50 protein-coding genes (1 of these 50 running past the window's edge) are annotated in these 56,592 nt (G+C 71.5%); 24 read left to right on the forward strand and 26 right to left on the reverse strand.

Translation table 11 applies throughout. From position 1 onward, the window contains the following. The first annotated feature begins 20 nt into the window (after positions 1–20). The 3 genes from AB0G15_RS04015 (at position 21) to AB0G15_RS04025 (ending at position 1,850) form a co-directional block, all read left to right on the forward strand. A complete protein-coding gene (locus tag AB0G15_RS04015; protein WP_362835086.1) occupies positions 21–392 on the forward strand; it encodes a hypothetical protein in 372 nt (123 codons plus the stop codon). Between the two features lie 242 nt (positions 393–634). After that, a complete protein-coding gene (locus tag AB0G15_RS04020; RefSeq protein WP_362835088.1) occupies positions 635–1,024 on the forward strand; it encodes a hypothetical protein in 390 nt (129 codons plus the stop codon). Positions 1,025–1,040: 16 nt separating this feature from the next. Then, on the forward strand, positions 1,041–1,850 hold the full coding sequence (locus tag AB0G15_RS04025; RefSeq protein WP_362835090.1) for a hypothetical protein: 810 nt from the start codon (positions 1,041–1,043) through the stop codon (positions 1,848–1,850). Positions 1,851–1,944: 94 nt separating this feature from the next. Here the strand turns inward: AB0G15_RS04025 and AB0G15_RS04030 are convergent, their stop codons facing one another. Both AB0G15_RS04030 and AB0G15_RS04035 read right to left on the reverse strand, forming a co-directional pair. Then, positions 1,945–2,397, reverse strand: a complete 453-nt coding sequence (locus tag AB0G15_RS04030; protein WP_362835092.1) for a YbaB/EbfC family nucleoid-associated protein — start codon at positions 2,395–2,397, stop codon at positions 1,945–1,947. A 134-nt stretch (positions 2,398–2,531) separates the two neighbouring features. After that, the gene (locus AB0G15_RS04035) at positions 2,532–3,086 is read right to left on the reverse strand and encodes an NUDIX domain-containing protein (RefSeq protein ID WP_362835094.1); all 555 of its coding nucleotides are present in this window, start codon (positions 3,084–3,086) and stop codon (positions 2,532–2,534) included. 456 nt (positions 3,087–3,542) lie between these two features. On the opposite strand from AB0G15_RS04035, the gene msrB reads away from it, so the two are divergent. Both msrB and AB0G15_RS04045 read left to right on the forward strand, forming a co-directional pair. After that, positions 3,543–3,944, forward strand: coding sequence for a peptide-methionine (R)-S-oxide reductase MsrB (gene msrB, locus AB0G15_RS04040; protein ID WP_344746678.1), 402 nt, complete (start codon positions 3,543–3,545; stop codon positions 3,942–3,944). A 170-nt stretch (positions 3,945–4,114) separates the two neighbouring features. After that, on the forward strand, positions 4,115–4,249 hold the full coding sequence (locus AB0G15_RS04045; RefSeq protein ID WP_362681108.1) for a hypothetical protein: 135 nt from the start codon (positions 4,115–4,117) through the stop codon (positions 4,247–4,249). Here the strand turns inward: AB0G15_RS04045 and AB0G15_RS04050 are convergent. The 3 genes from AB0G15_RS04050 to hemG all read right to left on the reverse strand — a co-directional run bounded on the left by AB0G15_RS04050 (position 4,231) and on the right by hemG (position 7,305). Beyond that, positions 4,231–4,800 carry a hypothetical protein gene (locus tag AB0G15_RS04050; RefSeq protein ID WP_362835096.1) on the reverse strand — a complete coding sequence of 190 codons (570 nt, stop codon included), beginning with the start codon at positions 4,798–4,800 and terminating at the stop codon, positions 4,231–4,233. The two genes, AB0G15_RS04045 and AB0G15_RS04050, sit on opposite strands and share 19 nt — an antisense overlap. A gap of 358 nt (positions 4,801–5,158) precedes the next feature. Beyond that, positions 5,159–5,860, reverse strand: coding sequence for a hydrogen peroxide-dependent heme synthase (gene hemQ, locus AB0G15_RS04055; RefSeq protein WP_362835098.1), 702 nt, complete (start codon positions 5,858–5,860; stop codon positions 5,159–5,161). 2 nt (positions 5,861–5,862) lie between these two features. Next, the gene (hemG, locus tag AB0G15_RS04060; protein ID WP_362835100.1) at positions 5,863–7,305 is read right to left on the reverse strand and encodes a protoporphyrinogen oxidase; all 1,443 of its coding nucleotides are present in this window, start codon (positions 7,303–7,305) and stop codon (positions 5,863–5,865) included. Between the two features lie 136 nt (positions 7,306–7,441). On the opposite strand from hemG, the gene AB0G15_RS04065 reads away from it, so the two are divergent. Beyond that, positions 7,442–8,503, forward strand: coding sequence for a DUF4349 domain-containing protein (locus AB0G15_RS04065; protein ID WP_362835102.1), 1,062 nt, complete (start codon positions 7,442–7,444; stop codon positions 8,501–8,503). Positions 8,504–8,608: 105 nt separating this feature from the next. Here AB0G15_RS04065 and hemE read toward each other — a convergent pair whose 3' ends face one another. Continuing rightward, a complete protein-coding gene (gene hemE, locus AB0G15_RS04070; RefSeq protein WP_362835104.1) occupies positions 8,609–9,646 on the reverse strand; it encodes a uroporphyrinogen decarboxylase in 1,038 nt (345 codons plus the stop codon). Between the two features lie 699 nt (positions 9,647–10,345). Here hemE and AB0G15_RS04075 point away from each other — a divergent pair. Both AB0G15_RS04075 and AB0G15_RS04080 read left to right on the forward strand, forming a co-directional pair. After that, positions 10,346–10,942, forward strand: a complete 597-nt coding sequence (locus AB0G15_RS04075; RefSeq protein ID WP_362681124.1) for a DUF3000 domain-containing protein — start codon at positions 10,346–10,348, stop codon at positions 10,940–10,942. Then, on the forward strand, positions 10,939–12,165 hold the full coding sequence (locus AB0G15_RS04080; protein ID WP_362835106.1) for a ribonuclease D: 1,227 nt from the start codon (positions 10,939–10,941) through the stop codon (positions 12,163–12,165). Before AB0G15_RS04075 ends, AB0G15_RS04080 begins: the two co-directional genes overlap by 4 nt. Before the next feature lie 119 nt (positions 12,166–12,284). On the opposite strand, the gene AB0G15_RS04085 is transcribed toward AB0G15_RS04080, so the two are convergent. The 4 genes from AB0G15_RS04085 to AB0G15_RS04100 all read right to left on the reverse strand — a co-directional run bounded on the left by AB0G15_RS04085 (position 12,285) and on the right by AB0G15_RS04100 (position 15,712). Continuing rightward, positions 12,285–12,770 (reverse strand): ATP-binding protein, encoded by a 486-nt coding sequence (locus tag AB0G15_RS04085; RefSeq protein WP_362835108.1) that lies wholly within the window; start codon positions 12,768–12,770, stop codon positions 12,285–12,287. A 617-nt stretch (positions 12,771–13,387) separates the two neighbouring features. Then, positions 13,388–14,020, reverse strand: a complete 633-nt coding sequence (locus AB0G15_RS04090; protein WP_362835110.1) for an HNH endonuclease family protein — start codon at positions 14,018–14,020, stop codon at positions 13,388–13,390. Between the two features lie 265 nt (positions 14,021–14,285). Beyond that, positions 14,286–15,005 (reverse strand): VOC family protein, encoded by a 720-nt coding sequence (locus tag AB0G15_RS04095; protein WP_362835112.1) that lies wholly within the window; start codon positions 15,003–15,005, stop codon positions 14,286–14,288. A 140-nt stretch (positions 15,006–15,145) separates the two neighbouring features. Then, complete coding sequence (locus AB0G15_RS04100; protein WP_362835114.1) at positions 15,146–15,712, reverse strand: PadR family transcriptional regulator; 567 nt, start codon at positions 15,710–15,712, stop codon at positions 15,146–15,148. 240 nt (positions 15,713–15,952) lie between these two features. Between AB0G15_RS04100 and AB0G15_RS04105 the strand changes: the two genes are divergently transcribed. From AB0G15_RS04105 to AB0G15_RS04120, 4 genes are all read left to right on the forward strand, one after another. After that, the gene (locus AB0G15_RS04105) at positions 15,953–17,095 is read left to right on the forward strand and encodes a Gfo/Idh/MocA family oxidoreductase (RefSeq protein WP_362835116.1); all 1,143 of its coding nucleotides are present in this window, start codon (positions 15,953–15,955) and stop codon (positions 17,093–17,095) included. An 8-nt stretch (positions 17,096–17,103) separates the two neighbouring features. Continuing rightward, complete coding sequence (locus AB0G15_RS04110) at positions 17,104–18,234, forward strand: dihydrodipicolinate synthase family protein (RefSeq protein WP_362835316.1); 1,131 nt, start codon at positions 17,104–17,106, stop codon at positions 18,232–18,234. Then, positions 18,231–19,076 carry a sugar phosphate isomerase/epimerase gene (locus AB0G15_RS04115; RefSeq protein ID WP_362835118.1) on the forward strand — a complete coding sequence of 282 codons (846 nt, stop codon included), beginning with the start codon at positions 18,231–18,233 and terminating at the stop codon, positions 19,074–19,076. Before AB0G15_RS04110 ends, AB0G15_RS04115 begins: the two co-directional genes overlap by 4 nt. Before the next feature lie 127 nt (positions 19,077–19,203). Then, complete coding sequence (locus AB0G15_RS04120; protein WP_362835120.1) at positions 19,204–19,950, forward strand: hypothetical protein; 747 nt, start codon at positions 19,204–19,206, stop codon at positions 19,948–19,950. Positions 19,951–20,141: 191 nt separating this feature from the next. Here the strand turns inward: AB0G15_RS04120 and AB0G15_RS04125 are convergent, their stop codons facing one another. Beyond that, entirely contained in the window at positions 20,142–21,134 is a 993-nt protein-coding gene (locus AB0G15_RS04125) for a LacI family DNA-binding transcriptional regulator (protein WP_362835122.1), read from the reverse strand. Positions 21,135–21,337: 203 nt separating this feature from the next. On the opposite strand from AB0G15_RS04125, the gene AB0G15_RS04130 reads away from it, so the two are divergent. Next, positions 21,338–22,537 (forward strand): thiolase family protein, encoded by a 1,200-nt coding sequence (locus tag AB0G15_RS04130; RefSeq protein ID WP_362681159.1) that lies wholly within the window; start codon positions 21,338–21,340, stop codon positions 22,535–22,537. 50 nt (positions 22,538–22,587) lie between these two features. Continuing rightward, the gene (locus tag AB0G15_RS04135) at positions 22,588–24,651 is read left to right on the forward strand and encodes a 3-hydroxyacyl-CoA dehydrogenase NAD-binding domain-containing protein (RefSeq protein ID WP_362835318.1); all 2,064 of its coding nucleotides are present in this window, start codon (positions 22,588–22,590) and stop codon (positions 24,649–24,651) included. 54 nt (positions 24,652–24,705) lie between these two features. Here AB0G15_RS04135 and AB0G15_RS04140 read toward each other — a convergent pair whose 3' ends face one another. Beyond that, entirely contained in the window at positions 24,706–26,166 is a 1,461-nt protein-coding gene (locus tag AB0G15_RS04140) for an amino acid permease (RefSeq protein ID WP_362835124.1), read from the reverse strand. A gap of 161 nt (positions 26,167–26,327) precedes the next feature. Here AB0G15_RS04140 and AB0G15_RS04145 point away from each other — a divergent pair, with 161 nt between their 5' ends. Further along, positions 26,328–26,990 (forward strand): VTT domain-containing protein, encoded by a 663-nt coding sequence (locus AB0G15_RS04145; RefSeq protein ID WP_362835126.1) that lies wholly within the window; start codon positions 26,328–26,330, stop codon positions 26,988–26,990. Here the strand turns inward: AB0G15_RS04145 and dxs are convergent. Beyond that, entirely contained in the window at positions 26,935–28,854 is a 1,920-nt protein-coding gene (gene dxs / locus AB0G15_RS04150; RefSeq protein WP_362835128.1) for a 1-deoxy-D-xylulose-5-phosphate synthase, read from the reverse strand. The genes AB0G15_RS04145 and dxs overlap by 56 nt on opposite strands. Before the next feature lie 182 nt (positions 28,855–29,036). Here dxs and AB0G15_RS04155 point away from each other — a divergent pair, with 182 nt between their 5' ends. The 3 genes from AB0G15_RS04155 (at position 29,037) to AB0G15_RS04165 (ending at position 31,547) form a co-directional block, all read left to right on the forward strand. After that, positions 29,037–29,882, forward strand: coding sequence for a neutral zinc metallopeptidase (locus AB0G15_RS04155; RefSeq protein ID WP_362835130.1), 846 nt, complete (start codon positions 29,037–29,039; stop codon positions 29,880–29,882). Between the two features lie 168 nt (positions 29,883–30,050). Continuing rightward, the gene (locus AB0G15_RS04160) at positions 30,051–30,833 is read left to right on the forward strand and encodes a neutral zinc metallopeptidase (RefSeq protein ID WP_362835132.1); all 783 of its coding nucleotides are present in this window, start codon (positions 30,051–30,053) and stop codon (positions 30,831–30,833) included. A gap of 303 nt (positions 30,834–31,136) precedes the next feature. Next, positions 31,137–31,547, forward strand: a complete 411-nt coding sequence (locus tag AB0G15_RS04165; protein WP_362835134.1) for a hypothetical protein — start codon at positions 31,137–31,139, stop codon at positions 31,545–31,547. A gap of 228 nt (positions 31,548–31,775) precedes the next feature. Here AB0G15_RS04165 and AB0G15_RS04170 read toward each other — a convergent pair whose 3' ends face one another. From AB0G15_RS04170 to AB0G15_RS04195, 6 genes are all read right to left on the reverse strand, one after another. After that, positions 31,776–32,984, reverse strand: a complete 1,209-nt coding sequence (locus tag AB0G15_RS04170) for an ROK family transcriptional regulator (RefSeq protein WP_362681183.1) — start codon at positions 32,982–32,984, stop codon at positions 31,776–31,778. Between the two features lie 35 nt (positions 32,985–33,019). Continuing rightward, entirely contained in the window at positions 33,020–34,267 is a 1,248-nt protein-coding gene (locus AB0G15_RS04175) for an ABC transporter permease (RefSeq protein WP_362835136.1), read from the reverse strand. Continuing rightward, positions 34,264–35,028: an ATP-binding cassette domain-containing protein gene (locus tag AB0G15_RS04180; protein WP_362681189.1), complete on the reverse strand. Its 765-nt coding sequence runs from the start codon at positions 35,026–35,028 to the stop codon at positions 34,264–34,266. The genes AB0G15_RS04175 and AB0G15_RS04180 overlap by 4 nt, the downstream gene beginning before the upstream one ends. A gap of 193 nt (positions 35,029–35,221) precedes the next feature. Continuing rightward, entirely contained in the window at positions 35,222–36,337 is a 1,116-nt protein-coding gene (locus AB0G15_RS04185) for a substrate-binding domain-containing protein (protein ID WP_362835138.1), read from the reverse strand. Between the two features lie 521 nt (positions 36,338–36,858). Then, the gene (gene acnA / locus AB0G15_RS04190; protein WP_362835140.1) at positions 36,859–39,630 is read right to left on the reverse strand and encodes an aconitate hydratase AcnA; all 2,772 of its coding nucleotides are present in this window, start codon (positions 39,628–39,630) and stop codon (positions 36,859–36,861) included. A gap of 190 nt (positions 39,631–39,820) precedes the next feature. Then, the gene (locus AB0G15_RS04195; RefSeq protein WP_362835142.1) at positions 39,821–40,549 is read right to left on the reverse strand and encodes a metal-dependent hydrolase; all 729 of its coding nucleotides are present in this window, start codon (positions 40,547–40,549) and stop codon (positions 39,821–39,823) included. A gap of 952 nt (positions 40,550–41,501) precedes the next feature. Between AB0G15_RS04195 and AB0G15_RS04200 the strand changes: the two genes are divergently transcribed. Beyond that, positions 41,502–42,284: a PadR family transcriptional regulator gene (locus AB0G15_RS04200; protein WP_362835144.1), complete on the forward strand. Its 783-nt coding sequence runs from the start codon at positions 41,502–41,504 to the stop codon at positions 42,282–42,284. A 7-nt stretch (positions 42,285–42,291) separates the two neighbouring features. Continuing rightward, a complete protein-coding gene (locus AB0G15_RS04205; protein WP_362835146.1) occupies positions 42,292–42,891 on the forward strand; it encodes a DUF1707 domain-containing protein in 600 nt (199 codons plus the stop codon). Positions 42,892–43,007: 116 nt separating this feature from the next. On the opposite strand, the gene mug is transcribed toward AB0G15_RS04205, so the two are convergent. The 5 genes from mug to AB0G15_RS04230 all read right to left on the reverse strand — a co-directional run bounded on the left by mug (position 43,008) and on the right by AB0G15_RS04230 (position 50,579). Then, a complete protein-coding gene (gene mug / locus AB0G15_RS04210; protein WP_362835320.1) occupies positions 43,008–43,571 on the reverse strand; it encodes a G/U mismatch-specific DNA glycosylase in 564 nt (187 codons plus the stop codon). A gap of 51 nt (positions 43,572–43,622) precedes the next feature. Then, positions 43,623–45,032, reverse strand: coding sequence for a sugar porter family MFS transporter (locus tag AB0G15_RS04215; protein ID WP_362835148.1), 1,410 nt, complete (start codon positions 45,030–45,032; stop codon positions 43,623–43,625). 307 nt (positions 45,033–45,339) lie between these two features. Next, positions 45,340–47,838 (reverse strand): polynucleotide kinase-phosphatase, encoded by a 2,499-nt coding sequence (locus tag AB0G15_RS04220; protein ID WP_362835150.1) that lies wholly within the window; start codon positions 47,836–47,838, stop codon positions 45,340–45,342. Next, the gene (locus tag AB0G15_RS04225) at positions 47,831–49,459 is read right to left on the reverse strand and encodes a 3' terminal RNA ribose 2'-O-methyltransferase Hen1 (RefSeq protein ID WP_362835152.1); all 1,629 of its coding nucleotides are present in this window, start codon (positions 49,457–49,459) and stop codon (positions 47,831–47,833) included. The genes AB0G15_RS04220 and AB0G15_RS04225 overlap by 8 nt, the downstream gene beginning before the upstream one ends. A 196-nt stretch (positions 49,460–49,655) precedes the next feature. After that, the gene (locus AB0G15_RS04230) at positions 49,656–50,579 is read right to left on the reverse strand and encodes an LLM class F420-dependent oxidoreductase (protein WP_362681216.1); all 924 of its coding nucleotides are present in this window, start codon (positions 50,577–50,579) and stop codon (positions 49,656–49,658) included. A gap of 148 nt (positions 50,580–50,727) precedes the next feature. Here AB0G15_RS04230 and AB0G15_RS04235 point away from each other — a divergent pair, with 148 nt between their 5' ends. The 3 genes from AB0G15_RS04235 (at position 50,728) to AB0G15_RS04245 (ending at position 53,029) form a co-directional block, all read left to right on the forward strand. Next, complete coding sequence (locus AB0G15_RS04235) at positions 50,728–51,792, forward strand: hypothetical protein (RefSeq protein ID WP_362835154.1); 1,065 nt, start codon at positions 50,728–50,730, stop codon at positions 51,790–51,792. A gap of 171 nt (positions 51,793–51,963) precedes the next feature. Next, the gene (locus AB0G15_RS04240; RefSeq protein ID WP_362835156.1) at positions 51,964–52,734 is read left to right on the forward strand and encodes a Clp protease N-terminal domain-containing protein; all 771 of its coding nucleotides are present in this window, start codon (positions 51,964–51,966) and stop codon (positions 52,732–52,734) included. A gap of 58 nt (positions 52,735–52,792) precedes the next feature. Further along, on the forward strand, positions 52,793–53,029 hold the full coding sequence (locus AB0G15_RS04245; protein WP_362835158.1) for a hypothetical protein: 237 nt from the start codon (positions 52,793–52,795) through the stop codon (positions 53,027–53,029). 33 nt (positions 53,030–53,062) lie between these two features. Here AB0G15_RS04245 and AB0G15_RS04250 read toward each other — a convergent pair whose 3' ends face one another. Further along, the gene (locus tag AB0G15_RS04250) at positions 53,063–54,232 is read right to left on the reverse strand and encodes a serine hydrolase domain-containing protein (RefSeq protein ID WP_362835160.1); all 1,170 of its coding nucleotides are present in this window, start codon (positions 54,230–54,232) and stop codon (positions 53,063–53,065) included. A gap of 235 nt (positions 54,233–54,467) precedes the next feature. Continuing rightward, positions 54,468–55,931 carry a PLP-dependent aminotransferase family protein gene (locus AB0G15_RS04255; protein WP_362835162.1) on the reverse strand — a complete coding sequence of 488 codons (1,464 nt, stop codon included), beginning with the start codon at positions 55,929–55,931 and terminating at the stop codon, positions 54,468–54,470. Between the two features lie 233 nt (positions 55,932–56,164). On the opposite strand from AB0G15_RS04255, the gene AB0G15_RS04260 reads away from it, so the two are divergent. Continuing rightward, positions 56,165–56,592, forward strand: partial view of an MFS transporter gene (locus AB0G15_RS04260; protein ID WP_362835164.1) — the beginning only. It continues 844 nt past the right edge of the window; only the first 428 of its 1,272 coding nucleotides appear in the window; it begins with the start codon at positions 56,165–56,167; the stop codon falls past the right edge of the window.

The raw sequence follows: 56,592 nt of genomic DNA on the forward strand, positions 1-56,592 counted from the left end.
AGAAACGATATATCTCGAATATGTCTCGAACATCTTCCTCCGGTGACGAACTGCGCGCCTCGCTCGAGGCCCGCCGGCACCTCGGGCCGGAGTACGAAGACTCCCTCGTCGAGGGTTTCCTGGAGAAGGTGGACCAGGAGATCGACAAGCGGGTGGACGACCGGCTCGCCGCCCGCGCCCGCGGGGAGAGCCCCGGAGTCCGCCCCTCCCTGGACGCCGGGCAGCGACTGGCCCTGGCGATCATCTCCCTCGGGCTCGGGGTGCCGGGAACGATCGCGGTGTCCTACACCGGCCTGAGCGAATCGCTCCTCGGGTTCGTCCTGGTGCTCATGTGGGTCGGGATCATCAGTGTGAACGTGACGTTCACCATCGCGCGGCGCCGCCGGAGCTGACCCGGCCGCCGGATCCCGCTCTCACGCCAGGTAGGCGTGGGCCCGGGAGGCTTCCCGGCACGGACGAGCGAGGCTCGGCCGTGCCGGGCTTTTTTGATCTTTGTCACAAAGATCGAGAGACACCTTCAATCTTGGTGATTCTCCTGGTTTACTCCTCTGGTTTACTCCTCGTTCATGGACAGGAAACCCGGAGTCGTGCCACGGGGGTGCGGCACGCGTGACATCCAGGAGGCCGGTGCGCAGTGGTCGACGTCAACACCGAGGCACTCAAGGCCGCGACGCAGAACTTGATCAGTGTCCTCCGCCCCATCGCGGAGCAGGTCAGCACCCTGGCCGAGGGCACCCATCTCCACCCCTACCAGTGGGGTGCCATCGGCGCGGCCACGGTGGCCAACAACTACACACCGGCCCGCGAGTACCAGGCCAAGCAGGCCGCCGACTTCGTCAAATGCCTCGACGGCATCCACGCGGGACTGCTCAGCGTGGTGCTCCACTACCGGGAGGCCGAGCTGGCGACCGCCATTCGCGTACAGGACGCACAGAAGATGGCGGACCTCCCGGGCAAGATCGCGCTGGACAGGTCCGACCTCGAAGGTGCGACAAAGGGCAAGGACTTGGGGCCCACCGACTGAACAGGAAGGAGGCGCCATGGCGGGCGAAGAGGTCTTCATCGGTGCCGTAGCCGGGGGTGCCGTCATCGGCGGCATGAAGGTCCTGGGCAAGATCGGCCCCTCGTGGGCCGCCAGCCTGGCGAAGATTCAGCTGGCCGGGACGCTGGCCAAACCCGCGGCGGGCGCGGCGGCCGTCTGGTTACTCGCCCAGCCGTGGGACGACGATGCGATCACCAAGGTCTTCAACGACTGGCGCACGATCAACCTGAAACTCCTGCACATGCGGATCAGGGAGTGGGACAACGAGCTCAAGGCGGTCCAGGCCGCCTGGCCGGAGGGCGAGGACCGCAAGGCCTTCGACAGGTTCATGGCGGTGGTCCACCAGGAGGCCCTGCAGACGGAGATGGCCGCGACGCAGATGGCCAACGCGGTGCAGGACGCCCAGTCGGACATCCGGAAGATCGTCAGCAACGCCGGGGTGATCGTCGACAGCCTCCTGGGCATCATCATCGCCTCGGAGATCGCCGAGCTGATCGGCAAGCAGATGATGGCCTCGGCCGTGCCGCCGATCGCCGCGAAGGGTGCCGTGGTGGTGGCGATGGCTCAGGCCACCCAGGCGTCGTCCGGGCTGTTGCTGATGGGCACGGCGGTCAACGCGATCGTCGGCGCGACGGCGGCCGTCATCTTCAGCATGGGCAATCTGTCCGCCCTGATGAGTGCGGACAACCAGTTCCCCCTGCCGCAGGCCAACCTCAACAGCGACGGTACCGACGGCAAGACGGACTTCGACGACATCACGCGCAGGAGCGCGGTCAGGTCGCCGGGGGAAGGCTGGTCCTACACCTGATCGCGAATGTGGGGGCGGGACACGGCGTGCCCCCGCCCCCACGTCGGACCACCCGTCGCGCACCACGCCGGCGCCGATCCGGCGCGGGGCCGCGTCAGCCCTCGTACTTGTCGCGCAGCTCCCGCAGGCTCCGCAGCGCCTCGGCGACCCGCGGATCCGCGGAGACACCGGCCCCCGGGTTCAGGCTGGGCATCCGACCCTGCAGCGCCTCGCTGAACCCCGTCATGCCGCCGAGCAGGGGCGCCAACACCTCGTCCATCCGGGCGGACGCCACCTTCGTGGCCTCCCCGACGGCCTCCATGATCGCCTCCCCCAGCGCCTCGGAGCCCAGCCTCATGGCCCTGGGATTGATGTCGACGCCCAGCAGGGCCCCGCCGGGAGCGACCTCCACCTTCACCAGCCCGTCGGCCGCCTCGCCGTGGGCCCGCATATCGGCCAGTTCCTCGCGCATCCCCTCGTACTGCACCGAGAGCTTGTCAAATCCCTCCGCCAGCCGGTCCACCTCAGGGTCGCCAGTCCGCCCGAAGCGGCCGTCAGCCGTGGTCATCCGATCCTCCAGGAAACGACTCAAGATCAAAGAGTGTCATGTGCACTCTAATACCCCATCCGACCCCAATGCGGGCGGGTGGCCCTCATCAGGTCACAGGAGGACGTACGGTGATAGGTCCGGCCGGACACCGTTCAGACGTGCGCGGTCGACCAGCCGATATGGGGTGCCGCGTGGGCGAGAAGGCCCGGCAGCGCGGGGTGGAGGCCGGCCGGCAGCTCGCCCTCACCGAACCAGGTCAGGTTCCCGATGCGGTCCGGCTCCGACGGCGTGACCTCCCGCGGGTCGACCAGCACCGCGAACTGGACGGACACCCAGTGCGTCGGCAGTTCGCCCGAGGTCCGCCTCACGTTGGCCACCCCCACCTGGACCAGGTCCAGGGCGGTGGCGCCGAACTCCTCGCCGACCTCGCGCCGGACGCACTCCTCGAAGTCCTCGCCGAACCCGAGCTCGCCCGCCCCGGAGTCCCACACCTCACGGCTGTCCCTCGCTCCGGGACCGCGCAGGTGCAGGAGGATCCGGCCCTCGCCGTCGTGGCAGACGAAACTGCAGCTGACCCCGATGTGGGAACGGCCGGCCGGGCGGGGGTCGACGGGGGCCGGACCGGGGTCGCGGTCGGGGTCGCGGCCGGGGTCGCGGTCGAGGCCGTGGTTGCGGCCGGGGTCGAGGCCGGGGCCGGGGTCGCTCAAGGGAGTCCGTCCTGGGTGAGGTCGAGGCGCGGGCGTCCGCCCGCCGCGCGGGACCAACCGTAGACCAGCCGGGAACCGGGCCGTCAGGGCGGGATCAGGGTCGCTCACGCGCGGGAACGGGTAGGTCCGCCCCGGAGCCGCCGCGGCGGCGGGACCGGGCACTCAACGGGACGGACCGCACAATCACCTGCCGTACCCACCGGTGTCCAGGCGCTGGCGCGCCACCCGGACGGCGGCATTGTGGCCGATCCGCGGCGTGCGGACGGCCGGCAGGTGATTTCACCCCTCAACGGGAAGGTGAACCACCCTCCACACCCTTAAAGACGCCAAAACGGTCATCAAAGGATGCTTCGCCCATCAAGATTTTTTCGGACGCACCGGCCGGACGTACGGGCCGGGCACCCGACGCCGGGACTCGCCTCTCCGCCCGCTTCGGCGACCGCATAGGCTGGCGGGATGGACAAGGTGGTAAAGAGCGACGCCGAGTGGCGCGTCCAGCTCTCTCCCGAGGAGTTCCGCGTGCTCCGCCAGGCGGGGACCGAGCGTCCCTTCACCGGCGAGTACGTCGACACCAAGACAGTGGGCGTCTACAGCTGCCGGGCCTGCGGCACCGAACTGTTCCGGTCCGATACCAAATTCGACAGTCATTGCGGCTGGCCCAGCTTCTACGAGCCGTCGAAATCCGAGGCGGTGACGCTGATCGAGGACCGCTCGATGGGCATGACCCGCGTCGAGGTCAGGTGCGCGACCTGCGACTCGCACCTCGGACACGTCTTCCACGGCGAGGGCTACGGGACCCCCACCGACGACCGCTACTGCATCAACTCCGTCTCGCTGAGGCTGGAGCCCGTCGAGTAGGCTACCGGCTCACCTGTGGAGGCCCCGCCGGACCGACATCCGGCGGGGCCTTCCGCGCTCGGACGGCCACCTCGCTCCGCCCGGGAGGTTAACCGGCCGCAAGGAGGGGCAAAGCGAGATGACGCGTAGTGCCCGGACACATCCGTAGCGTGTTCACCTAAGGAGCTCCCGTGCATCTCCGCCATAAATGGGAGATCATCGAGACCATCGGCCGGGTGGTCACCCAGCGCTGCTCGATCTGCGGCAGGACCAGGGTCCGGGTGGTCTCGGCGGCGCCCCGCGTCGACTATCGCGGACTCGGATAGGTGAGGCGGCAGTCGGCGTCGTCGGGGCCGAGGACGTTGGCCAGGACCGGGTTGCCGTTCTCCCCGAACTCGGCCTGGACGAAGACCACGGGACTGGGCATGCCGAGCTCTCCGACGAGATAGTCGACGCCCGCCTCGCAGAGCTTGATCGCCTGCTTCGAGTTGTCCGCCGTCTCCGGCAAGTCCGTATATATCCGTAGATAACCGCCGACCATGCGGATGTCCTTGATCCGCTTGGTCACCTTACGGCTCTCGAAGTAGGCCACCGCCTTCTTGTCGGTGTGCTTGGAGGGCCCCGAGGCCTCGGCTTCCCTGTCCTTCTGACGTTTCTTCTCGGCCTTGGCCCGCTTCCCGGCCGCCTCCTCGCTCTTCTTGCCCTTCCCGTCCACCTCGGCGGTGACCACCGTGCCGGCCGCCGGGGCCCCGGGAGGCGCCAGGGCGGCCACGTCGCCGGGAAGCGGCGCCCGAGCCGTCCCGCCCGCGGGGGCCGCCCCGCCGGAGAACCACCCGCTCACCGCGAGGGCCCCCACCGCGAAGGCGACGACGGCCACCGAGACCTCGGGAACGTGCGAGCGAGACTTCTTCCTCCGGCGCCCCCGAGCACGCCGCCTGGATCGTGCCAGACCTTCGCCCCTTTTCACCCTTGGCCTCACATAGACAGGTGATTTTCCCCGAGTATGACAAAGCCAGGGGGCGGTAAAGAGACCTTCACGGGATTATTTTTCGCCGGTTCGTCACAGGAGGCACGCTCTTCACCTCGCGGAACTCCCAAACCTCCCGGACCTCCCGCAACCCCCGCGACCCGCGGAGCCCGTGAGGCTCCCGGCACCCGCGGGTCTCGCGGGAACCGGGGAACCGCGCCCTCGCCGCCGGGCCGGACCCGGCGGTGGCGTGGGAACGTGCGAAGGACTACGGCAGTGCCGCGATCAGCTCGCTCGGGGGCTTGCGGACCCCCGTGTAGAAGGGGGTCTCCTCGCGGGTGTGCCGCCGGGCCTCGGCGCCGCGCAGGACGCGCATCAGGTCGACGATGCGGTGCAATTCGTCGGCCTCGAACGCCAGCATCCACTCGTAGTCGTTCAGCGAGAAGCAGGCGACGGTGTTGGCCCGCACGTCGGGATACTCGCGGGCCATCCTGCCGTGCTCGGCGAGCATCCGGCGGCGGTCGGCGTCGTCCAGCAGGTACCACTCCAGGGAGCGCACGAACGGGTAGACGCTCACGTACCCCCGTGGCTCCTCCTCGGCCAGGAAGGCCGGGATGTGCGACTTGTTGAACTCGGCCGGGCGGTGCAGCGCCATCGCCGACCAGACCGGCTCGGCCAGCTGCCCCAGGCCGGTGCGGCGGAAGCGCGAGTAGGTCTCCTGCAGGTCCTCGGCCGTCGGGGCGTGCCACCAGAACATGAAGTCGGCGTCGGCGCGGAAGCCCGCCACGTCGTACAGGCCGCGGGTGACCACGTCCTTGCGCCCCATCTGGGCCATGAGCTCCTCGACCTCGGCGGCCATGCCCTCACGGTGTCCCGGGCAGTGCTCCCTCATCCTGAAGACCGACCACATCGTGTAGCGGATCACCTGGTTCAGGTCGCGTGCCTTGGGCCGCGGGTTCCCGTCCGTCATCGTCACCCCTTTGTCAACGAATCGGTGCTGTTCTGCCATTCTCCCGTGGGGTCCAGGTGGTCGAGAATCCGGGCCGCCGCGGTGCGGGCGGTGGCGACGCAGGCGGGGATGCCGAGGCCGTCGTAGGCGGCGCCGCACAGGGCCAGGCCCGGCTGCTCGGCCGCGGCGGCGCGGATGCGGGCCACCCGGTCGAGGTGGCCCACCTCGTACTGCGGCAGGGAGCCTCCCCAACGGGTCACCCGGGAGTCGCGGGGCAGGCCGCGCACGCCCATGACCTCGACCATCTCGGCCATCGCCAGCGCGACCAGCTCCGCGTCGTCGCGCTGGAGCACGGCCTCCTCGCCGATCCTGCCGATCGAGCAGCGCAGCAGGACCAGGCCGGGATCGCTCTCCGCCAGATGCGGCCACTTGACCGAGCTGAACGTGGCGGCCTTGATCGGGCGCCCGTCGACGGCCGGGACCAGGTAGCCGCTGCCGGTCGGCGGCCTGGGAAACGCCTCGCGCGGATAGGCGAGGGTGACGATGGCCATGCTGGCGTACTCGATCCTGGCCAGCTCGGCGGCGGCCCGGGGCACCTCCCCGGCGAGCAGACGGCTCGCCGCGGGGGCCGGAACGGCGACGATCACCGCGTCGGCCTCGACGGTCTCCGGCGCGGGGACGGGGCCGGTGACCAGCAGCCAGCCGTCCTCGGTCCTGCGCAGCTCCCTGACCGTGACGCCGGTCCTGATCTCGGCCCCCGAGGCGGCGGCGACGGCCTCGGGCAGGCTGCCCATCCCCCGGCTCAGGGTGGTGAAGACGGGCCCGGCGTCCTTGGGGGCGTCGGCGGCGATCTCCCTGGCCGCGGTGAGCAGCGACCGCTCGGACCTGGCCGCGATCGCGATCCTCGGCATGGTCGCGTCCAGCGAGAGCCGCTCGGCCCTGCCCGCGTAGACGCCGCCGAGCAGCGGCTCGACGAGCCGGTCGACCACCTCCTCGCCCATCCTGGCCCGGATGTACGCCGCCACCGACACGTCGTTGGTGACGCGCGTGGCCGGCAGGACGTGGTCCAGCGGCACCCGGGCCAGGCCCGCGGGGCTCAGGACGCCCGACCTGGCCAGCGCGAGGACGTCGGAGGGGACGCCCATGACGTGCCCCTCCGGCATGGGCCGCAGCACGCCCCTGGTCAGGATGCCCGCCTTGGTGGTGCCGGGGAGCCTCAGCTCCTCGCCCAGCCCGGCCATCCTGGCCAGTTCCTTGCCCTCGGGCCGCCGGGCGAGCATCGCCTCGGCCCCCGCGTCCATCGCCACACCCGCCACCTCGGTGGTGTGGAGCTTGCCGCCGATCCGCGGGGCGCCGTCGAGGACGGTCACCCTGAGGTGCTCGCCGTGCCTCCGCAGGTGCCACGCGGCGGCCAGCCCGGCGATCCCGCCGCCGACGACCACCACATGCCTCCGCTTGCCTTCCATGACCCGACCGTACCGGTCCCCCCGCCCGCCCCCGCATCCCGCCCGGCGCCCCCGTGACCCGACGGCGCGGAGAACGTGACGCCATCGTGACTGCCCTTCTCCGAACCCCTCCGCCGCGCCCGGCGTCATGATGTTCATGAGCAGATTCCGGTACGGCCCGCGCCTGGCGGTCCCCCTGGTGGGCCTGGCGTTGTTGGTGTCCGCCTGCGGTGGCGGCGCAATGAGTACGTCCGGCGGCGCCGCACCCGCCGCCGACGCCGGCATGGGGGCTCCCGAGGGGGAGTCCGCCGCCAGGGACGCCGCTGCGTCCCCGGCGTCCCCGGCGTCCCCGTCCGACTCCCAGAACACCGCCCAGGTGAAGGTGGTCCCGGAGGACCGGGCGATCGTCTACACCGCGGAGATGACGGTGAGGGCCAAGGAGGTCACCGCCGCGGCGGACCGGGCCCGGCAGATCGTCACCACCGCGGGCGGCTACCTGGCCAGGGAGAGGTCGGACGCCCACTCCAACGGCGAGGGCTCCGCGACGCTGGTCTTCAAGATCCCCCCGGGGAACTACCCGGGAACGCTCGACCGCCTGGGCAAGGACCTGGGCACGCGCGAGTCGCTGCAGCAGAACACCAAGGACGTCACCGAGCAGGTGGCCGACGTGGAGAGCCGGCTGAAGTCGGCCAAGGCCGCGCTCGACTCGCTGCGCACGCTGCTGAAGCGGGCCAACACCATCGGCGAGGTGCTCGACGTGGAGCGGGAGGTCTCCAACCGCGAGAGCGAGCTGGAGTCACTGCAGGCCAGGCAGAGGACCCTCGCCTCGCAGACGAGCATGGCGACGCTGACGCTGAACCTGGTCGGCCCGGCGGCGGTGGTCCAGGAGGAGGACGACGAGCCGTCCGGTTTCCTCGGCGGCCTGGAAACGGGGTGGAGCGCCTTCGTCGCCGCCGTCAAGATCGGCCTGACGCTGCTGGGCGTGCTGCTTCCCTGGCTGGTCCTGATCGGCCTGGTCTGGCTGGTGCTGGCCTTCCTGCTCCGCCTGCGCCGCGGCGGGCGGGGCGGCAGGCCGCTCGCTCCCGCGCCCGCGGACCCGGACCCCGCGCCGGTCGAGGACAGGGATGCCGGCGACGCCGACGACGGCGACGACAGGGCGGAGGACGACGACGAGGGGCCCGTCCCCATGAGCCCGCGAAGGAACGACACCCCCGGGTGAACGCCTCCGGTGAACGCCTCCGGGGTTCGGCCGCCGGGCGAACGAACCCCTGCGGCCGAACCCCGGCGAGCGTTCTCGGTGAGCGGTCCTCGATGAGCGGGACGGTCAGCGGGCCGAGGCCTCGTGGACGAAGTCGGTGAGGCGGGCCAGCTGGTCGGGATCGGTGCCGGGCAGCACTCCGTGCCCCAGGTTGAACACGTGACCCTCGATCTTGGACGCGCGGGCGAGGATGTCGCCCGCGCGGCGCTCCACGACCTCCCACGGGGCGAGCAGGATCGCCGGGTCCAGATTGCCCTGCAGCGCCTTGCCCGGGCCGACCCGCGGGGCGGCCTCGTCGAGGGGGACCCGCCAGTCGACGCCCACGACGTCGGCCCCCGCCTCGCCGAGCAGGCCGAGCAGCTCGCCGGTGCCGACGCCGAAGTGGATGCGCGGGACGTCCAGGCCGGCCAGGCCCGCGAAGATCCGGCTGGTGTAGGGGAGGACGAACTCGCGGTAGTCGTCGGGCGAGACCGCCCCCACCCAGGAGTCGAAGAGCTGGACGGCGGAGGCCCCGGCGGCGAGCTGCACGCGCAGGAAGCCCAGGGTGATCTCGGTCAGCCGGTCCATGAGGGCGTGCCACAGCTCCGGCTCGCCGTACATCATGGCCTTGGTGTGGTCGTGGTTCTTGGAGGGGCCGCCCTCGATGAGGTAGGACGCCAGCGTGAACGGCGCTCCCGCGAAACCGATCAGGGGGGTCGCGCCCAGCTCCTTCGTCAGCGCCTGGACGGCCTCGGTGACGTAGGAGACGTCGTCGGGCTCGATCGGGCGCAGCGCCCTGGCCGCCTCGGCGTCCCTGATCGGCGAGGCCACCACCGGCCCGACACCGGGCTTGATGTCGAGGTCGACGCCGATCGCCTTGAGCGGCACGACGATGTCGCTGAAGAGGATGGCCGCGTCCACGCCGTAACGGCGGACCGGCTGCATCGTGATCTCCACGACCAGCTCGGGGGTGGCGCAGGCCGTGAGCATCGGCACCCCCTCGCGGAGCGCCCGGTACTCGGGCAGCGAGCGGCCCGCCTGGCGCATGAACCACACCGGGGTGTGGGAGACGGGCCGGCGGCGGCAGGCGCGCAGGAAAGCGGAGTCGGCGGGCTCGGAAGTCACCCCACCAGGGTGCCATGCCAGGGGACCGGTCGGCTCACCAAGGCCGCCGGCCGGTGAGACCGATACGAAATCACCGACTGTTCGATGAGATTCCATCTCACACCACCCAGGCACGGCCAAGTGATGATAATGATCGCGTCTTACCGGTTTTGAGAGCTTCGTCCACTGAAATCCGATGTTGGTACGCGACAAGTGCCGTCGCGCGGAGCGAAGCGATCATGTTTCCGGGTACAGTTCCTCCCATCGGCGATCCTGGCCCGGCCCCCGGCTGGTCCAAATGTTCGCCAACTCACCGCGCGGCATCGATTCCCGCACCACTTTGGGGACACGCCGAGCACGCTGCGCGGAAATGTCGGCGCGACGTGCCAACGTCGGACCACGACCCGACGAAAGGCCCGTGCGATGTCCACCATGTGGAGTTCACCCGAACATCGCGGTGAGCACCGTGCCTCCTGCGCCCGCGGACGGGTTCCCGGACCACGACCCCGTTCCGGCGATCACGGCCGAGGCGGGCGCCCGGAACGGCCCGGAGCCGGGCGGGCCGGCGCCGGACGCGGTCGCACGCTCTTTCCTGGAGTTCCCGTCGGCGGGGTCGCCTCCGCCCTCCGCAGGCCGCCGGCAGCGGCTTGATCGGCTCCAATGGCTCCTACACATACCCCAGTGGTCCCCATGCGCTCAGTTTCGACCTACGCTTCCGATATGACCGTCGGTGACGCGCCGCCCGCTCCCGCCGCCTTCAGGCGCGCGGTGGCGAGCATGCGCCCCGCGGAGGTCAGGCCCGAGATCGAGCTGGAGGACATCCCGGCCCCGCAGCGCCTGGCCCCCTACTCGGCCGCGATCGGCGCGTCGGTGTACCGCGACGACGACGAGCTCGCCGTCGGCCGCCTCATCGTGCTCTTCGACCCCGACGGCCAGCGCGGCTGGGACGGCCAGTTCCGGCTCGTCGCCTACGTGCGGGCCGACATGGAGCCGGAGATCACCGAGGACCCGCTGCTCGGCCCCGTCGCGTGGAGCTGGCTCACCGAGTCGCTCGACGCGCACGACGCCGGCTACGCCGCCGCCGGGGGCACCGTCACCCGGGCGGTCTCCGAGGGCTTCGGCAACAAGGCCGAGGACCCGGTGACCACCGAGCTGGAGCTGCGCGCGTCCTGGTCACCGCTGCAGGAGGACCTCTCCGGCCATGTCGCCGCCTGGTGCGACCTGATGTGCCTCGCCGCGGGCATACCACCCCTGCCACCCGACGTGGCGGCGCTGCCGCCGCGCCGTCGCGAAGATCCGGAGCCCTTCAGAACGTGACCGATGAGACGACCGTAGTCCCGCTGCTGGAGCCTCGCGAGGGAATCCCACCCGTCGTCGAGGACCCGGCCGCTCTCGCACGCGTGGTGCGCGCCTTCGCCGAGGGCACCGGCCCCGTCGCCGTCGACGCCGAGCGCGCCTCCGGCTATCGCTACAGCGGCCGCGCCTACCTGGTCCAGCTGCGCCGGGCCGGCGCGGGCAGCGCCCTGATCGACCCCATCCGCTGCCCCGACCTTTCGGGGCTCGACGCGGCGCTGGCCGACGCGGAGATCGTGCTGCACGCGGCCTCCCAGGACCTGCCGTGCCTGGCCGAGGTGGGCTTCCACCCGCGCGAGCTGTTCGACACCGAGCTGGCCGGCCGGTTGCTCGGCTACGAGCGGGTCGGGCTCGGCCTGATGGTGGAGAACGTCCTCGGATTCAGGCTGGAGAAGGGCCACTCGGCCGCCGACTGGTCCACCCGCCCGCTGCCGGAGGACTGGCTGCGCTACGCCGCGCTCGACGTCGAGGTGCTGATCGAGCTCCGCGACGTCCTGTACGAGGAACTGGTCTCCAGCGGCAAGCTGGCATGGGCCCGCGAGGAGTTCGCCGCCGTGCTCGCGCACAAGGCCCCCGCCCCGCGCTCCGACCCGTGGCGGCGCACCTCGGGGATCCACAAGGTCCGCTCGCTGCGCGGGCTGGCGGTGGTACGGGAGCTGTGGACGCTCCGCGACGGGCTCGCCCGCGAGTCCGACGTCGCCCCCGGCCGGGTCCTGCCCGACTCGGCAATCGTCACGGCCGCGCTGGAGCTGCCCCGCACCACCAAGGCGCTCACCGACATCCCCCCGTTCACCGGCCGCAGCGCCCGGCGGCACCTGCGCGACTGGCTGGCCGCGATCGGCACCGCCCGCTCGCTGCCCGAGGCGGAGCTGCCGCAGCCCAGCGCTCCCGGCGACGGACCGCCGCCGGCCAACCGGTGGATGGACCGCGACCCGGTGGCCGCCCGCCGGCTGGCCGCCGCCAGGGCCGTGGTGGCCGCGCTCGCCGACGAGCACCACATGCCCGCGGAGAACCTGATCCAGCCCGACGCGGTACGCCGGCTGACCTGGGAGCCTCCCCCGGTCATCGACGACGAGGCCGTGATCGCCCGGCTGCGCGAGCTGGGCGCCCGCGAGTGGCAGATCGGGCTGACCGCCCATCCGATCGCCAAGGCGCTGCTCCGCCTGGAGATCAAGGGGCAGGCGTGAGGCCCCCGTCCTTTACAAAGTAGATCATTGATTCCGGGATCCGGGCGGGCACGGCCCGCTCCGGCCCGGGTTCCGGCCCGCTCCGGCCCAGGGTCCCCGGCCAGCGGGAACGCTCCGGCTCAGTTCCGGCAGGCCGCCGGGAGGGTCCAGGACGAGAACCGCTCCGCCTCGTCCTCCTCCGCCGCGGACGGCTCCGTCCGCACGTAGGGAACGGCGCACCACACCGTCCGGCCCAGCCCCGGGCCGTGCTCTCGGGTCCCCCAGCGCCCGCCGGAGAGCCGGTCGACGATGAGCAGGCCGCGCCCGCGCCTGGCCCCGGAAGGCAGGTCCCGCGGGATGTGCGGGGCGCGGGAGGCGGAGCCGGGATCGGAGACCTCGACGTGGACGGAGTCGAGGGTGGCGGTCAGCGTCAGGCCGATCAGGTCGCCCACCAGCCCGCGGTCGGCGTGCTCCACGGCGTTCGCCAGCAGTTCCGAGACCACCTGGACGACGTCCGGCAGCAGCACGTGGTCCGGGCCGAGGGCCTCGCGCGTCTCGCGGCGCGCCCGCCCGACCGATTCGTAGGCGCTGTCCAGAAATACCTCCGCGAGCTTTCCCGTCTCCATGCCCGAAGCCCTCCACCTGGTTTCACGAATCGCCGTCGTCACGTCCGCTCCCGCGGGAATCCCTCCAAAGGACGACTACCCTTCGTGTCCGTCTCGACACGCGCGGGTACGCGCTTCCGGGCGCTTTCCGCGCGCTTTCCACCCGGCCGGCGAAGAACCCGGGACATTCGCCCCGCGGGGCCGGCGGCGGGGCGACGACGGCACCGGAGCCGGGGCCCGGGCCGGAGCCGGGACCGGGACCGGGGCCGGGGCCGGGGCCGTCGGGCTCCGGGGGCCGACTCCCCGGATCCCCGCGCGAGGAGCTCCACGGGCACCGTCACGCGGCGGACCGGACGGCCGGGCTCGGCGATGCGGGCCAGGAGCACGTCGATCGCGGTACCGCCGATCGTCGTGGCCGGCCCGGCCGGACGATCGTGGTCAACCGGGTCGGCGGCGGTGCGGTGGCCCACACCGCCGGCGGCAACGTGGTCGCCCTCCCGGCCCAGGCGGGCACGACGTACACCATCGCGGCCCGGCGACCTCCGCCTCCGTGACCTCCGTCTCCGTCTTCCCGAGCCGTACGGCCCGACCGGTCCCACGGCGGGCGTCTCCTCCCTCCGGCCGGAGGGACGAGACGCTCAGCAGGTCGCGAGCATGCCCTGCAGGGCGCTCTTCTCCGAGCTCTGCAGCGTCAGCTTCCAGTAGTACTTCACCTGGATCCACGCCCTGGCGTAGGTGCAGTCGAAGCCTCCCAGCGGCGGCTGCCACGTCGAGGGGTCCTGGTCGCCCTTGGCCTGGTTGACGTCGTCGGTGACCGCCCACAGTTCGGGACCGCCCAGGTCGTTGGCGTAGGACTGGCGCTGCGCGCTGGTCCAGGCGTGGGCACCCGAGCGCCACGCCTCGGCGAGCGGCACCATGTGGTCGATGTCGACGTCGCTCGCGGCGGTCCAGGTGGCGCCGTCGAACGGGGAGTACCAGCTGCCGGAGGTGGGCGCGCAGCTGGAGTTGACGACCACTCCCGTACCGTCCCTCTTGAGCACCGTCTCGCGGGTGTTGCAGGCGCCGCTGATGGTGATCCAGTGGTTGAACAGCGACCGGTCGTAGGAGGACTGGTTGGTCTCCGGGGCGACGGTGAGCGTCGCCAGCCTGCCGGCGGCGGTGGCCGCCGAGGGGATGTTCGGCGGGGTCGCCGACGCCGTCCCCGTCGTCAGGGAGACGGTGAGGAGAAGTGCCGTGAGGGCAGCGGAGATCCCGGTGACGACTCGTTTCACGAGTGGCCCCTTCTGTCGCTCCACCTCGGCCAGTCGGGGGGTCTGGGCACGGCGAGAGGACGACAGACGGAAAGTCTCAACTCATGACAAATGCTGAAATGTCATGGTTTGACGACGGGTTGGGACGCGCTTGGTCGGATACTGCCTTGGTCCATGATCGGATGCGTTTGATCTGCGATGACACGGCGCGGGAAAAGGCGCGGCCTCCTCCTTTCCCCGCGAACGCGCCGTGAAGATTGGGTGAACGCCGCGATCCCCGCGAATCTCAGCCGGCCGAAAGGACCGCCTCGAGGTCGTCGGCGCCGGCCAGCGAGGCGGCCAGCCGTTCCCGCTCCGCGGCGTCCAGGGGGATCGCGCGCACGCGGGCCAGCATCTCGCCCGCCCGCTCCCGGTCGGAGAGCGCCAGGGCCATCTCCGCGCGGTAGAGGAGCGCTTCGACGAGGTCCGCGTTCGGCGCGTCCCCGGCTCGCGACAGCGCGCCGTCGAGAATCTTGGCGGCCTGCCGGTGATCGCCGTGGGAGTCGCCCATGACGACGGCGTTCTGCAGTGCCGTGGCGAGTCTGCCGGTCGGGGGTTCCTCCTGGATCGCGTCCCTGGACGAGGGGAAGATCCGGATCCAGTTCCCTCCCGGATCGACGATCGTGAACCCGGCGAGGTTGTCGGCGTTCTTCCGTTTCCTGGGCCTGGTCATCCGGGGGATCCCGGAGATCAGGAGCTTGCCGTACGCGGATCGCATGCCCTCGGCGAAGGCGCTGAAGAGAGCTCCGGTGTCGGGGACGGTGATGATGCAGGTGCCGTAGGAGTCTTCCGGGTTGAAGCCCGGCATGGCGAAGAAGTGCAGATGGATGTCCTCCCGCCGTAGGGCGAGGTACGGGTTCGGGCGAACCTGGTGATAGGTCCTGGTGAAGCCCAGCGCGGTGTAGAACTCCTCGATCTCGTCGATCGATCGGCAGGGCAGTGCCGGCACGGTCGTCTCGTTGGCCATCTCGCTCCTCCGGGTGAGCAGTAGTCAAATTTTACTACTCCTGGAGCCGAGTGTAGTGGTCACCAAGGCGAAGCGCCTCCTGGATTGTCATGCTCCGCCCGGAAACACACCCGCGTGAAAAGGCGCCGGCACGGCCCCCCTCAGGAGGCGCGCGCGTCCCTTTCCAGGCGTTCGATCAGCCCGCGGGTCCACTCGGCGCCGCTGCCGGAGAAGTGCGTCCAGAGTCGCATGATCTCGGCGATCGGCTCCCAGTCCCGGGAGTCGGCCTCGTCGGACGTCCAGTGGCGGGCGACCTCCGCCCGCCAGCCGTCGAGTGCCGCCAGCCGCTCCTTCAGCAGCGCGACCACCTCTTCCCTGGGCAGGCAGGTGAGGAAACCCACCCCGGCCGTCAGTTCGTCGATCTTCTGGTCGTGCCTGGCCAGGGCCGTGCGCAACATGTCCAGGAACGCCGCGTCACCGGCGTCGGTGAGCTCGTACTCCACGCGCGGCGGCCCGCCCGCGGCGCTCGGCGCCATCTCGTGGGCGCGCAGCAGCCCCTGCTTGGCCATCTGCCTGAGCGCGTGGTAGATCGAGCCGGGCTTGGCCGTGGACCACTCGTGCGCGCCCCAGCTCTCCAGGTCTCCGCGCACCTGGTAACCGTGCGCCCGGCCGCGTTCACGGACGGCCCCGAGCACCAGCAGCCGGATGGCCGACACCCCAGCCCCCATCTTCGAACGATCGGTGACCGGAGTTTAGCCGGTCCCGCGCCGCCGGGAGCGCGCGCCGGGAGGGCACGCCGGGAAGGCGAGGAGCGCGCGCCGTCCCCGAACCGGCCGCCGGCGCGGCCCGTCCGCCACCCCCGCGGACGCCCTCCAGCTCACCCCCCGCTTTCCCCCGGCGCTTGCAGCGGGCGGGACGGCTGCCGTACCGTGGAAAGGAAAGCGCTTTCCAATTGGAGGTCGGAGAAGATGTCCCCGCAAAGCATCGGCGTCGTGATGAACGGTGTCACGGGCCGCATGGGCTACCGCCAGCACCTGGTCCGATCGGTCCTGGCGATCAACGAGCAGGGCGGCGTGACGCTGTCGGACGGCGGGAGGGTTCTGCTCAGGCCGGTGCTGGTGGGCCGGAGCGCGGAGAAACTGGAGAGGCTGGCGAGCGCGCACGGCATCGCGGACTGGACCACCGACCTCGACACCGCCCTCGCGGACGACGCCAACCTGATCTACTTCGACGCCCAGGTCACCCAGGCCCGGGTGAAGGCCGTGCTCGCGGCGATCGAGGCGGGCAAGCACATCTACGCGGAGAAGCCGACCGCCGAGACGTACGGGGACGCGCTGGCGCTGGCCGAGGCCGCGACCTCCAGGGGCGTGAAGAACGGCGTCGTGCAGGACAAGCTCTTCCTGCCGGGCCTGCTCAAGCTCAAGCGCCTGATCGACGGCGGCTTCTTCGGCCGGATCCTGTCGGTGCGCGGCGAGTTCGGCTACTGGGTGTTCGAGGGCGACTGGCAGGACGCGCAGCGCCCGTCGTGGAACTACCGCACCGAGGACGGCGGCGGCATCGTCCTCGACATGTTCCCGCACTGGGCGTACGTGCTGGAGAACCTGTTCGGCCGGGTCACCTCGGTCTACGCCCAGGCCGTCACCCACATCCCCGAGCGGGTGGACGAGCGCGGCGAGAGCTACCGGGCCACCGCCGACGACGCCGCCTACGGGGTGTTCGAGCTGGAGGGCGGGATCATCGCGCAGATCAACTCCTCCTGGAGCGTCCGGGTGAACCGCGACGAGCTGGTGGAGTTCCAGGTGGACGGCACGCACGGCAGCGCCGTCGCGGGCCTGCGCGACTGCCGGATCCAGCACCGCGCCACCACTCCCAAGCCGGTCTGGAACCCCGACCTGCCCGCCACCGCCCGCTTCAGGGACGGCTGGCAGGAGGTGCCCGACAACGCGGAGTTCGACAACGGCTTCAAGACCCAGTGGGAGCTGTTCGTCCGCCACGTGGCCGAGGACGCGCCCTTCCCCTACGACTTCGCCTCGGGCGCGCGTGGCGTCCGCCTCGCCGAGCTGGGCCTGCGCTCCTCCGCCGAGGGCCGCCGCCTGCCGGTGGAGCCCTGATGGCCGCCCTGAGGATCGCGCTGCCCGGCGGGGAGCACACCCTGCGCGAACCGGTCACCTGGACCAGGCCCGCGGGCCAGGCGGCGAGCCGCGTCGTCTACGCCGCCGCCCACGTGGTCGCCGACCCGCTCGGCGACAACGCCCCCGGCTCCCCGGCCGCCGTCGACTGGGACGCCACCCTGCGCTTCCGGCACCACCTGTGGTCGTACGGGCTGCGGGTCGCCGACGCCATGGACACCGCGCAGCGCAACATGGGTCTCGACTGGGCGGCCACCCGCGAGCTGATCCGGCGCAGCGCCACCGAGGCGAAGGCCTTCGGCGACCCGGCGGAGCTGGTGGCCTGCGGCGCGGGCACCGACCAGGCCCCGCACGCCCGGACCCTGGACGAGGTCGTGGCGGCCTACACCGAGCAGATCGAGACCGTGCGGGACGCGGGCGCCGGGGTCATCGTGATGGCGAGCCGCCGGCTGGCCGCGATCGCGCGGGGCCCGGAGGACTACCACCGGGTCTACGGCGAGCTGTTCTCCCGGATCGACCGCCCGGTGATCCTGCACTGGCTGGGCGAGATGTTCGACCCGAACCTGGCGGGCTACTGGGGCTCGCGGGACGTGCCCGAGGCCACCGCGTCGTTCCTGTCCCTGATCCGCGACCACGCGGCGAAGGTGGACGGGGTCAAGGTCTCGCTGCTGGACGCCGAGCACGAGATCGGGCTGCGCGCGGCGCTGCCCGAGGGCGTGCGGCTCTACACCGGCGACGACTTCAACTACCCCTCGCTCATCAAGTCGGGAAGCCACGCCCTCCTGGGCATCTTCGACGCGATCGCCCCCGCCGCCGCGGCGGCCCTGGCGGAACTCGACGCCGGGGACCTCGGGCGGTACGACGAGATCATGGAGCCCACGGTCCCGCTCTCGCGGAAGATCTTCGAGGCGCCGACGTACAACTACAAGACCGGCATCGTCTTCCTGGCGTGGCTCAACGGCCACCAGGACGCCTTCGCCATGGTCAACGGCGCCCAGGCGGCCCGGTCCCTGCCCCACCTGGCCGAGGTGTTCCGCCTGGCCGACAGGGCGGGACTGCTGGCCGACCCCGAGCTGGCGGTCTCCCGGATGCGCTCGCTGCTGGCGGTGAACGGGCTGTGAGCGTGCGCGCGAGCCGGTTCTCGCTGAACCAGTGGACCACGAAGCGCTGGACGGTGGCCGAGGCCGTCGACGGGTGCGGGCGGCACGGCGTCGAGGCCATCGGCCTGTGGCGGCAGGACGTCGCCGCGCAGGGCCTGGAGCAGACCGTCAAGCTCGTCGCGGACGCCGGGCTGCGGGTGTCGTCGCTGTGCCGGGGCGGGTTCCTCACCTCCGGCGGCCCCGAGGCCCTGGACGACAACCGCAGGGCGATCGACGAGGCCGCGGCGCTGGGCGCCGCCTGCCTGGTCATGGTGGTCGGCGGCCTGCCCGGCGTGGTGCCCGGCGAGCCGCTGGGCACGATCTCCCGCGACCTGCCCGCCGCGCGGGAGCGGGTCGCCGAGGCGCTGGCCGTGCTGGCCCCGTACGCGGGCGAGCGCGGGGTGCGGCTCGCCCTCGAACCGTTGCACCCGATGTACTGCGCCGACCGGGCCGTGCTGTCCACCCTCGGCCAGGCGCTCGACCTGGCCGAGGCGCACCCCGCCGAGCAGGTGGGCGTCGTCGTCGACACCTTCCACGTGTGGTGGGACCCGCGGGTGCTGGAGGAGATCGCGAGGGCGTCGGGCCGGATCGCGAGCTACCAGGTGTGCGACTTCCTGTCGCCGCTGCCCGCCGACGTGCTGCTCGGCCGGGGGGTGATGGGCGACGGGGTGATCGACTTCGCGCCGATGACCCGGGCGGTGGCCGAGGCGGGCTACACGGGGGACGTCGAAGTGGAGATCTTCAACGCGGACGTGTGGGCCGCCGACCCCGACGGGATCCTGGCCAGGGTGAAGGCCGCCTTCGCCGAGTTCGTCGGCGGTTGACACGCGGTCCCCCGCCACGGTGTTCCGGGGGCGGGGGACCGTTCCAACACGCGGGAAAACGCGTTCGCCGGCCCCGGATTGCCGCTTCACGTTGGAGTGACGTGGCAGGTACTCGTACGGTAGGGGTATGACGACCGCAGAAAGCGAAGCCAGCCCCGCCGTACAGCGGCCGCCGGAACATGTGATGGCCGTACTGGAAGCGATCAGGGAGTGGGAGGCGGCCAACCCCGACTCGGCCCCCTCCGGCCAGGGAGAGGCGATCCTCTGGGCCCTGGGCAAGCGGGAGCAGGCGCCGATCAGCGGCCGCCCCTCCTCGGGATCCCCGCCCACCCTCGCCGAGGCACGCGCCGAGATCGACGCCGCCGAGCGGGTTCCGCGCGAGGGCCGGGTCGTGCCGGCCGACGGGGTGATCAGTACCCTGAACTGGTTGATCGGTGCCAAGGACGGGCTGCCCATCCCCGGCCGCAAGTCCTCGGAGGGCTGGGGACACCTGGTCGGCGGGCGTGGCGTGATCCTGCGCACCGAGGCCGAGATCGCCAGGGTCGCCGAGCTGGCCGCCCAGGGCCGGCCCAACGCGGCGGGCGAGTGGGAGAAGGAATGGTGCGCGGGTACCATCGCCGTGTGCGAGTGGGTTCTCGGCACGCGCAGGAAGTCCCCGGTCCGTAACACGCCCCGCCCCATCCACGGACCGACCGGCCTCAACCTCGGCATGGAGGAGAGCGCGGCCGAGGACGTGTCCCGGCAGCTCGGCCGGGGACGCCAGCACTCCCCCGGCTACGGCGACGGGGTCATCAGGACGATCCGCTGGCTGCGCGGCCAGATCATGGTCCCGCCGGTCAACGAGCAGGGAAACCCCGTTCCCGGCATGCGCTGACCCCCGCCGCTCCCCTCTCTTCTCGGCCCCCGCCTTTCCCTGCGACACGAGCGTTTCCCTGCGACACGAGCGGCCCGGACACCCGGAAGGTGTCCGGGCCGCTCGTCGCCTCCGGCCTCGTCGCCTCCGGCCTCTCGTGACGACCCCGCCGCGACCGGCCCGCCCTGACGGACTCTCGTGACGGAGACGTGTCACCCCAGGCCGCGGGTGCTCTCCCGGAGGATCACCTCGCCGGTCACGCTCTCGGCCCTGGACTCCTCGGACGGGTCGAGGGCCAGCTCCAGCGCGCGGGCGCCCATGTCGGCGAGCGGCAGCCGCACGGTGGACAGCGAGGGAACCAGGTCGCGCAGGGTGAAGATGTCGTCGAAGCCGGCCACGGAGACGTCCTCGGGAACCCGGATGCCCCGGTCCCTGAAGGCGGCCAGGGCGCCCACCGCCATCACGTCATTGACGGCGAAGACGCACGTGACCCCGGACACCTGGGTGGCCGCCGCGTAGCCGCCCTCCCGGTCGAAGGAGCCGTTCAGGACGCGCGGCGCGGGCAGGCCGAGCTCCTCCAGCGCGCCGGTGAAACCCTCCACCCTGTCCCTGGGCGCGATCAGCCAGTCCGGCCCGGCGAGGATCGCGAAGTTGCGGTGCCCCAGCCCTGCGAGGGCGCGGGCCAGCTCGGCGGCGCCCAGGCGGTTGTCCGGCACCACCGTGTCGACGCCGAGCAGGTTCTGGCCCACGCAGGCGACCCGGCCGCCGGACTCCCGGTAGTGGTCGAGTTCCGTCCGGAGCCGCCGGGTCGCCTCCGGGTCGGTGACCCGGGAGCCGACGAGCAGCACGGCGCGGACCCGCTGGGCGTTGAGCGTCGAGACGTAGGCGATCTCCCGCTGGGGGTCGCGATGGGTCGTGCCGATCATGACCATGAGCCCCTGGCTCTCGGCGACCCGCATCGCCCCGTCGGCGATCGCGGCGAAGTAGGGGTCGGTGAGGTCGTGGACGACCAGGCCGATCACGTTGCTGGCCCCCCTGGCGAGGGTCTGCGCGGCCACGTTGGTGCGGTACCCCAGCTCGGCGGCGGCCAGCTCCACCTTGGCCCGCAGAGAGGCGCCCACCTGCCGGGTGCTGCCGTTGAGCACCCGCGACGCCGTGGCGAGCGAGACGCCCGCCTGCCGGGCGACATCCTCAAGCGTGACCACCGACAACCTCCCGGAAAGCGTTTTCCAAAGTCTGCCAGGGTTACCCCCGCCCCGCATCCCGGGACACGGCCCGCGAGGTGGGACCGTAAGCCCGCACACCCTTGGGGACAACTTACCCACCTCGCGCGCGCCCGGCCGCGCCAAGCGTTGTTACTGACGAGTAGCATGGTGGGGAAGCCATCCAGCAACGAGGAGCGAACCCCGTGCCTTCGTCTCGTGACGTCGTATTCGTCGACGGTGTGCGCACACCATTCGGCAGGTCGGGCCCCAAGGGCCTGTACGCCGAGACGCGCGCCGACGACCTGGTGATCCGCGTCATCCGCGAGCTGATCCGGCGTAACCCGAATCTGCCTCCCGAGCGCGTCGACGAGGTGGCCATCGCGGCCACCACGCAGATCGGCGACCAGGGCCTGACCCTGGGCCGCTCGGCCGCGATCCTGGCCGGCCTGCCCAAGACCGTGCCCGGCTACTCGATCGACCGCATGTGCGCGGGCGCGATGACCGCGGTGACCTCGGTCGCCGGCGGCATCGCCTTCGGCGCCTACGACGTCGCCATCGCCGGCGGCGTCGAGCACATGGGCCGCCACCCCATGGGCGAGGGCGTCGACCCCAACCCCCGCTTCCTGGCCGAGCAGCTCGTGGACGGTTCCGCCCTCGTCATGGGCATGACCGCCGAGAACCTCCACGACCGCTACCCCTCCATCACCAAGGACCGCGCGGACGCCTTCGCCCTCGCCTCCCAGGAGAAGGTCGCCAAGGCGTACGCCGACGGCAGGATCCAGCCGGACCTGGTCCCGACGGCGATCAGGTCCGCGGAGAAGGGCTGGGGGCTGGCCACCGCCGACGAGGCGCCCCGCCCGGGCACCACGCTGGAGGGCCTCGCCGGGCTGAAGACCCCGTTCCGCCCGCACGGCCGGGTCACCGCGGGCAACGCCTCCGGCATCAACGACGGCGCCACCGGCTGTGTCGTGGCCGCCGCCGACGTCGCGGAGGAGCTCGGCCTGGCGCCGAAGATGCGCCTGGTCTCGTACGCCTTCGCGGGCGTGGACCCCGAGGTGATGGGCGTCGGGCCGATCCCGTCCACCGAGCGGGCGCTGCGCCTGGCCGGGCTCTCCATCTCCGACATGGGGCTGTTCGAGATCAACGAGGCGTTCGCCGTGCAGGTGCTGGCGTTCCTGGAGCACTTCGGCATCGCCGACGACGACCCCCGGGTCAACCCCTACGGGGGCGCCATCGCCTTCGGCCACCCGCTGGCCTCCTCCGGGGTGCGCCTGATGACGCAGCTCGCCCGCGAGTTCGGCGAGCGCCCCGACGTCCGCTACGGCGTGACCACGATGTGCGTGGGCCTGGGCATGGGCGGAACGGTCATCTGGGAGAACCTCGGCTGGGAGGGCGAGAAGTGACGGACATCGAGACGGGCACCACGGCGGGCGGCACGGCCGGCGGCACGGACATCACCGGGCTCTTCGCCGACGAGGTCGTCACCCGGGCGGCCGTCCGCGACGTGGAGCTGCCGTACGGGGCGGGCGTCATGGCCCTGATCACGCTGGACAACGGCTTCGACCACACCAAGCCGTCGACGTTCGGCCCCGGCGGGCTGACCTCGCTGGGCGAGGCCCTGGACGCGGTCGCCGGGCGAAGCGACCTGGCGGCGGTGGGCGTCGTCGGCAAGCCGTTCGTCTTCGCCGTCGGCGCCGACCTCAAGGGCGCCGCGCTGGTCACCGGGCGGGAGCAGGCGCTGCGGATCGGCAAGCTGGGGCACGACGTGTTCCGCCGCCTCGGCGAGCTGGACGTGCCCTCGTTCGCCTTCGTCAACGGCGCGGCGATGGGCGGCGGCCTGGAGGTCGCGCTGCACTGCACGTACCGGACCATCTCCTCCGGGGTTCCCGCCGTGGCGCTGCCCGAGTGCTTCCTCGGCCTGGTCCCCGGCTGGGGCGGCACCCAGCTGCTGCCCCGCCTGATCGGCCCGGCCGCGGCCGTCAAGCTGATCGTCGAGAACCCGCTCTCGCAGAACCGCATGATCAAGGGCAGGGAGGCGTTCGCGCTCGGTGTCGCCGACGCGATGTTCGAGCCCGCCGACTTCCTGGAGGAGTCGCTGCGCTGGGCCGCCCAGGTGCTGCGCGGCGACGTGACGGTCTCCCGTACCGACCACACCGGGGACGACTGGGCCAAGACGGTCGCCGACGCGCGTTTCCTGCTCGACATGAGGCTGCACGGCGCCTCTCCGGCCCCCTACCGGGCGCTGGAGCTGGTCGAGCTGGCCCGCACCGCCTCGCGTGACGAGGGCTTCGACGCCGAGGACCAGGCTCTGGCCGACCTCCTCATGGGCGACGAGCTCCGCGCCGGCCTGTACTCCTTCGACCTGGTCCAGCGGCGGGCCAAGAAGCCCGCGGGCGCCCCCGACAAGGCGCTCGCCCGCAAGGTGACCAAGGTCGGCGTCGTCGGCGCGGGCCTGATGGCCTCGCAGATGGCGCTGCTGTTCGCCCGCCGCCTGGAGGTACCGGTCGTGCTGACCGACCTGGACCAGGCCCGGCTGGACAAGGGCGTGGGCTACGTCCACGCCGAGGTGGACAAGCTGCTCGGCAAGGGGCGCGTGTCCGCCGACCAGGCCAACCGGCTCAAGGCCCTGGTGACCGGCTCGCTGACCAAGGACGCGTTCGCCGACGCCGACTTCGTCATCGAGGCCGTGTTCGAGGACATGAAGGTCAAGCGGAAGGTGTTCGCCGAGGTGGAGGAGGTCGTCTCCGCCGAGTGCGTGCTGGCCACGAACACCTCCTCGCTGTCGCTGACCGAGATGGCCTCGGGGCTGCGCCATCCGGAGCGCGTGGTGGGCTTCCACTTCTTCAACCCGGTCGCGGTGATGCCGCTGCTGGAGATCGTGCGGGGGGCACAGACCGACGACGCGACGCTCGCCACGGCCTTCTCCGTCGGGCGGTCGCTGAAGAAGTCGTCGGTGCTGGTCAAGGACGCGCCCGCGTTCGTGGTCAACCGCCTGCTGACGCGCTTCATGGGCGAGGTCATCGGCGCCGTCGACGAGGGCACCCCTCTGGAGGTCGCCGACCACGCGCTGGACGGGCTCGGCCTGCCGATGACCCCGTTCGCGCTGATGCAGCTCGTCGGCCCCGCCGTGGCGCTGCACGTCGCCGAGACGATGCACGAGGCCTTCCCGGCCCGCTACGGGGTGTCGGAGAACCTCGCCCGGCTGGTCGCGGCGGGCAAGCCGGGCGTCTACGCGCCGGACTTCTCGCTGGACCCCGAGGCGGTGGCCCTCTTCACCGGCGGCACCTCCCCGTCGACGGCGGAGGAGGTGCGGCTGCGGGCGCTGCGGGCGCTGGCCGAGGAGATCCGCCTCATGCTCCAGGAGGGCGTGGTCTCCGCCCCCCAGGACATCGACCTGTGCATGATCCTCGGCGCGGGCTGGCCGTTCCACCTGGGCGGCGTCACCCCCTACCTCGACCGGACGGGCATCGCCGAGCCGCGCTTCCTGCCTCCGGGCGTGGCCTCGGTTCCCGCCTGACGTCTTCTCCGTACGGCTCCCCCGCCCTTTCGCTGCGGGGGAGCCGTACGGCGTTCACCGGGAGTGCTCCGACAGCCTGCTGTGCCGGTAGCCGTACCCGAAGTAGATCAGGACCCCCAGCAGCATCCACGCCACGAACCTGAGCCAGGTCTCCACCGGGAGGTTGAGCATCAGGTAGAGGCAGGCGAGCACCGACAGGACCGGCACCAGCGGCACCAGCGGGGTGCGGAAGGAACGCGGCAGGTCGGGACGGGTGCGGCGGAGGATGATCACCGCGATCGAGACCACCACGAACGCGAAGAGCGTGCCGATGTTGACCAGCTCGGCGATGGTGGACAGCGGCACCAGCCCGGCCAGGGCCGCGACGACGACGCCCATCATGACGGTGATGAGGTACGGAGTCCGGTATCTGGGGTGCACCTTGGCCAGCCCGCGCGGCAGCAGGTTGTCGCGGCACATGGCGAACATCACCCGCGACATGCCCATCATGAGGATCATCACGACCGTCGTCAGGCCGGCCAGGGCGCCGATGCTGATCAGCGACGCGGCCCAGGTCTGGCCGACCGCCTTGAACGCGTCGGCGAGCGGTGCCGCCTCGCTGAGCTGACCGTAGGGCTGCATGCCCACGACGACGAGGGAGACCGCGACGTAGAGCACCGTGCAGATGCCGAGCGAGGCCAGGATGCCGATGGGCAGGTCCCGCTGCGGGTTGCGCGTCTCCTCGGCGGCGGTGGCGACCACGTCGAAGCCGATGTAGGCGAAGAACACGATGGCCGCGGCGCTGAAGATGCCCAGCACCCCGAACGCGACCGGGGTGATCCCGAACAGCACCTGGATCAGCGGCGCGGACAGACCCTCCACCGCGGGGGTCGGCTTCGACGGCGGGATGAACGGGGAGAAGTTGGCGGCCCTGACGAAGAACAGCCCGGCCACGACGACCAGCAGGATGACCGCGAGCTTGATCGTGACGATGACCAGGTTGAACCGGGACGACAGCTTGATCCCGACGACCAGGACCGCGGTGAGGATCAGCACGATCAGCGCGGCGGGCAGGTTGAACGCCGCCCCCTCCCCCGCGATCGCGCCGGGCAGTGTTATGCCCAGGGACGCCAGCAGCGAGGTCAGGTATCCCGACCAGCCGACCGCGACGACCGCGGCGCCGAGCATCATCTCCAGCATCAGGTCCCAGCCGATGATCCAGGCGGGGAACTCGCCGAGGGTGGCGAAGGCGAAGGTGTAGGCGGACCCGGCCGCGGGGACGGTGGAGGCGAACTCGGCGTAGCACAGCGCCGCCAGCGCGCAGACGATGCCCGCGACCACGAAGGACAGGGCGACCGCGGGCCCGGCCATCTCCCTGGCGACCCGGCCGGTGAGCACGAAGATGCCGGTGCCGATGACGACGCCGATGCCGAAGACTGTGAGATCCAGCGCGCTGAGATCCTTGCGCAGCCGGTGTTCCGGTGCCTCGGTATCCGAGATCGACTGTTCCACCGACTTGACGCGCAAGACACTCATGGTCCCTCCTCGACCGTCGGCAGCGTGTTTCAGATCACATGCCCAACGGAGGGTCCGCCGAACGGAGAACTCCTGGGTTGTTCGAGGGAACGGTGAACTCGGGGTTGTTTGGGGGGAGGTCCCCGATGCCGCCCGCCGCCCACGGCCGCGATCCTGGGGTCATGCTCCTGGACATGCTGCAGTCGTCGTCTCCTTACCTGGTCGGTTCGGTACTCCTCGCGGTGCTGGCGTTCGCCGGATCGCTGATCCCCGGTGTCGCGGCGATCCTCGTGGCGGGGGCGACGCTGACGGATCCCCGGGGCGTCGCGGTGGTGGCGCTCGCCGGGTGCGCCGGGTGCGTTCTGTACGCGACCGGCGGCTGGCTCGTCGGCCGCCGGTACGGGGCGCGGCTGCGCCACGGCGGGGCCGGGCGCCGGATCGGCGAGCGGCGCTGGTCGCGGGCCGAACGGCTGGCCACGGCGACGGGCGCGGGAAGCGGCCCGGCGCTGGCGGCGGCCCTCTTCCTGCCTGTCGTCGGCTCGCTCACCCCGATCGCCGCCGGGGCGTCGAGCGTGCCGTACCCGCGCCTCGTCCGCAGGGCCCTGGCGGGCGGCGCGGTCTGGGTGAGCGTCTACCTGTCGCTGGGCGCCCTGACGGGCGAGGCCCTGCGCCAGAACCAGCACCTGCTGGTACCGATCTTCGCGTGCGTGGCCGTCGTGGTCGCGGGCCTTCTCGTGATCAACCACCGTGCCCGCCCGCCCCGGGAGGGGACGGGCACGGGCGACGCCGTCAGCGGGTCGGGTGGTTCTCCAGGACCGGGGAGCGCTTCGCGATCGCCTCGGTGATCTGGCGGGCGATGTCCTGCGAGGTCAGGCCGATCTCGCCGAGGATCTTCGGGCGCTTGGCGTGGTCGAGGAAGCGCTGCGGGATGCCGTAGGTGCGGATCGGGACGTCCACGTCGGCGTCGCGCAGCATGCGGGCCACCGCGTCGCCGACCGCGCCCACCCGGCCGTTGTCCTCGACCACCACGACCAGCTTGTGGGCGCGGGCGGCCGGCACCAAGGCCTCGTCCAGGGGCTTGACCCAGCGCGGGTCCACCACCGTGGCGGAGATGCCCTGGGCGTCGAGCAGGTCGGCGGCCTCCAGGCACAGCCCGGCCATCGGCCCCACGGCCACGAGCAGCACGTCGGGATCGCCCGCGCGCAGCACGTCCATCTCGCCGAGACGGCCGACCGCCTCGATCTCGGCGGTCACCGCTCCCTTGGGGTAGCGCAGGACGGTCGGGCCGTCGTCGATCTCCACGGCCTCGGCCAGCAGCTCGCGCAGGCGGGGCTCGTCGCGGGGGACGGCCACCGACAGGCCGGGGACGACCTGCAGGATCGACAGGTCCCACATGCCGTTGTGGCTGGCGCCGTCGTCACCGGTGACGCCCGCCCGGTCGAGCACGACCGTGACGGGGAGCCGGTGCAGGGCGACGTCCATCAGGAGCTGGTCGAAGGCGCGGTTGAGGAAGGTGGCGTAGACGGCCACCACCGGGTGCAGGCCGCCGAGCGCCAGACCGGCGGCGCTGGTCAGGGCGTGCTGCTCGGCGATGCCGACGTCGTAGAGGCGGTCGGGGTAGGCCTCGGAGAACGGGATCAGGCCGGTGGGGCCGAGCATCGCTGCGGTGATCGCCACGATGTCGCGCCGCTCGGCGCCCAGGCGCACCATCTCCTGGCCGAAGACGTTGGTCCAGCCGTGCGGCTTCGGCTTCTCCTCACCGGTCAGCGGGTCGAAGACGCCCGGCGAGTGGAAGCAGTCCTCGTCGTGGTTCTCCGCCGGGGAGTAGCCGAAGCCCTTCTTGGTGAGCACGTGCACGATGACCGGGCGGCGGAAGTCGCGGGCCCTGCGCAGCGCGGACTCCACGGCCTGCTCGTCGTGGCCGTCGACCAGCCCGATGTACTTCAGGCCGAGGTCCTCGAACATGACCTGCGGGGCCAGGACGTCCTTGAGGCCCTTCTTGACGCCGTGCAGGGCGTCGTAGACGGGGGCGCCGACCACCGGGACCTTGGTCAGGTTGCCCTTGACGAAGTCGAGCACGTCCTCGTAGCGCTGGTTCGTGCGCAGGGAGGCCAGGTGGGAGGCGAGCCCGCCGATGGTCGGCGAGTAGGAGCGGCCGTTGTCGTTGACCACGATGATCAGCGGCAGGTCCTTGCGCGCCGCGATGTTGTTGAGCGCCTCCCAGGCCATGCCGCCGGTGAGCGCCCCGTCCCCGATCACCGCGACGACCGTGCGGCCGGCCTCGCCCTTCAGCCGGTACGCCTTGGCCAGGCCGTCGGCGTACGACAGCGCGGTCGAGGCGTGGGAGTTCTCGATGATGTCGTGCTCGGACTCGGTCTGGCTCGGGTAACCCGACAGGCCGCCCTCCTGGCGGAGCGTGTCGAACTGCCCGGCCCGGCCGGTGAGCATCTTGTGGACGTAGGCCTGGTGGCCGGTGTCCCACAGGATGGGGTCGCGTGGCGAGTCGAAGACCCGGTGCATCGCGATCGTCAGCTCGACGACGCCGAGGTTGGGGCCGAGGTGGCCGCCGCTGCGGGCGGTGGAGGAGATCAGGAGCTCCCTGATCTCGGCGGCGAGGACCGGTAGCTCGTCCACCGCCAAGCGCTTGAGGTCTCCTGGCCCCTTGACCGACTCCAGAAGATTTCCAGGCTGCCCGGTCCGCTCGCTCACGGAATCATCCTCTCTGTCCAGTCAACGTCACGACGAGTCTAGTTGCGATGAAGGACGCAACCCCCGGGAGCGGCGATTCTGCACGTTTTATCCACACTTGCAATAACCTTTGCCCCACCATGAAAACTCTCCCCTATAGGCAACTGTCATCTCTTGTTGCCGCCTCGTTGACGTTTGCCCTGGTGACGGGTCTGAGCCCAGTCAGCGCGTCCGCCTCGCGGACCGTCGCGCCCTCCGCCTCGCAGCAGGTCGCGCCGGTCACCGGGACGACGCCGGGTACGGCCACCTCCCCCGGCTCCGCGGCCTCCGCCGGGGAGCAGGCACCCCCGCGCGGCCGGGCCGCCGCGACGGCCAGTCCTCTTTACCGCACCGGCACCCTGCCCACCATGCGCTGCCAGGCCGGACAGATCCGCGCGGGGAGCGCGGCCTCCTACCGGACCTTCGTCACCAAGCTCATCCGCTGCCTGAACCTTGCCTGGAAGACCCAGTTCAGGAAGACCAACCTGCCCTTCTCCCACCCGAAGCTGCGTTTCTCCACCGTCAAGGTGACCACCCCCTGCGGCCGGTGGCCCACCAGCGCCGGGGGAATGTACTGCTCCAGCAACCGCACCATCTACATCGGTGTCACGCGGGAGGTCCTGAAGAACGCCTTCGTGGCCAACCACGCCCAGTTCATCGCCCACGAGTACGGCCACCACGTGCAGCACCTCGCGGGCATCATCGCCTACTACAGCAACAGCATCTGGCGCGCCTCCGCGTCCACCAAGCTGGCCTTCTCCCGCCGCCTCGAACTGCAGGCCGACTGCCTGGCCTCCGCCTTCCTGCGCCAGGCCGCCGACGACCTGCCGCTCGAGGAGGCTCAGTGGGAGGCGATGGTCAGCTGGGTCAGCGTCAACGGGCACAAGAACTGGCCCAAGAACGACCACGGCAAGGGCCGCAGCCAGGCCTACTGGATGGAGCGCGGCTTCAACGCGGGCTCCCCGTCCGGCTGCAACACCTGGACGGCCCCGACCGGCCGGGTCGCCTGAGCCTCCCGACCCGTCGCCCGACCTCCGGCACGCCTCACGCCGCCTGACTTCCGGCACGCCTCACGCCGCCTGAGCTCCGGCACGAAACCGCGATATGCGGCCGCGCTTTCCAAGCGTGGCCGCATATCCGCTTTACCCCCCCTTTAACCTCCCCTAAGGTTGATGATCATGCGCATCCCCCTTATCGCACTGCTCTCCGGCGTGCTCGTGAGCACCCTCCTCGCCGGTACGGCGGGCGCCGCGGTCAGCACCGGCGAGCTCGCGCCGGTGCCCACGGGCAAAGCCGCCCTGACCGCCAACCCGATCTACAAGACGGGCAAGCTCGAACCGGATGCCTGTCCGGAGCAGCCGGTCTACAACGACGACCTGGAGACCGCCGAGACCTATCTCAGCTTCGCTCTGGACTGCCTCAACGAGGGCTGGGAGTACCAGTTCTCCAAGACGAAGCTGCCGTTCTCCAAGCCCAAGTTCGTGGTCACCACGCGCGTCGGCGTCCAGACCGGCTGCGGCAAGTTCCCCAAGGGCGCCCAGGCGGTCTACTGCTCGCTGAACAAGAAGATCACCTTCTACCTCGACAAGGGGATCCTCTCCCAGGCGACCGAGCTGTTCCTGCTGCAGACCCTGGCCCACGAGTACGGTCACCATGTCCAGCAGCTCTCCGGGATCCTGCCCACGGTGTTCAAGCGGAAGTACAAGAACGACAAGGAGTACCTGCCCGAGCTGCGCAAGGTCGAGCTCCAGGCCGAGTGCCTGAGCGGCGCCTTCATCGGCAGCATCTGGCGTTCCCTCGGCCGTCGTGAGTCGGACTTCAGGTACGTCCTGAACGCCGCCTACAGCACGGCCAGCCACGGCACGACCAAGAGCATCGCCTACTGGGTGACCCGCGGCTTCCAGCAGGAGTCCCCCGGCGCCTGCAACACCTTCTCCGCCCCCAAGTCCAGGGTCGCCTGACCTCCACCCTCCAGCCCCTGATCTTCTGATGTCCACGACCACCCGCCGCCGTCCCACGGACACGCGACGGGTGGTCGTTCTTTTCCACCCGGTATAAGGCTTGTCCTCCAGGGGGTATGGCCCTCACTCCCCTGCCCGCCCGGCCCGGACGACCTCCCCGGGAAACGCGACCACGGGTGGCGACGATCTCGTGACACCCGGTAACCTGGCGACGCCGCCTGAAAACCCTCCCCATGAGCGTCCTCCTCGCCACGGAACCAGGCTCGGTCCCCCCGCTGGTCGACGGCAAGGAGAGAGACGGACATGAACACCACGGACACCCGCCTGCGCGTCATGGAGACGGACGTCGCCAAGCTCCGCCTGGCGAACGAGGAGAACAAGATGATCAACACCGGGATCGTCGAGGTCCTGACCGACCTGCGAACGGAGGTGTCCGAGCTCCGCACGGAGATGTCTGGATTCCGGACGGAAATGTCCGGGCTCCGCACGGACGTGGACAAACTCCGGACCGGGCAGGACGAGCTTCGGGCCGGGCAGGACGAGTTGCGCGCCGAGATGCGAACCGGGCACGCCGAGCTCCGCGAGGAGCTCTCCGTGGTCAAGCGCTCCGTCGGCAACCTGGAGCTCTCCATGAAGCGCGTCGAGGGTGACGTCGCCGAGCTCAAGGCCGGTCACATCGAGCTGCGCAACCTGGTCGCCGGTCTCGTGAAGTAACCCCGCACCACTGCCGGCACCCACGGCTCCGGGTGCCGGCAGTACGACGTCCCGCGGATCGCCACAGAACAGCACCACCGCACACCACCGCAACACCGCGGCACACCGATCGCCCGGGAACGCGAAAGCCCGGATCGCCGCGAACCGCGAACCGCCGCGGACCGGAACACCCCGTCCCGGGCGGCGAGGCAGGTCCCGCCCCCACCACCGCCGGACGGCGCGGGAGGATCAGGAGCCCGCGCGGGCAAGGACCTCGAGAGGGTCGGCGAGGACCTGGGAGAAGGCCAGCTCGGCGGCGCCGACGAGAGTGGCGTCATCGCCGAGGGCCGAGGTGCGCAAACGCAGCTGCTCGCGGCACGGGGGCAGGGCGTCGAGGGCGAGGCGGCTGCGGACCTGAGCGGCGGAACCGAGGTAGATCTCCCTGAGCGTGCCCCCGAAGACGACCATCTCGGGGTTGAACAGGTTGACGAGGTTGGAGACGCCCAGGCCGAGCCAGTCGCCGACGCGGCTCAGGGCCGCCTGCGCGACGACGTCTCCCCGGTCGGCGGCGTCGACCGCGGCGCGGACGGCGTCCCTGCCGACCCGGGAGCCGAAACGGCCCGCGGCCTCCAGGAGGGCGCGCTCCCCGACCTCCGCCTCCAGGCAGCCGTGCGAGCCGCACCCGCAGAGCCGTCCCTTGTCAGGGTTGACGATCATGTGTCCGACCTCGCCGCCGAAGCCCAGGTGACCGCCGAGCAACTGGCCGTTGACGATCACTCCCCCGCCGATGCCGACGTCGCCGTGGAGGTAGACGAGGTCGCGGCAGCCGACGCCGACGCCGCGGGTCTGCTCGGCGAGGGCGGCGAGGTTGGCGTCGTTGCCGACGGTGACCGGCAGGCCGAAGGCCAGCCGCCGGGTCATCTCGTCGGCGAACGGCACGTCGTCCACGGTGACCATGTTGGGCCCGAACCTGACGACCCCGTCGCCTCGTCCCACTCCCCCGGAGAAGGCCGCCGCCACCCCGACGCACACCGTGTCGGGCCGGGTCCTGCGGTGCATCTGCCGGGCGAAGGCGGCGAGCGGGCCGACGATCTCCTCCAGGGAGAAGTCCCCGCGCCGCCGTACCGTCTCGCGGCGGTCGAGGATGGTGCCGCCCAGGCCGACGCGGGCGGCGACCAGCCGGTCGACGCCCACGTCGAGGGCGAACACGTAGACGCGCGCCGACTCCGGGCGGACCACCAGGGACGGACGCCCGGCCCGGCCCGTCTCCCTGGGGAGCTCCTCCCTGACCAGCCCCGCGGCGGTCAGATCGGCGGTCAGCGCCATGATGGTGCTGCGGTTGAGGCCCATCCGGTTGGTGAGTTCCGCACGCGAGGTGGGGCCGCTCAGATGGACGTGCCTGAGCAGGGCCCCAAGGTTGTGACGCCTGATCTCCTCCTGGGAGGGGCCTGCCCGCATGACGTGATGTTCCTTCGGTGGATCGGAGTCGCTGATCACCTTAGACCAGTGGCGGCCGCCCGCTTGCGGGACAGCGCGTCCACCATGGCGGCCAGCAACAGGACCGATCCGGTCACCATGAACTTCACTCCGGAGCTGTAGCCCATCAGGCCCATGCCGTTCTCGATGACCGCGACCACGGCACCGCCGAGGATGGCGTCCAGCACCCGGCCCTTGCCGCCGAACAGGCTGGTGCCGCCGATGACAGCGGCGCCGACCGCGTAGAGCAGCACGTTGCTGCCGCCGGTGTTGGGGTCGACCGAGCTGGCCCGTGAGGCGGCGATGATGCCGCCGACCGCGGCCATGGAGGAACAGATCACGAAGGCGCTGATCTTCATCCGGTCGACGTTGATGCCCGCCCGGCGCGCGGCCTCGGCGTTGCCGCCGACCGCGTACAGGTGGCGCCCGTACGCCGTGCGGCGGAGCACGAACGTCAGGATCAGCAGCAGCACCACGATGATGGGCACCACCAGCGGCACGCCCGCCAGGGAGACGACGGCGACGTTGCGGCTGCGCTCGATGTTGAGGAAGTAGACGGCGAGGCCGCCGAGCAGCGTGAGGGCTCCGACCCTGACGGCGATCAGCGAGATCGGGTCGGAGGTGAGGCCGCGGGAGGCGCGCTTGCGGGCACGCAGCAGCTGGAGGCCTGCGTAGGCGGCGACGCCCACGGCCAGCAGGATCCAGCCCAGCGTGGGCGGGAGGTTCTTGTTGGCGATCGACAGGATGGTCTCGTCGCGGATGGCGATGATGGTGCCGCCCTTGACGAGCAGCAGGACCAGGCCCTGGAAGGCGAGGAAGGCCGCGAGCGTCACCACGAACGACGGGATGCCGAGTTTCGCGACGATGGAGCCGATCGCGGTGCCGATCACCACGCCGGTGAGGATCGCCGCGCCCACGGCCACGTACCAGGGCAGCCCCTGGCTGCTGAGCATGATCGCGAGCACCGCGGCGCAGACGCCGCTGGCGAAGCCCGCCGACAGGTCGATCTCGCCGAGGAGCAGCACGAAGACCAGGCCCATGGCGATCACGGTGACCGCGGCGCCCTGGGTGAACAGGTTGGCGAAGTTCCCCGCGGTCAGGAAGGAGGGACGCAGGATGGCGAAGATCGCGCAGAGCACCACGAGGCCGAACACCGCGGGCAGCGCGCCCATGTCGCCGCCGCGTACCCTCTCGGCGTAGCCGCGGACGTTGGTCCTGATCGAGGGTGCCTCGTGCACGGTCTTCGGCGAAATCGTGGCGGTCATACGGTGACTCCGTTGGTGAGGCCGAGGTCCCCGCTGCGGCCGGAGGTGATCAGTTCGACGACCTGCGCGTGGGTGACGTCCGAGGTCTTGACCTGGGCCGCCATCCGGCCGAGGTAGAGGGTGGCGATCCGGTCGGACACCGCGAAGACGTCGTTCATGTTGTGCGAGATCAGGACGACGGCCAGGCCCTGGTCGGCCAGGCGCCGGACCAGTTCCAGTACCTGCGCCGTCTGGGCGACGCCGAGGGCGGCGGTCGGCTCGTCGAGGATGACGACCTTGCTGTTCCACAGCACGGCCTTGGCGATGGCCACCGTCTGGCGCTGGCCACCGGAGAGGCTGGCGACGAGCTGGCGGATGGACTTGACGGTCCTGACCGACAGGCTCTCCAGTGTCCTGGCCGCCATCTCCTCCATCGTGTCCTCGTCGAGGACGATGCCGCGCTTGTGCTCGCGGCCGAGGAACATGTTCTGGACGATGTCGAGGTTGTCGCAGAGCGCGAGGTCCTGGTAGACGATCTCGATGCCCAGGTCGGCCGCGTCGCGCGGGCTGCCGATCTGGACGGGCTTGCCGTCGAAGAAGTACTCGCCGGAGTCGATCGCGTGGATGCCTCCGACGCACTTGACGAGGGTGGACTTGCCTGCGCCGTTGTCGCCGACCAGCGCGGTCACCTCTCCGGCGTACGCGGAGAGGGAGACGTCGTGCAGGACCTGTACGGGACCGAAACTCTTGTCGATCCCGCGGAGTTCCAGTGCGGGGGTCATGGGGTTGTGCTCCCTGTGTTCATTTCGCGCGGCGAAGCTCGCGCGGCTCGGGCGCCTGCGGGCGGCGTCCCGCCCTGTGACGCCGGGAGACGCCCACCTGCCGCGTCTCCCGGCGTCACAGGGTGAGGTGTGCCGCGATCGAGCGCGAGGGGGCGGCCGGCCGGGGGGAACGGCCGGTCGCCCCCTCCGCGCCTTACTGGATTCCGGCCTCGGCGCACTTGGCGGCGAACTCGCCGGTGCACAGCTCGTCCTTGGTCACGAAGCCGTCGGCGACGACGTCCTTGACGCTGTCGAAGAAGATCGGCTGCGGGTCGAGGAGGACGGCGGGCACGTCGGCGCCGCTCTCGGTGTCCTTGACCGTCCCGGTCGCCGCGGGCTTCTCGCCCTTGGCCAGGCCGATGGCGAGCGCGGCGGCCGCGTCGGCCTCCTTCTTGATCGCCTTGTAGACCGTCATGCACTGGTCGCCGACGAGGATGTTCTGCAGGCCCTGCACGGTGGCGTCCTGGCCGGTGACCGGGACCTTGCCGTTCAGGTTGTTCTTCTTCAGGACCGAGATGGCGGCGTTGCCGAGACCGTCGTTGGCGGCCAGAACACCGGCGATCTTCGGCTGCTCGGTGAGCATCTGCTCGAAGATCGTGCCCGCCTGGGTGTTGTCCCATTCGGGGACGGACTGGTCCGGGCCCTTGACGTAGTCGCCGGAGTCGTACTTGGGCTTGAGCACGCCGTCGTAGCCGTTCTTGAACAGCGTGGCGTTGTTGTCGGTCGGCGAGCCGTTGAGCTCGGCGACGATCGGCTTCTCGGCCTTCTTGTCGGTCAGGCACTTCACCAGGCCCTCACCCTGCAGGGTGCCGACCTTGGTGTTGTCGAAGCTGACGTAGTACTGGGCACCGCCGTTGAGGGTGAGGCGGTCGTAGTCGATGGTGGCCACGCCCTGCGCCTTGGCCTTGTCGAGCACGGCCTTGCCGGTGCCGCTGTCGAGGTTGACGATCATCAGGACCGTGGCCCCGTTGGTGATCATCTGGTCGGCGATGGTCTGGAACTGGGTCTTGTCACCCTGGGCGTTCTGGATGTCGTAGGCGACACCCGCGGCCTTGAAGGCCTCCTCCAGATACTTGCGGTCCGCGGTCTCCCAACGGGCGGAGGACTTGCTGTCGGGAAGGATGACGCCGACCTTGCCCGCGGCCGCCGCGCTCTCCGCAGGGGCGGCACCGGTCGAGGCGCTGGTCTCGGGGGTGTCGCTCCCGCAAGCGGTGAGGCCGAGGGTCATCGCCGCGGCGGCGGCGGTAAGGCTGAGGATCCCCTTGCGCATGGTGCACGGGTCCTTTCTTCGAAATTGGGGGGTACGGACGTGCGGCATGCCGAATTCGCGGGTACGGCTGTGCCGGATCTCGGCTCACCGTTCCGTTGAATGTTGTTTGCGGCAACGTATTCCGCCGTTGGCCTGGAGCGCCAGACCCTCCATAGGTAAAGTTTGTTGTGGCCGGTAACAATCCAGAAACGCGCCCTTAACCATCCCGGGTCCGGACGGCCTTTTACCCTCCCGATGCCCTTGCGGTCACCGGGACGGCGGCTCTGATCTGCCCTTTTCCCGACGCGGTTCGGCGTTCTCCCCGCCCGTCCCTGCCCGCGGTGCGGCGTCCTCCCCGCCCGCACCTCGCCCTTTGCCCGGTGCCGCCCCCGGAAATCCTCGGGACTCCCCGGGACACCGGGACGCGCGAAAGTCTCCGGAAAGCACGGAACCGCCCGGTGGGATGGTGTCCCGCCGGGCGGTTCTCGTCTGGGGGTGTACCCCCATGCGGGCGGGGCTTACGTGCGGCCCCGCCCCCCTGCTCAGCTCTTGGCGAGCAGGGAGCGCAGGACGTACTGCATGATGCCCCCGTGCCGGTAGTAGTCGGCCTCTCCGGGGGTGTCGATGCGCACGACCGCCTGGAACTCCTTGCCGTCGGCCCTGACCGTCACGGTCTGCGGGACGCCGCCCTCGTTGAGGGCTTCGACGCCGACGACGTCGAAGGTCTCCTCGCCGGTCAGGCCGAGCGACTGCGCCGTCTCGCCCTCGGGGAACTGCAGCGGCAGCACGCCCATGCCGATGAGGTTGGAGCGGTGGATGCGCTCGTAGGACTCGGCGATGACGGCGCGGACGCCGAGCAGCGCGGTGCCCTTGGCCGCCCAGTCGCGCGAGGAGCCCGAGCCGTACTCCTTGCCGGCCAGCACCACGAGCGGGATGCCCGCGGCCTGGTAGTTGGCCGAGGCGTCGTAGATGAAGGACTGCGGCCCGCCGTCAAGGGTGAAGTCGCGGGTGTAGCCGCCCTCCACGCCGTCGAGCAGCAGGTTCCTCAGCCGGATGTTGGCGAAGGTGCCGCGGATCATGACCTCGTGGTTGCCCCGGCGCGAGCCGTAGGAGTTGAAGTCCTTGACCCCGACGCCGTTCTCCTTCAGGTAGTCGGCGGCGGGGGTGCCGACCTTGATGGCACCCGCCGGGGAGATGTGGTCGGTGGTGACCGAGTCGCCCAGCTTCGCGAGCACCCGGGCACCGGAGATGTCGGTCACCGGCTGCGGCTCCGGCGGCATGCCCTCGAAGTAGGGGGCCTTGCGGACGTAGGTCGAGTCCGGGTCCCACTCGAAGGTGTTGCCGGTCGGGATCGGCAGCGAGCGCCAGGTCTCGTCGCCCTTGAACACGTCGGCGTAGTCGTGCAGGAACATCTCCTGGTCGATCGAGGAGGCGACGACCGCCGCGATCTCCTCGGGCGCCGGCCAGATGTCGGCGAGGAACACCGGCTCGCCGTCCGAGCCCGTCCCCAGCGGCTCGTTGTTCAGGTCGAGGTCCATGGTGCCCGCGAGGGCGTAGGCGACGACCAGCGGCGGCGAGGCCAGGTAGTTCATCTTGACGTCGGGGTTGATCCGGCCCTCGAAGTTGCGGTTGCCCGACAGCACCGCGGTGACCGCGAGGTCGTTCTCCTGGATGGCGGCGGAGATCTCCTCCTGCAGCGGGCCCGAGTTGCCGATGCAGGTGGTACAGCCGTAGCCGACCAGGTTGAAACCGATCTTGTCGAGGTACGGCTGCAGGCCGGAGCGCTCGAAGTAGCCGGTGACCACCTGCGAGCCGGGGGCGAGCGAGGTCTTGACCCACGGCTTGCGGGTCAGGCCCTTCTCGACCGCGTTCCTGGCGAGCAGCGCGGCGCCCATCATGACGTACGGGTTGGAGGTGTTGGTGCAGCTGGTGATCGCGGCGATGGTCACCACGCCGTGGTCGATCTCGAAGTCGGTGCCGTCGGCCAGCGTGACCCGCACGACCTTGTGCGGGCGCTCGCCGTTGAGGCCGGCCGGGTGCGGCTTGTCTCCGTTGTCGTCGTGGGAGACCGCCGGGGAGTCGGAGGCCGGGAACGACTCGCCGGACGCCTCGTCGAGCGGGCCCTGCTCGCTCGACACGTAGTCCTTGACGGCCGCGCGCCAGGCGCTCTTGGCGTCCGACAGCGCGATGCGGTCCTGGGGACGCTTGGGACCGGCGATCGACGGGACGACCGTCGACAGGTCCAGCTCGATGTACTCGGAGAAGACCGGCTCCTCGGCCTCGGGGTCGAGCCACATGCCCTGGGCCTTGGCGTAGGCCTCGACCAGGGCGACCTGCTCGGCGGGGCGGCCGGTCAGCGTGAGGTACTCGGTCGTCTGGCCGTCGATCGGGAAGATCGCGCAGGTGGAGCCGAACTCGGGGCTCATGTTGCCGATCGTGGCCCGGTTGGCCAGCGGCACGCTGGAGACGCCGTCGCCGTAGAACTCCACGAACTTGCCGACGACGCCGTGCTTGCGGAGCATCTCGGTGATCGTGAGCACCAGGTCGGTGGCGGTGGCCCCGGCGGGGAGCTTGCCGGTCAGCTTGAAACCGACCACCCGCGGGATGAGCATGGAGATCGGCTGGCCGAGCATCGCGGCCTCGGCCTCGATGCCGCCGACGCCCCAGCCCAGGACGCCGATGCCGTTCTCCATGGTGGTGTGGGAGTCGGTGCCGACGCAGGTGTCCGGGTACGCCTTCCCGTCGCGGACCATCACGACGCGGGCCAGGTGCTCGATGTTGACCTGGTGCACGATGCCGGTGCCCGGCGGGACGACCTTGAACTCGTCGAAGGCGGTCTGGCCCCAGCGCAGGAACTGGTAGCGCTCGCGGTTGCGCTCGTACTCCCGGTCGACGTTGCGCTGGAAGGAGTCGGCGCCGCCGAAGAAGTCGACGATGACCGAGTGGTCGATGACCATCTCGGCCGGGGCGAGCGGGTTGATCCTGGCGGGGTCGCCGCCGAGGTCGCGTACGGCCTCGCGCATGGTCGCCAGGTCGACGACGCACGGGACGCCGGTGAAGTCCTGCATGATCACGCGGGCCGGCGTGAACTGGATCTCCACGTTCGGGGCGGCCTTGGGGTCCCACTGGCCGATCGCACGGATGTGGTCGGCGGTGATGTTCGCGCCGTCCTCCGTGCGGAGAAGGTTCTCCAGAAGGATCTTCAGGCTGTACGGGAGACGTCCCGACCCCTCCACGGCGTCCAGCCGGTAGATCTCGTACTCCGCGTCACCGACGCGGAGCGTGTCACGGCTGCCGAAGCTGTTCGCGGACACGGTTCGCCTCCCTCATCACCTGATGTCTGGCGCGCCGGCACATAGGGCGCGATTGAATCCTGCCGCACCGCCCGGGCACCCCGGACTGTTAGGTCTGCCTAACTTCCAGGCCACCCACAGGTTGCAGCGGATGTCTCGATATCAAGATATCCCTCCGGGTATCTCGACATCAAATTACTCCCCAGTATGATCACTGCGGGGCGAGGCGGAGGTACAGCAGCCCGAGAACGACGACGGAAAGTACCGGGGCGAGAAACTTCTGCTCGAAGGCCCGGCCCGTCTTGATGCCGATCTTCCACGGCAGCAGCCACTTCTGCCGCATCGGCCAGAGCACCGGACAGCCCTTCTCGGTGCAGCAGTCGCCCACGACGTGGGTGAGGCACCCGATCGCCACCGCGAGACCCAGCCAGGCGTACTCCACGTTGTCGCTGCGGAACACCACGAACAGCCCGGCCGTCATGCCGACGTTGAGCATCGCCGAGGCGAACTTCTTGCCCGGGATGCCGATGCCGATCGCCCGCAGCGCCAGGCCGATGAGCAGGACCACCAGGATGTCGCGGCCGATCGGATAGGTGTTGGCCAGGTGGTGCGCGCCGAAGCCCGCGGCGATCGAGAACACCAGCGAGTGGGTGGCGTTGCGGTGGCCTCCGGCGAGCCACGAGACCGCCTTGCTCAACCCCCAGGTGACCGGCCCGAACGTCTGCGCGATCGTCGCGCTCGGATGGTCGAGGTCGGGCAGCATCGCGGCACCGGCGCAGATGATGGCTCCGGCGACGAACTCGGCCGGGTTGAGCGCGTTGACCATGACACCGGTCTCGATGAACCTGGACGTCTCGGTCAGCAGGGGCAGCGCGGCCAGCGCGGGCGCCACCCCCAGCCAGGCGATCGCACCCGTCAGCGCATGCGTATGCCCCATCATCGGTCAAAAACCCCCATCAAGATCACCTCGGGAGACTGTACGTCAAAGCCTCCTCCAGATGGAGGACCGTGCCATTTCACGCCATCGGCGTGTCGCGCGGGCGAGATGGCCCCAGCGCGCGTGTGCTGATCGTTTCCGGCCGACTCCAGGGTCGCCCGAGGGCGACGATGGTCCGCTTCGATCTCCCCGTCCCTTCACGAGAGGTGCCTGCCATCCGAATCTTCCTACGAACGGGGAACGGATGGAACGGGCGAATGGTGCCGGGGACGGCGGCCGGGAAGCGTCTCGGCGGAGTGGTCGCCCTCGCGGGGCGGGCCTGGCGCGGGGAACCCTCCGGGAGTCTTCACCGAAAGGCCCGGACGCGAACCCGGGAGGGCCGCGATCAAGAAGGGACGTGCGAAAACGTGGGGAAACGACAGACGGGACCGTTCCGCGCCGAAAGCACCCCCCAGCCCTTCCGGCGCGGAACGAATCCCGTCTACGTCCTTTGTAACGTGCAGGTCTCAGTACTTGTTCCAGAATCCGCCAAGAATTACGTGATCTGCCTCACTTCTACGTAGAGTGACGATCTTTCACTCTTGGCGACGGCCGCCGAAAAGGGCGCGCAGGGCGGCGAATCGGGGCCCTGAGAGCCCGTGCGGGGCCGCCCGCCCGGCGAGTCCTGCCCGGACCCGGCCGACCCCCGGACCGGCGGACCGGCGGATCGGCGGATCGGCGGATCGGCGGATCGGCGGATCGGACCGGCGGATCGGACCGGCAGGAGGCCGGATCAGAAAGGCGAGGTGGCGGGCCGGACAGGCGGGCCGGAGAGCATCTCACCCCATCAACGATCAAATGCCTCAGATCGCACACAAGCCCAATTTCCTGACATGAGGTTGCTGTCGGAATGTTCTCGATATATCTTTGAAGCATCGAGAGCGGTCAAAAGACGATCGCTGCATGGAGGTACGGCATGACATCGTCCAACGCGATGGGCGCCCCCTGGGCCGGATTCGGCTCCCACGAGGTCAGGCGCGAGATGAAGCGCGCGGCCAGGGAGGCATGGCGGCAGATGGCCGCCGGGTGGCACGAGGGCGGCCCGGAGCACGGTCCCCGCGCGCCACACCACACGCACCACGAGCACCACGAGGGCGGGCCTCGCGAGCACCGGCACCGCGGCCACCGCGGCCCCTTCCCCTTCGGCGGGTTCCCCTGGGACATGGGCCGGGGCGGCAGAGGGGGCAGAGGCCCGTTCGGCGGGGGCCCGTTCGGCGGCCCGCCGTTCGGGAGGGGGCGCAAGGCCAAGCGCGGCGACGTCCGCGCGGCGATCCTCGCCCTGCTCACCGAGTCCTCGCACAACGGCTACCAGATCATCCAGGAGATCGAGCGGCGCAGCGAGGGCGGCTGGAAGCCCAGCCCTGGAGCGGTCTACCCGGCTCTGCAGCAGCTCACCGACGAGGGCCTGGTCCTGGCCGAGGAGAACGAGGGCCGCAAGACCTTCAGCCTCACCGACGCCGGACGCGTCTACGTGGCCGAGCACTCCGACGAGGTGCGCGCTCCGTGGGAGGAGATGACGCCCGACGTCGACGACAGCACCTGGGAGCTGATGGACATCACCCGCCAGTCGGGGTTCGCCATGCTCCAGATCCTGCAGACCGGCAGCGACGCGCAGATCCGGCAGGCCAAGCAGACCCTGGTCGAGACGCGCCGCAAGCTCTACCAGATCTTGGCCGACGGCGACACCGGCGAGGAGTGACCCGACCATGACCCCCCGAGACGACCTCCGTATCGGAGACGCCGAGCGTGACGTGGCGATGGAGTCCCTGCGCGAGCACTACGTGCAGGGCCGCCTGACCCGTGAGGAGCTCGACGAGCGCCTCGAACTGACCCTGGCCGCGCGGACCGGCGGCGAGCTGGCCCGGGTGAGCGCGGATCTGCCCGGCCCGGGCGACCCCCGGGCGGAGGAGTCCGAGGACACCTGGGGTCCCTGGGGCGCGGGGGCCCCCTGGGGTCCGGGGAAAGGGCCGTGGGGGCCGGGCGGAGGGCCGTGGGGACCGGGTGGGCCGTGGGGGCCGTGGGGGCCGGGCCACCGGCACCGCGCGCACGCCCACCCCTGGGGCCACCACCGTCCCGGGGGCCGCCACCCGGGCTGGAGCCGCCACCCCGGGGGTCACCGTGGCGGGCCGCCGTTCTTCCCCCTGATGATCCTGGTGCTGGTGGCCGGGGTGTCGATCGGCGGGTTCGGGGTGCTCAAGTTCGTCTTCCTCGCCTGGCTGGTGATGGGGGTGCTGGGCATGCTCCACCGCGGGCGGGGGCGTTCCAGGACGCGCTCCCGCGGGGTCGGCCCCCCGGCCGCGTCCTGACCCCCGCTCTGACCGGTCCGTGCCGGCCGCTGACCGGCCTCTGAGGGGTTCGGGGGAGCGGGCGACGCGCTCGCCCGCTCGCCCGTCCCGGCTCGCGGGGCGCCCGCACCGGCCGGTCAGGCGAGGGACTCCCGGAGCCTGCGCATCTCCCCCGCGATCCCGTCCAGCGTCCAGTGCGCGTTCAGGCCGCTCGGGTTGGGCAGCACCCACACCGCCGCGCCGCCGATCTCGCTCTCCTGCGGCCCGATCACCGCCTTGGGCACGCCGAACGCCTGCCGGTAGGCGGTCACCCCCGCCACCGCCAGCACCCTCGGGCGGATCTCGGCGACCAGCCCCGCCAGGCGCTCCCCGCCCGCGCGGAACTCCTCGGCGGACAGCTCCGCCGCCTGCGCGGTGGGCCGTCGCACCACGTTGGTGATGCCCAGCCCGTACGAGGGAAGCAGGTCCTGCTCGGCGGGCGAGAGCAGCCGGGGGGTGAAGCCCGAGCGGTGCAGCGCGGGCCAGAAGCGGTTGCCGGGGCGGGCGAAGTGGTGGCCGGTGGCCGCGGAGTACAGGCCGGGGTTGATCCCGCAGAACAGCACGTCCAGCGAGGGCCCGAGCACGTCCTCGATCGTCCTCTCCCCGGCCGCCTCGAGCTCGGCGCGGCTCGGCCGCGCCTGGGCCCGCGCTCCGGAGGTCACCCGCCTCGCGCGCGGGGCACTTTCCTGTCTCCTGGACGGCACGAGGCGAACCTAACCCATCTCCTCGAGCTTTCGCCCCTTGGTCTCCCGTACCTTGAACAGCACGAAGACGAAGGAGAGCGCGGCGAAGGCGGCGTACCCCACGTAGGCCCCGGCCAGGTTCCACTCGCTCAGCGACGGGAACGAGACGGTGATCAGCCAGTTGGCCACCCACTGGGCGGCGGCGGCCACCGAGAGCGCGGCGGCCCTGACGCGGTTGGGGAACATCTCCCCCAGCAGCACCCAGACGATCACGCCCCACGACAGCGCGAAGAACAGCACGAAGACGTGCGCGGCGATCAGGGCGACCGTGCCCTGGGTCTCGGGCAGCTTGACCGCCTCGCCACTCGGGACACCCGCGCTGAAGGCCCACGCGGCCACGGCGAGCGCGGCCGTCATGCCCGCGGAGCCGATCAGCAGCAGCGGCCTGCGGCCGATCCTGTCGACCAGCGCGATGGCGATGAACGTGCCGACGAGGTTGATGATCGAGGTGGAGAAGCTGATGAGCAGCGAGTCCGACTGGTTGATGCCGACCGACTGCCACAGCGACGCCGAGTAGTAGAAGATCACATTGATGCCGACGAACTGCTGGAAGACGGAGAGCAGGATGCCGATCCAGACGATCGGCATCAGCCCGAACCGGGAACCGCGCAGGTCCCGCAGGCGGGGCCGGCGCTCGCTGCGCACCGAGGTCTCGATCTCCGCCAGCCGGGCGTCCAGATCGGTCTCCTCGCCCTCGACCTCCGACAGCACCTTGCGCGCCGCGTCCGTTTTCCCGACCGCGATGAGGAAGCGCGGCGACTCGGGGATGACCGTCGCGAAGACCAGATAGAGCAGGGCGGGTACCAGGCAGGCGCCGAGCATCCACTGCCAGGCCTGCAGCCCGAGCAGCTCGTTGTTGACGTCGCCCCCGGCCCGCTCCGCGATCGCGTAGTTGACCAGCTGGGAGACCGCGATGCCCAGCACGATCGCGAGCTGCTGGAAGGACCCCAGGCGTCCCCGGTAGGCGGGCGGCGCGACCTCCGCGATGTAGGCGGGGCCGATCACCGAGGCCATGCCGATGCCCACACCGGCGAGCACCCTCCAAAGAGCCAGGTCCCAGAGCGCGAAGGGCAGGGCCTGGCCGACGGAACTGACCGCGAACAGGATCGCGGCCACCTGCATCGCCCTGGTGCGTCCCCAGTGGTCGGCCAGCCCTCCGGCGATCCAGGCGCCCAGCGCCGAGCCCAGCAGCGCGATCGCCACGACGAAGCCGGTCTGGACCGGGCCGACGTCGAAGTTCTTCTCAATCCCGGTGACGGCGCCGTTGATGACGGCGCTGTCGTACCCGAAGAGGAAGCCGCCGATCGCCGCCGCGGCGGTGATGAAGACGACGTGCCCGATGTTCTCACCGGAGGTGCCCGTGGGGGCAGTGCTGGCCATGAGGGTTCTTTCCCCCGAGAGGAAGTTTGAGACATCGATCCCGGACTTTCGGGGACGGCCGCACGGCGGCCGTCCCCACCGGCACCGTTCCCCCTCGCACCGTGTCCCACCTGCGCCGTTCACACCTGTGTCGTTCCCACACCCCGCTCCCGCCGGCGCCGTCCCCGCGAGGGTCACGGCCGGAACCACCGGCGGGGATGACAAGCCGGGACCACCGGCGGAGACCACAGAGACCGCAGTCGGGGACCACCGGCGGAGACCACGGAGACCACAGGCCGGAACCACCGGCGGGGACCACGGGCGGGGACTACAGGCGGGGATCGACCGGCTCGGACTCCAGTGCCAGGACGGCGAAGACCGCCTCGTGCACCCTCCACAGCGGCTCCCCCTCGGCCAGCCGGGAGAGCGCCTCGAGACCCAGCGCGTGCTCGCGCAGGGCGAGTGATCGCTTGCGGCCCAGGAACCGGCGACGCAGCACGTCCAGGCTCTCGGTGTAGTCGGGCCCGTAGATGATCCGCAGGTACTCCCGCCCGCGCACCTTGACCCCGGGCTGCACCCGGCTCCGCCCGTCCGGCGGGTCCAGCGGCTTGACGACCATGCCCTCGCCGCCCTCGGCGGTCAGCGCCGACCACCAGGCCGTGGCCGCCTCCGTCGACTCCGGCGAGGCCGGATCGGCGAACACGTGCCGGGTGGGCGCGATCAGCGGGTCGTCGAGCCGCGACAGCAGGTCCAGGTGCCAGGAGTGCGGCTCCTGGATCGCGGTCGCCCTGCCCTCGCAGGCGAGGATCTGGAACGGCGCCAGCCGAAGGCCCTCGAGTCCGGAGACAGGCCAGCAGTAACGTGCATATGCCTGCCTGAAACGGGCAGCGTTGGTGGAGCGGCGTCGGGTGCGGTCCAACAGAACGCCCACATCCAAACCGCGCCCGGCCGCCGCTTCCAGCACGGTGATCGCTTCGGGCAGCACCGTGCGTGCCGCGGCGCCCACCGACGCGTACTGGCCGCGGATCAGCCCCTCGGCCTTGGCCGACCAGGGCAGCAGCTCGCAGTCGAGGGCGATCCAGCCCGACCCCAGCTCCTCCATCAGCGGCGCGCACACCCGCCTGAGCCTGTCGACCAGCTCGGTGGTGTCGGCGAAGAACGACCTTCCCGTACGGGTGTAGATCGCCCCCGCGCTGCCGTCGGTGACCCCGAACCGGGCCGCCGCCACCTCCGGGTCGGCGGCCAGCACGGCCACCGCCCGCGAGCCCATGTGCTTCTCCTCGCACACCACCCGGGTCACCCCGGCCGCCGCGAACTCGGCGAACGCCTCGGCCGGGTGCTCCAGGTAGCCGTCGAGACGGGAGGTCTCCGGAGGCGCCATCGTCGGCGGGAGGTAGACCAGCCAGCGCGGGTCCACCGCGAACCGGCTCATGATCTCCAGGGCGGCGGCCGAGTTCTCCTCGCGGACCTTGATGCGGCCGCCGCCGTGGCGCACATCGATGTGGCGGGTGCCCCGCACGTCGTCGACGGAGAGCAGGCCGGGAGCGCGACGACCGGGGGCGGTCAGCGGCCTGACCGACTCGTACCAGACGCGCTCGGCGGGCACCGAGACGATCTCCCGCTCCGGGTAGCGCAGCGCGGTGAGCCGCCCGCCGAAGACCACCCCGGTGTCCAGGCAGATCGTGTTGTTGATCCACTCGGTCTCGGGGACCGGGGTGTGGCCGTAGACGACCATGGCCCGGCCCCGGTACTCGTGCGCCCAGGGGTAGCGCACCGGCAGGCCGTACTCATCGGTCTCGCCTGTGGTGTCGCCGTACAGCGCGAAGGAGCGGACCCTGCCGGAGGCGCGGCCGTGGTACTCCTCCTTGAGCCCGGCGTGGGCGACGACGAGCCTGCCCCCGTCGAGCTGGTAGTGGCTGATCAGGCCGTCCATGAAGGCCAGGGCCTCCCGCCTGAACTCCTCCGGCTCGGCGGCCAGCTGGTCCAGGGACTCCTGGAGGCCGTGGGCCACCCGGACCTTGCGGCCGTTGAGCGCGCGGGCCAGCTTCTGCTCGTGGTTGCCCGACACGCACAACGCGGTCCCGGCCGCGACCATGCCCATGACCAGCCGGAGCACGCCCGGCGAGTCGGGCCCCCGGTCCACCAGGTCGCCGACGAACACCGCCGTCCTGCCCTCGGGGTGGACCGCCCCCGCGCCGCCGGGATCGACCTCCCAGCCGAGGTCGCGCAGCAGCGTCTCCAGCTCGGCGCGGCAGCCGTGCACGTCGCCCACGATGTCGAACGGGCCGGTCAGCTCGCGCCTGTCGGTCCACGCCTTCTCGGTGACGACCTCGGCGGCCTCGATCTCCTCGGCCCCGCGCAGCACGTGGACCCGGCGAAAACCCTCGCGGGAGATCCTGCTCATGGAACGGCGCAGCTCCTTGCGCTGCCTGACGACCACGCGCGCCCCGAAGTCCCGATCGGGCCTGGACTCGTTGCGCGCGACCGCCAGTTCCTCCGGGACGTCCAGGACGATCGCGTCGACCAGCACGTTGTGCGACTTCGCGAGGGTGACCAGCTGCTTGCGCGCCTCCCACTGCACGTTCGTGGCGTCCACGACCGTCAGCAGCCCGCGCCGCAGGCGGGTGCCGACGATGTAGTGGAGCACGTCGAAGGCGTCGGGGGTGGCGGCCTGGTCGTTCTCGTCGTCGGCGACCAGCCCCCGGCAGAAGTCGGAGGAGATCACCTGGGTCGGCGCGAAGTGCCTGGCGGCGAAGGTCGACTTGCCGCTGCCGGACACCCCCACGAGCACGACCAGCGACATCTCCGGTACGGCGATCTCAGTCATCTCCACCTCCCGCGTTTCCCGCCTCCACGGCCACCTTCGTACTTCCGGGACCGCCTGACGCGCCCGGCGGGTCCTTCGCGCCCGCGAGGCCGAACAGGGCCATCTGGGTGGGCGGGCCGACCTCGGGGTCGTCGTCGCCGACCGGCAGGAACTCGGCGCCGTAGCCGTACTCGCCGCACACCTTCGCCGCCCACGCGCGGAACTCCGCGCGGGTCCACTCGAAGCGGTGGTCGGGGTGGCGCACACCGCTCAGGGATTCGTAGCGGACGTTGTGCTCGGCGTTGGGGGTCGTGACGATCACGTGCCCCGGCCGGGCGGTTCCGAAGACCACTCGCTCCAGCGCGTCCAGGCGCGGCGGATCGACGTGCTCGATCACCTCCATCAGCACCGCGGCGTCGTACCCGGCGAACCGGACGTCGGTGTAGGTCAGCGCGCCCTGGAACAGCTCCAGCCGCTCCCGCCGGCGTTCCGGCATCCGGTCGAGCCTCAGCCGCCTGGCCGCGAACGCCAGCGCCCGGGAGGAGACGTCCACTCCCGCCACCCTGGCGAACCGGGGCCGTTCGAGCAGCGCCGCGACCAGACGGCCGGAACCGCACCCGAGGTCGATGACGGTGCTCGCTCCCAGCCCTTCCAGCGTGGCGAGCACGGCCTCCAGGCGAAGGACGTTCAGCGGCCGCCTGGCGGCGCCCCCGGGCCCGGTCCGCGCCTCCCCCTCGGGAGGGAGCTCACCGGCCGGAAGGACCCCGTCCGGGGCGCCGGTCCCGCCGGCGGCGGTGGCGGCTCCCGGCCCCTCCCCGGCGGAGTCCTCCGCGGCGGAGCCCTCCGCGGCGGGGTCGGCCGAGGGGTCCTCCTCGACAGGGGTTTCGAGGTCCTCCTCCACGTCGTCGCCGATCTCGGCGAGGCGGGCGAAGGCGGTACGGGCGAGGGCCCGGCGACGGCCGAGGTAGCGGTGAGTGATCAGACCCCGGTCGGGGTGGGCGGCCAGCCACGACTCGCCCGCCCTGATCAGCTTGTCCACCTCGTCGGGGGCCACCCAGTAGTGCTTGGCGTCGTCGAGCACCGGAAGCAGCACGTAGAGCTGGTTGAGCGCGTCGGCCAGGCGGACCTCCCCGCGCAGCACCAGCCGCACGTAACGGGAGTCGCCCCACTCGGGGAACTCCTCGTCCAGCGGCAGGGCGGTCGCCTCGACCCGCCAGCCCAGCGGTTCGAACAGCCGGCGCGCGAGCTCGGGACCGCCCTTGCACGGCAGCACGGGCAGGGTGATCTCCAGCGGTATCGGCCCCGCGGCCAGTTCGGGATGGCTGTCACAGCGCCCGGTGCGCGCCGTGCGGAACACGTCGGCGAGCGCCACGGCCAGCAGCGACGACGCGGCGTAGGGCCGGTCGTTGACGTACTGGCCCAGCGTGTAGTCGGGCGTGGACCGGTCGCGCGAGCGCACCAGGCGGATCGGGTCGACGTCGAGCATCAGCGCGGCCGTGCAGCGCTCCTCGCTCGCCTCGGGATAGAGGACACGTGCCACGCCGTACGACTGCCCGAACTCCTGGACCCGGTCGGGGTGCTTGTGCAGCAGGAATCCGAGGTCCGTGGCGGGACTCACGGTGGTGGAGATCGTCAGCAACACCCGGATCAGTGTGCCGCACCCACGCGGGGACGGCCATCGGTTAACGCCCCGAACCCCCATGAGACGGCCATCGACCGACGGTTCCGGATCCACACGACACACCGCCGGTCGGATGACATATCCCGATTGGTCCTTGCCGGGGAACCCCGAGGACGCGGCTCCCCGGGCCAGGACCGGGCCAGGACCGGGCCGCGGCCTACACGTGGGACAGGATCTCGTCCGAGATGAGTTCCAGCTGGTCGAGGTCGTCCAGGTCCAGCACCTGCAGATAGATCCGCTCGGCGCCCAGCTCGGCGAACCGGCCGATCTTCTCGGCCACCTCGGCGGGGGTGCCCGCCAGGCCCGTCGCACGCAGCGCGGCGAGGTCCTGCCCGGTCGCCTCGGCCCGCCGCGCGATCTCCGCGTCGTCGGAACCGACGCAGACGGTCTGCGCGGCGGAGAACACGACCTGCTCCCTGCCCTCCGCCTCGCACGCCTTCCTGACCCGGTCGAAGGCCTGCGAGGTGTCCTCCAGGGTGCGGAACGGCACGTTGTACTCGTCGGCGAACCGGGCGACCAGGCGCGGGGTGCGCGTGGCGCCGGTGCCGCCGATGATGATCGGCGGTTTCGGGCTCTGCACGGGCTTCGGCAGCGCGAGCGAGTCGGCCAGCCGGTAGTGGGCGCCTTCGAAGGAGAACGTCTCACCCTTGGGCGTGGTCCAGAGCCCGACCAGTATCTCCAGCTGCTCCTCGAACCTGCCGAACCGCTCACCGACCGGCGGGAACGGGATGCCGTACGCGGTGTGCTCGGCGTCGTACCAGCCGGTGCCCAGGCCCAGCTCCACCCGCCCGCCGCTCATCTGGTCGACCTGGGCCACGCTGATCGCCAGCGGGCCCGGCAGCCGGAAGGTGATCGGCGTGACCAGGGTGCCGAGGCGGATCGTGGAGGTGTCCCTGGCCAGGCCGGCCAGGGTCGTCCAGGCATCGGTGGAGCCCGGTCCCGGGTCGCCGGGGCCGAGCCGCATGTAGTGGTCGGAACGGAAGAAGGCGTCGAACCCCAGCCGTTCCGCGGCCAGCGCGACCGTCAGCAGCTCGTCGTAGGTGGCACCCTGCTGCGGTTCAGTGAAGATCCTCAACTTCATGGGAACCATTATCCGGGCACTCCGGACGGCATCCGCAGAAAGCCCGCGCCGCGGCGGGAACGCTTGCTAACGTTCTGGCCTCTGACGCAACGGGTAGCGGATCGACCACTCACAGCGATCGCCCCTTGGCCGTCGAGGAGGGGATCACATGCCTGTGGCGACCGACCGCCCCCGCACCCGCCGGGTCCGTGAGCCCGGCACTCCGCCCCGGCCTCTCGTGGTGCTCGCCTCGATCGTGCTCGCCGCGGGCACCGGGGCCGCGATCTGGCTGCTGCCCTCCAGGGCGCAGGGCGAGTGGGCCCCCCTCGGCGGGCGGGCCGGGTCCGGGGCGACGCCCTCGGGAACGACCTCGGGGCCCGCGGCCGAGCCCCCGCCCCCACCGGCCGTCGCCCGCCCTTCGGGCTTCGTGGCATTCGTGGACGCGGTCCGCGAGCCGCGCTTCAACCTTTCCAGGGAGGCCAGGAGGAGCCACGTGCGCTGGTTCACGCTGGGCCACCTCACCGCCGGGCAGAAGGGCTGCGTCCCCAAGTGGGGCGGGCTCCAGGACCAGAGGGGCAACCCGGTCGCCAACCGGCTCGCCCCCCTGCGCGCCGCGGGCGGGAACGCGGGCCTCGCCTTCGGCGGCCCGGCGGGACGCGAGCTCGCCGCGGCCTGCTCCGACCTCGCCAGGCTCACCGCCGCCTACCGCCGGGCGATCGGCATCTTCGACGCCACGTACATCGACTTCGAGGTCCACGGCCCGGCGGGCGGCGCCACCGTGCTGCGGCGGGCCAGGGCGATCGCGGCCCTGCAGCGTGAGGCGGCCGGCGAGGGCCGCCCCCTCACGGTGAGTTTCACCCTTCCGGTCACCGGGGCCGGCCTGTCCCCCGCCGGTCAGGAGATGCTCCGGTCCACCCGGGCGGCGGGCGCCGAGATCGCCGCCGTCAACCTCCTGGCGCCCGTCGACGCCGCCTCGGGCGCCGGGAGCCGCCTGCGCCCGATCGCCTCGGCCGTCCGCGCCGCGCACCCTCAGATCGCCCGCTCCCTGGGCGAGAGCGCCGCCTGGAACCGGATCGCCCTGACACCCGTGCTGGCCGGTCCCGGCGACCTCACGCGGCTGGAGGCCCGCAGGCTCGCCGCCTTCACCAGCCGCAACCGCCTGGCGTGGCTCTCCACCAGGGGCGCGGCCCTCTCTCCCGGTATCACCCGGTTCCTCACCGGCGCGACACGCTAGACGGCTCTCGGCGGACCCGGGAGACGCGCCGGACGACCCTCGGCGGACCCGAAGAAGACGCGCGGGACGGCCCTCGGCGGACCCGGGAAACCCGGGCAGGCGCTGGACAAGCGTCTCCTTTGGGGTTATCAATGGGTTATAACCCTTCTGTAACCCCATAGGGGAGATGCAATGCCGAAGATCAATGTCTATCTGCCCGACGAGCTGGCCGAAGCGGTGAAGAAGGCGGGCGTGCCGGTCTCCGCGGTGTGCCAGCGCGCTCTGGAGCAGGCCGTACGGCGGGTGACGGCCATCCGCGAGACGGCGCTCGGCGCCCCCGACCTCGACGACCTGACCGCGCGCCTCACCCAGTTCACCCCGCGGGCCCGGGAGGTGGTCAAGCTGGCGGTGGAGCAGGCGCGCGCCCTGGGTGCGGCCGAGGTCGGAACCGAGCACCTGCTGGGCGGCATGCTCGCCGAGGGAGGCAACCTGGCGATCCAGGTTCTCGGCGCCCTGGAGATCGACCCCGAGGAGGTGCGGCGGCGCCTGGACCGGCTCAGCCTCGACACCCCGGCCGCGACCGGCGCCGACGAGACGGAGCTCGCCTTCGGGGCGCCCGCGGCGGCGGCCCTGGAGATGACCGTCACCGAGGCCACCTCGCTCGGTCACAACTACGTCGGCTGCGAGCACCTGCTCCTCGGACTGGTCGCCGAACCGGACGGGGCCGCCGGGCGCGTCCTGCGGGAGCTGGGCGCCGAGCACCGGCTGACCCGCCACGCGGTCTCGGCCGCGCTCGCCGGATACGTCCACCTGCGCGCGCAGACCCGGCCCGCCACCCCTCCCCCGGCCCTGCCCGCCGACGCGGCGAGCGCCCTGTCGGCGGCCGTACGCGAGGAACTGCGCCCCGTCCTGCTGAGGCTCGAACGGCTGGAGGAGCGCCTTGGCACGGCGGACGAGGCGTAGCCATGGACGCGATCCCTCCCCGCCCCGAAGGACGGGACACCCACACCGCGGACACCCGGTGACCACCCGCCCGGCCGCGTACCTGGTCGCGGGCGTGATCGCGTGGCTGGTCACCGGGATCGCCGTCGGCGTGCTGGTGGGGATGGGCTCGGGCGTGCTCGTCGGGGTGCCGGCGGGCATGAGCGCGGGCCTGGGCGCGCGCGCCCTCACCAGGCGCTTGCCGGCCGAGGTGGGCACGCCCCCGGCCCGGGAGCCGGGGGCCGGTGCCCGGCGGGTGGCGCCCCCGGCCCGGTGACCGCCGGAGACCGGCGGCGACGTCGGAGGGGTCTCACCGGGCCCGGCCGCACAGGGCGGTCTCGAAGGCGGCGATCAGGTGCTCGCGCTGCCCCGCCGTACCGGCTTGGCCCGTGGTGTAGACGGTCGCCTGGCGTCCCGTCCGGTCGCGCCCGCTGATGACGGACACGCCGGGCACGTCACCGCCGTGGAACCAGGCCGGACCACAGCTCAGCCGGGCGCGGGCGATGCCGAGACCGTACCGGGCGTCCGCGGGCCAGCCCGCCCCCCCGACGGGCACGGAAGCGCCGTCCATCGTCCGCAGCGTCTCGCGCGACAGCACCTTGCCGTCGAACACCCCTCGCCAGAACCGGTTGAGATCGCCGGGCGTGGAGACCAGGCCACCGCTCGCGCCGAACTCGTAGCCGGGCAGCCTCGTGAGGTCGACGACCCCGGCTCCGGGGTTCGCGGGGTGCACGCCGTAGGTGTGCGCGTGCGCCCCGCGGATGCCCGTCTCGCCACGGGCCGGCCAGTAGGTGTGCCGCATGCCCAGCGGTCCGATCACCAGATCGCGGCTGACCGCGCGGAAGTCGCGGCCGGTCACGGCACGCACGATCATGCCTGCGACCAGGTAGTTGGTGTTGGAGTAGGCGAACCGGCCGAGGGGGGTCGGCTTCCGGGCGAGCGCGAGCCCGAGGTAGTCCTGGGGGATCTTGGACCAGTCGGCCACGTCGGCGTACTCGGGCAGCCCGCTGGTGTGCCGGAGGAGGTCGCGCACCGTGATCTTCCGCCCGTCCGTCGCCGCGCCCGCACCCTTGCCGCGTACGGTGCCGGGGAGGTAGCGGTCGACGGTCGCGTCCAGGTCGATCTTCTTCCGCTCGGCCAGCCGCATCACGGTCACCGCCATGACCGGCTTGGTCACGCTGCCGATCCTGAACCTCCCGCCGGCGCCGATCATCGGCCGCCCGGTGCCGCGCTCGGCGGTACCGGACACGGTGGTGACGGCCCTGCCGTGGCGGTCACGGACGTGGGCGAGCGCGCCCGGCAGCCCGTCCGCGCCGGTGAGCCGGTCCAGCCGCGCCTGAAGGGAGCCGGGGTGAGGTGTCTCCGGCTCGGCGCGCGCGGAAGCGGGACCTGGCAGGAACGACGGCGCCGACAGCGCCGACAGGGCCAGCGCGCCGGCGACCGCGGTCGCGAGCGACCGGCGGGAGTTCTTCCGAGGCATGGGTTCGCCTTAGGGGTCGGGGGACGGATGACGCCTCCGACTCTGTCCGGCGGAGAGAGGAAGAGCAGTGACGCCTGCACCGCTCTTGGGGGAGGGCCTCCCCTACCCCCTCCGGTCGTGCGCACCCCACGGCGAAACCGGCCGGACCGGAACCGAGCCGACGAAGGCGGCCATCACCTCGTGGGACGAGCACGAAGCCGGGCCAACGGTCCCCTCGGCGCGGAGGCTCCCCGTCTCATGAGAGCTCGCTCCCCGTCTCATGAGAGCTCCCGGCCTCGCGGAAGCTCTCCGCGAGCCGCTCCAGGCCCGGTTCGATCCTCTCCAGGGGGATCGAGCCGTACCCGAGCACCAGTCCCGCCCGCGCGGGCGCCTCACCGTAGTAGGCGGCGAGGTCCTGCAGCGCGACGCCCGCCCCCCATGCGTACGCCGTCACCAGTGCCGGGTCGACCCCGGCGTCCGGCTTCAGGTAGGCGCAGAGGTGCAGGCCCGCGGCGGAGGGGACCGGCTCCAGCCAGTCGCGGAAGTCACGCCGGAGGATGGTGAGGATCCGCTCGTGGCGGGCCGCGTACTCGCGTGTCGCCCTGCGGACGTGCCGCCCCAGGAGGCCCTCGTCGATGAAGCCGGCCAGCGCCGCCTGGGTGGGAAGCCCGCCGCCCCAGTCGGTGAGCCGCTTGGCGGCGCGGAGGGCGGGCTGGAGCGAGGCGGGGGCGATCAGGAAGCCCATGCGCAGCATCGGCAGCATCGTTTTGGAGAAGGAGCCGACGTAGATGACGTGACCGCTGCGGTCGAGGCTCTGGAGCGGTTCGAGCGGGCGGTCCTCGAAGCGGAACTCGCTGTCGTAGTCGTCCTCGATCACCACGGCGCCGCGCCGCCCGGCCCATTCGAGCAGCGCGGCGCGGCGGCCGAGCGACATCGGCGTACCCAGCGGGAACTGGTGTGACGGCGTGACGTAGACGAGGCGGGCGGAGTCGGGGAGGGCGGCCACGTCCAGGCCCTCCCCGTCGACGGGGACGCCGACGACCCGCGCGCCCAGGGACCCGAAAAGCAGCCTGGCCGGAGGGTAGCCCGGCTCCTCGACGGCCACCCGGCAGCCCGGCTCGATCATGACGCGGCCGATCAGGTCGAGCGCCTGCTGGGCTCCCTGCGTGACGAGCACGTCATCGGCGCTCGCCCGCACCGAGCGGGAGACACCGACGTGGCGGGCGATGGCCTCCCGCAGTCCCGCGTGTCCGGAGGGGACGCCGTAGCCGGCGGAGCGCACCAGCGCCGGACGCAGCTCGCGGGCGACGAGCCTGCGCCACGTCTCGAGCGGGAACAGCTCCGCGTCGGGGAGCCCCACCCTGAAGTCGTAGGCCGCCTCCCCCTCCGGTTCGGCCGGTGGGGCGGCCGGGGAGCGCCAGAGGCGGCGGGGACGCACGCCGCGGCCCGCGGGCGCGTTCCTGGCACGGGTGCGGGCGAGAGGCTCGGCGCACACGAAGGTGCCCGCCCCGACCCGGCCGACGAGGACGCCCTCGGCGGTGAGCCGCTCGTAGGCGACGGCCGCGGTGTTGCGCGACACGTCGAGCCGCCGCGCCAGCTCGCGGGTGGGGGGCAGACGCTCCCCCGGGCGCAGGCGGCCGTCGAGGACGGCGTCCAGGAGCTGCCGGTAGATGCGGGCGGACAGGTCGCCGCGACCGGTGAGGCTCACATGGAAATCCATCGTGTCCCCTCACATTGGCCCAGTGGACTGTCCTCATATTGGATCTTACATGGGACCAATGGGCTCCCTAGGGTTGCCCTCTGTACGGCGCGCGGCGAGCCCTTTCCCGCCGGGTCCCCGCCCGGGCGCGTCGCGCGTGCCGGACCGGGGACAGGCCACCGCCGGACCGGTGCCGGGACGCCGCCGGAGCGCGTCCGGGCCGGTGACGACCGAACAGCCGACGAAGGAGCCCCATGTTCAACCGGATCATGCCCTCGTCCGGGCCACCGCGGGTCCTCGCCCTCGCGCAACTGGCCAATTCCATCGGGGACGGCGCGTACTACGTGTGCTCGGCGCTCTACTTCATCCGGGTCGTGGGACTCTCGCCGACCCAGGTCGGCTTCGCGCTGACGCTCGGCTGGGCCGTCGGCTTCGTGGCGGGCGTCCCGCTCGGCCATCTCGCCGACCGCCGGGGACCTCGCGGCACGGCGGTCCTGCTGGCCGTCGCCACGGCCGCCGCGGTCGGCTCGTTCCTGTTCGTCCGTTCCTTCCCCGTGTTCGTGGTGGTCGCCTGCCTGTACGCGATCGCGCAGTGCGGTCTCGCCGCGGCCAGGCAGGCGCTGCTCGCCGGGCTGGTGGACAGGGCTCGGCGGACGCGGGTCCGGGCCCACCTGCAGGCGAC

Origin of the sequence: Streptosporangium sp. NPDC023825 (assembly GCF_040639575.1) — a bacterium.
GTDB lineage: Bacteria > Actinomycetota > Actinomycetes > Streptosporangiales > Streptosporangiaceae > Streptosporangium.

What these genes read in the sequence shown, in the direction of transcription:
- AB0G15_RS04015 (WP_362835086.1), top strand. Translation starts at nt 21, where the DNA reads ATGTCTCGAACATCTTCCTCCGGTGACGAACTGCGCGCCTCGCTCGAG.
- AB0G15_RS04025 (WP_362835090.1), top strand. Translation starts at nt 1,041, where the DNA reads ATGGCGGGCGAAGAGGTCTTCATCGGTGCCGTAGCCGGGGGTGCCGTC.
- AB0G15_RS04030 (WP_362835092.1), bottom strand. Translation starts at nt 2,397, where the DNA reads ATGACCACGGCTGACGGCCGCTTCGGGCGGACTGGCGACCCTGAGGTG.
- msrB (WP_344746678.1), top strand. Translation starts at nt 3,543, where the DNA reads ATGGACAAGGTGGTAAAGAGCGACGCCGAGTGGCGCGTCCAGCTCTCT.
- hemQ (WP_362835098.1), bottom strand. Translation starts at nt 5,860, where the DNA reads ATGACGGACGGGAACCCGCGGCCCAAGGCACGCGACCTGAACCAGGTG.
- hemG (WP_362835100.1), bottom strand. Translation starts at nt 7,305, where the DNA reads ATGGAAGGCAAGCGGAGGCATGTGGTGGTCGTCGGCGGCGGGATCGCC.
- AB0G15_RS04065 (WP_362835102.1), top strand. Translation starts at nt 7,442, where the DNA reads ATGAGCAGATTCCGGTACGGCCCGCGCCTGGCGGTCCCCCTGGTGGGC.
- AB0G15_RS04075 (WP_362681124.1), top strand. Translation starts at nt 10,346, where the DNA reads ATGACCGTCGGTGACGCGCCGCCCGCTCCCGCCGCCTTCAGGCGCGCG.
- AB0G15_RS04085 (WP_362835108.1), bottom strand. Translation starts at nt 12,770, where the DNA reads ATGGAGACGGGAAAGCTCGCGGAGGTATTTCTGGACAGCGCCTACGAA.
- AB0G15_RS04095 (WP_362835112.1), bottom strand. Translation starts at nt 15,005, where the DNA reads ATGGCCAACGAGACGACCGTGCCGGCACTGCCCTGCCGATCGATCGAC.
- AB0G15_RS04100 (WP_362835114.1), bottom strand. Translation starts at nt 15,712, where the DNA reads ATGGGGGCTGGGGTGTCGGCCATCCGGCTGCTGGTGCTCGGGGCCGTC.
- AB0G15_RS04105 (WP_362835116.1), top strand. Translation starts at nt 15,953, where the DNA reads ATGTCCCCGCAAAGCATCGGCGTCGTGATGAACGGTGTCACGGGCCGC.
- AB0G15_RS04120 (WP_362835120.1), top strand. Translation starts at nt 19,204, where the DNA reads ATGACGACCGCAGAAAGCGAAGCCAGCCCCGCCGTACAGCGGCCGCCG.
- AB0G15_RS04140 (WP_362835124.1), bottom strand. Translation starts at nt 26,166, where the DNA reads ATGAGTGTCTTGCGCGTCAAGTCGGTGGAACAGTCGATCTCGGATACC.
- AB0G15_RS04145 (WP_362835126.1), top strand. Translation starts at nt 26,328, where the DNA reads ATGCTCCTGGACATGCTGCAGTCGTCGTCTCCTTACCTGGTCGGTTCG.
- AB0G15_RS04160 (WP_362835132.1), top strand. Translation starts at nt 30,051, where the DNA reads ATGCGCATCCCCCTTATCGCACTGCTCTCCGGCGTGCTCGTGAGCACC.
- AB0G15_RS04165 (WP_362835134.1), top strand. Translation starts at nt 31,137, where the DNA reads ATGAACACCACGGACACCCGCCTGCGCGTCATGGAGACGGACGTCGCC.
- AB0G15_RS04170 (WP_362681183.1), bottom strand. Translation starts at nt 32,984, where the DNA reads ATGCGGGCAGGCCCCTCCCAGGAGGAGATCAGGCGTCACAACCTTGGG.
- AB0G15_RS04175 (WP_362835136.1), bottom strand. Translation starts at nt 34,267, where the DNA reads ATGACCGCCACGATTTCGCCGAAGACCGTGCACGAGGCACCCTCGATC.
- AB0G15_RS04180 (WP_362681189.1), bottom strand. Translation starts at nt 35,028, where the DNA reads ATGACCCCCGCACTGGAACTCCGCGGGATCGACAAGAGTTTCGGTCCC.
- AB0G15_RS04185 (WP_362835138.1), bottom strand. Translation starts at nt 36,337, where the DNA reads ATGCGCAAGGGGATCCTCAGCCTTACCGCCGCCGCCGCGGCGATGACC.
- AB0G15_RS04195 (WP_362835142.1), bottom strand. Translation starts at nt 40,549, where the DNA reads ATGATGGGGCATACGCATGCGCTGACGGGTGCGATCGCCTGGCTGGGG.
- AB0G15_RS04200 (WP_362835144.1), top strand. Translation starts at nt 41,502, where the DNA reads ATGACATCGTCCAACGCGATGGGCGCCCCCTGGGCCGGATTCGGCTCC.
- AB0G15_RS04205 (WP_362835146.1), top strand. Translation starts at nt 42,292, where the DNA reads ATGACCCCCCGAGACGACCTCCGTATCGGAGACGCCGAGCGTGACGTG.
- AB0G15_RS04215 (WP_362835148.1), bottom strand. Translation starts at nt 45,032, where the DNA reads ATGGCCAGCACTGCCCCCACGGGCACCTCCGGTGAGAACATCGGGCAC.
- AB0G15_RS04220 (WP_362835150.1), bottom strand. Translation starts at nt 47,838, where the DNA reads ATGACTGAGATCGCCGTACCGGAGATGTCGCTGGTCGTGCTCGTGGGG.
- AB0G15_RS04230 (WP_362681216.1), bottom strand. Translation starts at nt 50,579, where the DNA reads ATGAAGTTGAGGATCTTCACTGAACCGCAGCAGGGTGCCACCTACGAC.
- AB0G15_RS04235 (WP_362835154.1), top strand. Translation starts at nt 50,728, where the DNA reads ATGCCTGTGGCGACCGACCGCCCCCGCACCCGCCGGGTCCGTGAGCCC.
- AB0G15_RS04240 (WP_362835156.1), top strand. Translation starts at nt 51,964, where the DNA reads ATGCCGAAGATCAATGTCTATCTGCCCGACGAGCTGGCCGAAGCGGTG.
- AB0G15_RS04250 (WP_362835160.1), bottom strand. Translation starts at nt 54,232, where the DNA reads ATGCCTCGGAAGAACTCCCGCCGGTCGCTCGCGACCGCGGTCGCCGGC.
- AB0G15_RS04255 (WP_362835162.1), bottom strand. Translation starts at nt 55,931, where the DNA reads ATGGATTTCCATGTGAGCCTCACCGGTCGCGGCGACCTGTCCGCCCGC.